Here is a 49,023-nt window from a genome sequence, read left to right on the forward strand (position 1 = left end):
GTCGCCACCCGCTACGACAAGACCGCGACCTCGTTCCAGGCCACCGTCACCATCGCCGCGCTACTCCAATGGCTGTGAACCTTTGAAGACACGGCCTAGACGCGCCGCTGCCGACCCGCTCGATGTTTCGGCAACCCTCACGACGCAGGAGGGAGCAGCATGAAGACCCGGACCATCGAACCGCTGTGGACGGCTGAGGACGTCTGGACCTTCCTCGGCGTGCCGGTGAGCACCCTCTATCAGTGGCGGTACCGACGTCTTGGTCCGCGTGCCCGGAAGGTCGGCCGTCACCTACGGTACGACCCGGCCGATGTGCGGGCGTGGTTGGACGAGACGGCAGATCGATGAGCGTGGTCAAGCGCCCGAACGGGAAGTGGCGTGCCGGTACCGGGATGTTGCCGGCAAGGAGCACGCTCGGCACTTTGACCGCAAGGTCGACGCTGATCGGTGGCACGCCTCGATGAAGACGGCGCTTGCCCGTGGTGAGTGGGTCGATCCGGCTCTCGCGCGGGTCACCGTTGGCGACTGGGCTGCCCGGTGGTTCGCCAATCAGGTGCAGCTCAAGCCATCGACTCGCCAGCGGTACGGCAGTCTGCTGCGGAGGCAGGTGCTTCCGGTGTGGGAACGCGTCCCGCTTTCGGCAGTCACGCACGCCGACGTTGGCGAGTGGGTGCGCCGCATGACGCAGGCCGGTCTTGCGCCGTCCACCGTCCGGCAAGCCCACCGGGTGTTCTCGCTGCTGCTGGCTCTGGCGGTGCGGGATGGCCGGTTGACTCGCAACGTCGCGGCAGGTGTGCGGCTGCCTCGGGTCGGACGCTCTGAGAAGGTGTTCCTGACGCACAGCCAGGTGGCCGAGCTGGCGGAAGCCGCAGAGCCGCACGGGCTGATCATCCGGGTACTGGCGTACACCGGGCTGCGCTGGGGCGAACTAGCCGCGCTTCGGGTTCGTCGGGTGGACCTGGTGAAGCGCCGGCTGCTGGTCGCGGAGTCGGTGACCGAGGTCAACGGTCGGGCGGTGTTCGGTACGCCGAAGACGCACCAACGGCGGTCGGTGCCGCTCCCCCGGTTCCTGGTCGAGCCGATCGCCGCGCAGATCACCGGCCGTGCCGGTGACGAGCTGGTGTTCACGTCCCCGGCCGGCGAGGTGCTGCGTAACAACAACTTCCGTCGCCGGGTCTTCGATCGGGCTGCGGAGTCGATCGGCCTCGCCGGCTTGACGCCGCACGAGCTGCGGCACACTGCCGCCAGTCTCGCGGTGGCCGAGGGCGCCAACGTGAAGGCGGTGCAGCGGATGCTCGGGCACGCCTCGGCGGCCATGACGCTGGACGTATACGCGGACCTGTTCGAGGACGACCTGAACCAGGTGGCGGACCGCCTCGACCGGGCGGCGGGTCGTGCTGCTGCGGACTCAGTGCGGACTAAGGGCGTCGGTCCGGACCTCGACGCCGTTCGTTCGGGCTCCGGGCGACATGACTGACCAGGGTGTTTCCGTGGTGGGGCGGGCGGGACTCGAACCCGCGACCGAGGGATTATGAGAACTTCCCCTCTTAGCGCTATGGCGGCCTGCGTATTCGCACCTCGCCGGTAGTCGACTGAGGGCGAATCCTCCGGTCATGGCTACAGCGCTAATCGTCCGCGACGTACACGCCGCTCCCCGCCCGGCCAACCGTCAACCCCCGGTCGCGTGTCAGCTCCAGGGCGCGCTGGATCGTCGACACGCTCACCGAGTACAGCTCGGCCAGCTCCCGCAGCGTGGGCAGCCGAGACCCCGCCGGGTACTCCCTGGCGCGGATACGGTCGGACAGGTCGTCGGCGATCTGCCGCGACGACATGGGTATGGGCATGCTGATGTGACTCTCCCTGGCTGGCACGGGGAGTCGACCACACCGCCGCGCCAGGCTCAAGCGCTGCTTGCACATTGCGCACTGTGTGACCTAGCTTGAGCAGCGGGTGAACCGTCCCTGGCTGGCGCCGGGTCGTGACGCCCAGCCGGGCGGGGGGCTGGCACTGGTCCCCCCGGATCTCGTCGACTCCCCCGCCCGGTCCCCTTCCACCGCGAGGAAGGCCGGGGCGATGAGCGATCCCCACCAGCACACCTGGCCGGGCGGCCGATGCCCCGACGGTCAGACCGTGCACCGCCCGGACCCGCTGCCCGACCCGCTGCCGCCGCGCGACCTGAGGCGCGCCCGCCTCGCCGCCGCCCTGGTCGCCGTCGTGGTCCTGGCCGGCGTGGTGATCGGGGTGCTGCGGTGACCCCCGCCCCCGGCACGGTGGTTCTCGTTGGCGCGGCGTGCAGCGTCCAGTTCAGCGGCAACCGCGAACTGCGTGTGCGGGTCGCCAGCGTCGACGGGCGGACGAACTACCCGGGGTGGATCTGGCTGACTGGGTACGTGCTCGGGCCGAGGGGGCAGGCGGTCGACAAGCGGGAGCTGTACGTCCAGTCGGCCGGGCTGAAGGTGCTGCAACTTCCTGAAGTCACGGTGGCCGCGCCGGGCCGCCGGCCGAGGGTGCCGGCCCGGAAATGACCCAACGACGAAGCCCCCGACCGGATCGGTCGGGGGCTTCTCCGCGTCGGAGCTACTGCTCGCCAGCCTTCCGCTTCCGGATGAATTCAGCCACGGCCGCCGGCGTGACGTAGCGGTAGCCGCTCTCTGCCCGGTACCAGTCCTTGCCCTGCTCACCGAACTTCCCGGCGTCGATCCGGCGTCGGATGGTGTCGATGCTGTCCGGGTAGCCGGCGGCCTGGATCCGGTCCGTCGCCTGTTGCGCGCTAAGCCACTCGGAAGCCACGCCCACCCTCTCCGTCGGTCCTCGCAACTGTGGCGAGTCTCCCGATGATCGCAGACGCGGCGGCGCGAGCGCAGTACCGGTAGCTGGCGACATGCCCAGAGGGTAGCAACATTGGCAACTCTGGCAACTCTATGACATGCTCATCGGCATGACGATCGACAACGCCGCAGCGCTGCTCGACTTCGCTGAACGGCACCGCACCGCAGTGCTTATCGGCGGCGGTCTGGTCGTCGGCGTGCTCCTCGTGCTGGCCCGGGTCTGCCGCCACCAGAAAGGCCGCAGCGCCGCCCTGACGTTCGCCGCCGCCGCCGTGGCCCTGGGCTTCTCCGCCGAGGGCATGTGGGAGGTCGCCACCAAGGCGCTGCACCTGGGCCCCGAGATGGCGATCTTGCTGTTCGCGTTCGCCGAGATCCTGATGCTGTCCGAGGCCGGTCAGGCACGGAAGAAGATCTCCGAGGAGCGGAGCCCGACCCGGCACATCCGCGCGGTCTGGGTCATCGCCATCGTCGCCGGCCTCGCCGCCGCCAGCCACGCCGACAACCTGTCCGGCCAGGTCATCCGGGCGTTCATGCCGATGGCCGTCGCCTGGCAGTGGTCGTCGCGGATCCTGGACGACCTGCCCGAGACCGTCCGGGAAGAGTCCCGCTGGATCTGGACGCCGCGTCGGATCGGCATCCACCTCGGGCTGCTCAAGCCCGGCGCGGTCGACGACCTCGCCGAGGTGTTCCGGCAGCGGCGCATCACCGCGCTCGTCAACGCAGGGGTGAAGCTGTACGCCGAGCAGCAGGCCGCGAAGCTGCACGCCGGCACCAAGCCGGACGGCCGGTCGTGGTGGCCGCGCCGGGACCGGCTCGCCGTGGCGACCGCGAAGCTCCAGCGGCTGGCGAAGACCGCCGACAAGGCGGACATCGCCGCCGCGCGGGCGCAGCTCCGGCTGACGTTCAGCATCGAGCAGCAGTTGTTCCGCCGCGACGACCTGGACGAGCGTGGCCGGCAGACCCTCGACGACGTCCGGCTCATCATGCGCGACGCCACCGAGCGGGTCCGGGCAGTCCAACCGCCGGCCAGCTTGGTGGACCAGATCCGGTCCAACGACCTGGTCCAGATGCGGCCCGAGATCGCGGACCAAATCTGGACCAGGGCCGTGGACCAGCACTGGTCCAGCGGGCGGACCAACGGAGCGGACCAGTCGCGGACCAACCCGAGCGCGGTGGACCAGCCTCCGGCCAGTAAGTCCGTGCCGGCCACCCGAGCCACCGCAGAGCGACGGACTACCGCCCGGGTGGACCGCGACAAGCCCGTCAGCCCGGCCCCTGGCGCGGACGTTCCGCCGAAGGTGCGGGAGATGGCGAAGGCGCTGGCGAAGAAGTACCGGGGCGAGATCCCGGCCCGCGCGGAGGTCATGCGCGTCATGGGCTGGACATCGGCGGACTACGCCGGGAAGGCCATCAACTTGGTCCGTGCCGAGCGGGCCGCGAACACCACCAAGGAGAGCTGACCATGCCCAGCCGCCCCGGCCCGCGCCACCACTACTTCGTCGCGTTCCGCACCGGAAACAGCGTCGGCAACACCGAGGTCTTCCTGGCCCAGCCGATCCGGGGCCTGGTTGACATCACCGAGATCCAGAACGTGCTGCGCCGGTCCATGCCGGGCGCTGTCATCACCGGCTGGCAGCGGTTCGAGTCCGCCTGACCCACCCAAGCCGCGGGGCCCGGCCAAACCTCCAAGCCGGACCGGGCCCCGCACTCACTCCCGAAGGAGAGCACCCATCATGCCAACCCACCTCGTGCGCGGTCACGTGCCGCCCGACTCCCCGCTTCGCCGGCTCGCCGGTCGCACGGTCACCACGCCCGTCGAGGGCCTGGCCCAGCTCGCCGGCCGGGTCGACGAGCTGCGCCGGCTCGGCGCGGAGCCGATCGTCATGGCCGCCCCCCGGAGCATCCCGTGGACGCCCATCGCGTTCACCCTGGCCGGTGGCGTCCTGGTCGCGGTGGCCGCCGCCATCGAGGCGATCCTCACCGGCCACACCGCCACCGCCTGGATCGCCGCGTGCGCCATGGTGCTGCTCGGCGTCGCCTTGTTCCCGGTCCTCACCCAGCAGGAGATGGACCAGGAGGTGAACCACTGATGGGCGCCGCGTTCGCGATCTGCGTCATCACCCTGGTCGCACTCCTGGCCTGGGTCGCACACCTCAAGAACAAGCGGATGACGGCGGTACTGCTGGTCGTCCTGGCCGGCGCGCTCATCGGGAACGCCCCGGGCAACGTGGGCGACGTCGGGCAGACACTCTCCGACTTCGTCTACGACATCCCCACGAACGTGTCCGAGATCGTGGACGGCTCATGAGGCCGATCGAGAGCGTGCTGTTGGTCGGGGCTGCCGGGGTGATCGCGCTGCGGTCCCCGGCGGCCCGGACCTACGCCGGCACCGCGCTGTCGAAGGCCGGTCGGGTCGCGAAGCCGGCCGCCGTCCGCGCCCGCCACCTGGCCGGGGCCGGGTACGGCACGGCGAAGACGCGGCTGAAGCACGCGCGAACGGGCGGGGCGGCGGTCGGCTGTCCGAAGCCGGGGTGCGACTGGACGCAGGCGAGGCCGTCGGCCGCCGAGATGCTGGAGCACCTGCGCGGCGAGCACGGCCCCAGCCCCGGGCCGACCACGACGCCGACGGAGCCGGGACCCGCACCGGCCCGCAGGTTGCGGCCGGTGGACAACCGGCCCGCCGAGGAGATCACCGAACTGGTGCCGGGCGTGCTGATCGGTCGCCAGATCGAACAGGTAATCGACAAGATTGGATTGCACATGGATGAGTTCCGGGCCGTGACCAGGGCACTCAATGCCGCTGGCGAGGTCGAACCGAAGAGCCTGCTCGCGCTGCTCGACGCGTGCAGCGGGGTCCTCACCACACTGGCCGGCGCAGCCAACATGATCACCGACATTGCGGAGCACGCCGACATCAACATGCACGTCGACCTGCGCGGCGTCGCCGGACTGTACGAGGCGGCGAGCGGGGTGATGGCCGAGAGCGAGACCGTGCGCCGCGCGATGAAGCGCATCCAGGACCTGTACGCCGAGGAGATCGAGGTCGAGCGCAAGCGCGACGACGGCAAGGTCCGGCCGCTCAACCCGAAGGTCGTCAACGCGGCCTGAACCGCACCCGGGGTCGGGGCGGCACTTCCCCGCCGCCCGGACCCTCACCTGATCGGAAGGAGAACGTGGTGGTCCGCCGCATGAACCCGCGATACATCAGCCACGACCAGCCGGCGGCCACCGTCGCGCCGCCTCAACCGCGCGGACAGGAGCCGCCCTCGCCGTCGCGGATGCGCCGTTGGCTGCGCCGGCACCGCTGGCAGTTGGTTCCCGTGCACGTGGCCACCAGCACGTACGCCATCGCCGCGGTCGCCGACCAGGCACCGACAGTCGGGTACGGCACGCTGGCCGTGGCCGGGCTTGGCGCTCTCGCCTGGGCGCAGCGCCTGACCGACGATGAGCGCACCTACGGCCGGCTGGTCGTGGCCGGTGCCGCCGGGTGGACGCTGCTCGCCGACGCGGTCGGCCCGTGGTCGATCGGCTCGGCCGTCCTCTGGGCCGCCGGCCTGTGGGTCGGCGGCAAGCCGTGGTGGTCGAGCCACCGGGTCCGGGGCCGCATCCGCGTCGACGGCCTGGTCGAGGCGTGGCCGGACTGGTCAACCCGGGCCAACCTCGGCGGGGTTCGGGTGGCGTCGGCCACGGCCGGGCGGGTCCACGACCGGCTGCGCCTGGAGCTGCGGCGCGGCCAGCAGCGCGCCCGCCTCCTGGTCGAGCACCTGGAAGACCTGGCCAGCGTGCGGGGCATCGCCCCGTGGCGGCTGCGGATCGACCCGCAGATCACCGCGAAGGACCCCGGCCTGGTCGACCTGCTGATCACGCACACCGACCCGTGGCGCGACGAACACGGCCGCCCGGTCGACCTGCCGCACCCGGCCACGGTCGACCTCGACGCGTGGTGCCAGCCGGCGCGGATGGCCGACCCGATCCCCTACGGGGTGGAAGCCGGGGCCGACCTCGCCAGCGTGGCGCTACGCAACGAGCAGGGCGGCCGGTTCATCGCCATCGCCAGCAAGAAGGGCGGCGGGAAGACCGTCCTCCTACACGACCTGATGGCCGGTCTGTGCAAGATGGAAGACGTCGACATCGCGATGGTCGACTGCAAGGAGCAGGGCAAGGCGTCGCGGCCGTGGGCGCCGCGTCTGATCCGCCGGGCCACCACCCCCGCCGAGGCGCTGGCGCTGCTGGCGTGGGCGGCGGCGGAGAACGACCGGCGCGGGTCGGAGAGCCCCGACCCGGTACTGAAGCCGACCCGCACGCGTCGGGCCCTGGTCGTCATCGTGGATGAGTACGGTGCGCTGGCCCTGGGCGACGACCGGGTGATGGAGCAGGTCGAAGTTCTCGCCCGGAAGATCCGGTCGGCGTCGGGTGGGCTAGTCCTGGCCGACCAGCGACCGGACTCGTCGACGTGGACGGGTGCGTTGCGCGGCCAACTCGACGAGGTGATCGTTGGGCGGTTGGAGAACCGGCGCGACGCAAAGGCGATCCTCCCCTCGCTGGACGGGCTGGACCCGACGGAGTTCGAGTTGCCGGGGCAGATGGTCCAGCAGGCGGGCAAGAAGGGCCGGCAGGTCGAGTCGCGGACGTGGCACCTGGAGCAGCCGTCGGACATCGAGGCGCTGGTCGAGGCGTGTCGGGATCGGTGGCCGGATAACCCCATCACCTCAAGATCAACTAAGGAGAGCACCGTGGAGCAGCCACTCCCCCAACGAGGGCAGGGCGCCCAGTCGGTCCGCGAGCAGATCCGCGCCGGGCTCGACGCCATCAGCAGCCAGGACTACTCCGGGGTGCCGGACCTCAGCGTCGACGAACTGCGCCAGCGCGCCCAGACCGTCGCCCCGCCGGAGCCGACCGCCGAGGAGCGGAGCCTGGACGAGCGGATCTACGCCGCGATCAAGGAAAAGCCCGAGGGCGTTGCCATGGGCGATCTTGTTGAGATGATCAAGGAACCACGCTCAACAGTGCAGGTCAGATGCTCTGCCCTGAGGCGACAGGGGAGGGTCCGAACCGACCCGCCCAGAGGACGCCACGCCCGCTGGTACATCACGGTGAGTGACCAGCCGGCAATGTCCAATGCCTAATGCCTAAGCCGCCCAGCCTGCCGAAAACGGGGAGGCGTGTGCGCGCGGGCGCGCGAGACATTGGGCATTAGGCATTACGCACAGCAACGCAGAAGCGCCCCCGCCCGGCCGGAGCCGAGCGGGGGCGCTCTGTCGTGGCGCTATGAATGCGACATCAGGACAGCGGTCAGCGGCGCAGCAGGCGCGACACGGTAGCCGGGGCGTACACCCGGCCTCGGGCCAGCGCCGCCACGACCAGCGGACCGGCCACGGCCACCACACCGAGGATCGCCGCCTGCTGGTCGTCGGAAACCGGCAGGCCGAACGCCACGAGCAGCGCCAGGACGGCGGTGACAGCGGCAGTGAGCGCGCCGACGGTGAACAGGGGCTCGGTCGCCGAGTCCTGCGGGGGGATCTGGGACATGCTGTTCCTCCTGGGTACGGTCGATGGGTGCAGCTGTACGAGCAGACGCCGGACGGCATCGCTGAGGTGCCCCGCCCCTGTCCGGTTGGGCACACGGAGACGGCCCCCGCGTGGGGGGCGTGCAAGGCGGATCAGTGTTGGAAGATGGGCCGTCAGTGGCGGTGCCAGCGGCCTGGGTGTGGGCTCGTGACGCAGCACGAGCACGAGTGCCGAGCTACAGGTGGCGGCCGTTGATCGTGCCGCCCGGATCGCGGACCATCGCCCGCAACTGCTCCACCTCGACACCAGGGCTGAGGATCGCCGAACGCCACGTCCGCAGCGTCGCCACCGCAGCGTCGATCTCCCCGGTCAACTCCCGCATCTGCTGACGGGCCTGAGCAGCCTCAGCGCGGGCAGCCACAGCCTCCCGCTCCGCCTCCGCCGTGCGCTCCTGCAACTCGTTAACCTGCTTCAACGCGCTGTCGGTGAGCAGGGACACCGCGTCCGCCCGGGTCTTCGGTCGGGCCAGGATCCCCGCGATGAGGGTGGTCACGACGCCCGCCAGCCCCCCGCCGCCTACGGCCGCCGCGAGCAGTGCCCACAAGTTCGTCACGCTTCACTCTCCGCTGCCTGTCGTACCGCCCGGATGCCCAACCACACCTGCCAGCCGCGCCACCCCGACGCGACGGACCAGCCGAGGAAGAACGCAACGGCGAACCCGGCCGCGGGGACCTGGGAGGACAGCAACGCCAGCCCGTACAGCAGCGGCGCCGCCGTTTGTCCGTGCATGGCGGCCAGCTCCAGCACCAACGCCCGGTACGTGTTGGGTAGGGCGATGCTGATCAGGCCGATGGCGCCGGAGCCGAGCAGCAGCAGGTACCACGTCCACAGCAGCCACGGTGGGAAGAGCTGCTCGACGGTGGTGGGTGGTTTCGCGCCGGCGACGAACGCGGCACCGCCACCGGCGGACAGAACCAGGAACATCACCTCGTGCGGACGGTGCCTTCCCGTGACGACGACGATGGTCGGCACCGGTTACTCGGCCAGGCGGGCGGTCAGCTCGTCGACGACCTGCTGCGCCATCGTGGGCGGGATCGCGGCGGCAATAGCCTCCGGGGTGAGCGACGCCAGCACGCCCGCCACGATGGCCGGCTCGTCGGTGAAGTCCCGGCCGGACAGGGCGGCCAGCGCGGCGAGGATTGCCTTCCGGTCGGCCTGGCCCTCCCGCACCCACTTCTGCAACTCGATGTTCTCGCCCCCGGACGCCTTCGCCTGGCCGTTCAAGGCGCGGTAGACGTAGTCCCTGAGCCAGGCGGCGTCCGTCTCGACCCGCTTCAGCCGGGCCAGCTCGTCGGTGGTCAGCGCCATGTCGTCCCCCTTCGTGGCCACGGCGGGCCAGCTCGCGGTGTTCTCGTCGTCGGCCGCCCACCCCGAGGCGTGGACGTGGTCGGTGTGCTGGTCGGAGCCGGTGTACCGGACCTTCTTCCACCCGTTGGACCGCGACCAGATGTAGCCGTTCCAGATCACGTAGAAGAGCCGGGCACGGGCTCGCGGGTCGGCCACCAGGCGGGCGACCAGGGCGTCGGCGTCGGCCTTGGTGAACGCCTTGCCGAGCATGATGTCGATGGCCCGGTGCTCCGGGCGGCCGTCCGGGTCGGACTGGGCTGCCTTGCTGCCCGAGGTGTCGTCCTCGTTGTGATCCGACGCCCGGGACTGGTGCGCCGTGTCGCCGACGCCGTAGACCACCACGCCCGGCCACTGGCGTTTGACGTCGGCGGTCAGTGCCTGCATGTTCGCTGCGCGGGTCACAGCAGACCCACCCAGAGCACATTCATCGACGACTGCTCCTCTGCTGAGACGACAGTGTTCAGGTTGGCGCCGGTGGTCTGCTGCGCCATCAGCTCCACGTAATCGCCGACGTCGAGCGGGACCAGCTCGGTGCGCGCCGGCATGCGCGTGGTGTTGCCGTTGACGGGATTCAGGAGTACGTCCGTCCCGGCGACGTTGCTGCCGTTGATCGCCCACCGGAGCAACCGAATGCCCGTCGACACGTTGCCGAAGGACACACCTCCGCTCGCCTGGTACCAGCCCGGGTAGCGGGCCGTATACCTGCTCGTGTTGGTCGAGGTCGAATGCCCGCCGATCCCATCGACGTCCGTGTCCACGGTCTCGGCGGTGAACGTGATCGGCGTCAGGACGCTGGTCGTCAGCGTCTGGATAGCGATCTGGCGCAGCTTCGCCCGAGGCGGGTTCATGAGGAACTTGATCGGGTCGCGCACGTACGCGTTGAGGTTGGTCGAGTTCAGCGCGTCGACGCCGTTGGTCCAGGCCGTCTTGGTCTCAGGTATGGCAGGCAAGGGCCCTCCCTCAGTAGGCGATGATCGCGGCGTTGGAGACCAGGTCCCCGACGACCGGGCAGGCCGGCGGCGAGCCCGGGAGCGGCCCGAGCAGCGGGGACGTGTTCAGCTCCAGGATTCGCCACCGGTGCGGGCCGATGACGTGCCGGAACCCCTGGACGATCAGGTGCGGCACATCCTCCGGGCTGCCCGCCGGCAGGTCGGTGAGCTGGATCCGGTCACCCACGCGCAGCTTGAGCAGCGCCTTCCGGTCGGCGATGGTCCGCTTGAGCAGGTTGATCCGCAGCAGGGGACAGCGGGTCCGCGGTTCACCGAACGCGGCGAGGGTCCACGACGTCCAGTTGGCCGGGTCCGCGTCGACGGCGGTGTCGAGAGTGACCGTTCGGGCCAGCACCCCGTACCGGGCGCGCAACGGTTCGCTGATGCGACGGGCAGTGCCGCCGTCGACCCGGGACGCGACCGCGTCCGTGGCCGGCTTGTCCGGCCGGTACCGGATCCCACCGCGCATGATCCACCCGAAGGGGATGCTCATGGTGGCAGGCTGGTTGTAGCGGCGGCCCCGCGGCACCAGCGTGATCCGCCCCTGCGGGGTGGTCATCAGGATGTCCTGGCCGGTCGTTGCCGCGTCCTGCATGGCCTGCGACGGGGTGACGCCGGCCAGTTTCGCCATCTGCATCGGTGTAGACGCCTCGGCGGGCAGTTCCAGCTCGGGCGCGGCACCCCGGCGAACGCGGCGAGGGTCGCGATCCGTTCGGCGACGGTCTGCCGGTGCAACCCCCGGTAGCCGTGGGCGTACTGGGCCAGGTGCTGGGCTCGGGTCAGCGTTGCCGATCCTGTCCCTACGCGCACCTGGATGTGGCCGATCCCGCCCTCCCACAGCGACGCCATCGAGAGCCGGGTCAGCGTCGTCGCGGTCGGTGCGGCTAGCAAGATGCCGGTGAGGGCGGGCGACGAACCGCACCACAACTCAATCGCCCAGGTCGCTAGGTTTACCCGCGCCGTCACCAGCCGCCAGGTCTCCCGCTCAAGCTGGCGTCCCGCGCTGATGACGGTGTCGGTAACGTCGCTCCAGCGAATCGCCAGGCCAGTAGTGGAATGGTTCTCGATCGACACCCCGATGCCGAGGGCGTCGCGCAGGTCCAGGACGTTGGAGCGAAACGTGGTGCTGTCCTCGGCGTGATCGGGGTACAGCCACACGGACACGGTGATGGTGTCGGCGGTGGTCACGGGGACGCTGACCGGTGTTTCCAGGCGCGCCCGAGCCAGGTAGAGGCCAGCGTCGGAGATTGGCACCCACCGCGCGTAGGACTGGTCATCGCCGGGCGGGCCGGGTAGGGAGTTGGCCTGAATCAGGTCGGCGGGTTCGGCGGCCACGGAAGTGTCGAAGCCGACGACCACGCGTCGCAGTGTGTTCACCGTGTCGCTGGACATGTGCGGGTAGGTGTCGTCCAGGGGGAAGTGCAGCACCATCGGGCCGCCGTACGCCCTGACGTGCTCGGCGAGGGTGCCCGCGAACGGCGGCGCGCCGTCGAGGCGTCCCAGCCGGTCCACCGCGCTGATCGAGCACGGCTGGTCGAGGTTCGGCGAGTTGACCTGCACGTCAGGGATCTCCAGGAAGCCGGTGGCGAGGTCGATCTCCTCGCCACCGACGGTTTCCGTCACGCGGACCCGGCGACCCTGCTCCCAGGTGCCGTAGTACGGGGAGGACGGGTTGCGCGGGTTGAGCCACCCGTCGCCGTTCTTCAGCGTCCCGGCGATTCGGGTGGGCTCGACGTCCTGGACCTCGGTCTGGCGGCCGACGTCGATCGTGAGGGGCCCGCCGCCGTCCCCGTAGAGGATGCGGTCGGTGATGTCCGTCCACACGCCGGGGGTGACGAGCCCTTCGACCTTCAGCGCGATTTGCGGCTCCGGCAACGCGGCCTCCTTAGCTGGCGGGAAGCAGTGCGGCGGGCGCGATGCCGATGCGGCTGGCGAAGTCGATCAGCTCTTCCCGGATGACTCGGCCGTCCGGGGTCTGGTGGATAAGCCGCAGGATCAGCTCCCGCCGGCCGGCACCGCCGGTTTCACCCGGCCCGAGCGGTTTCACGCTCGCTCCCTGCGGCAGGTAGACGGCCTCCTTGCCCCGTTCGGCGATGTACGCCATGCCGGCTTGGCGGGCGGTGCCGCCGCCGGCCAGGTACGGCAGGTTGGGGGTGGAGAGGGTCGCGCCGCCCCACACCTGGCCGAGGCCGGGCACGCTGACGCCGGGGATGCGGAAGCTGAGGTTGTTCCACCGGCCGACGATCCAGTTGATGGCGGAGCGGAAGGCCTCGCGGATGCCGTTGAACATGCCCCGCGCGGCCCCGGCGATCTTGCCGTTCATGCCGCGGATCCAGCCGATGAACGCGGTCGCTTTGGCGATGATCCAGTTGAAGGCGGCGACCGCGCCGTTACCGATCGCCGTATAGACGCCCTTGAATATCGTCCACCAGAGGCGCGCGCCGGCCACGACCAACCCGATCATGTTCGTCCAGTACGAGACGATCGCCTCGACCGCCCAGGTCACACCGGCCACGATCCCGTCCCACACCATGATCCAAAAGTCGCGGAAGGCGGCCGACTTCATCCAGAGCAGGGTGATGCCGGCGACGATCGCGATGATGGCCAGGACGAGCAGGCCGAGGGGGTTCATCGCCATCACCACGTTCAGCGCGGTCTGGACGGCCGTCCACACCTTCGTCGCCGCGACGATCAGCATGATCACCCCGGCGAGCGTGCCCAGGGTGATAGCCAGCGGTTCGACGATGGCCCGGTTCTCACCCAGCCACTTCGCCATGTCCTCCAGGTACGGGATGGCCTTGGCGAGTTGCTCGACCAGGGCGGCCTGAGCGCTGCGCTTGAAGCTCTCCAGCTTCTGGCTGGCGGACTGCTCCAGGGCGTCGCCCATCCGGTCGGCGGCGCCGGTGACTTTGCCCAGCCGGTCGGCCGCCGTGTCGACATCCATACCGAGGAGGGCGGCCTGAAGGTCTTCGCTCTTCGTGCCGAACAACGCGACGGCAGCGGCGTCCCGTGCAACCGGGTCCTCCATGGCCCGCAGCCTGTCGAGGACGACGTCTAGACCCTTCTGGGCGCTAGCGCCGCCCTGGCCGATCTGGGCAGTCATGGCCTTCGCGTTCAGTCCGAGCGCTTTGAAGCCCTCAGCACTGGTCTTGCTGCCATCGGTGGCGCGGATGGCGAATTCCTTGATGCCATCCGCGACCGTATCGACGTCCCGGGCACCCGCCTTCAGTCCCTGGATAAGTAGGCCCGTGGCTACCTTCCCATCAAGGCCCAACTTGCGGAACTGGGTGGAGTACTCCGAGTAGGTGTCGAGGAGGTCCCCGGCCTGGTCGCCGGTCTGCTGGAACGCCCTCGTCAGGATGTCGAGGGCCTCACCGCCGTCCTTCGCGAGCCCGTTGCGGATCATCTGCCCAGCCGCGCGGGCGGCGGCGGTGACGTCCTGGTCGAACGTGGTGGCCAGGGCCTGGACCTTGACGGTCAGGGCCTCGATCAGCTCGTCGGAGTCGTCCTCGCTGACCAGCCCGGAGTTGAGGACGGCGCGGAGGGTGTCACCGATCTCCTGCGCGCTCTCACCGAAGCCGCGGGCGTACACCCGGCCGGCGATCGCACCCATCTCGGCGGCGTACTCACTGTTCCCGAGCTGCGCCTCCAGCTTGGTTTGCGCGGCGTCCAACTCCATCGCCCCAGCCAGCCCGGCCGCCAGGGCCAGAGCAGCGGCGGCGCCGATACCCGCCGCGAGCGGCTCCAGCTTCGACCCGAAGCGCTTGAATTTGCCCTCGGCCTTGTCGAGGCCCTGCTCCATCGGCCGGTCGTCGAGCTTGATGACCGTCGACAGTTCACCGAGCTTGAGCGCCATCCGGTCACCTCCTGGGTTCGTCGGGGGCGAGCGCCCGGCCGATGCGGGTGTCGGCGCGGAGCAGGCCGACGATGCGGACGCGCAGCCACCGCCACGACCGGGCGCCCATGAGCGCCCGGTCGCCGACGTCGACACCCCGGTCCTGAAGGTCGGCCTCGATGAGGTCCCAGCGGGTCAGGAGGTCGTCCCACCCGATCGAGAGCCCCTGCCCCGGTTGCCTCTCCGGCGGGAGCTCGTACCACTCGTAGAGGCCGGTGACCGGGTCTTGTTCGCCGCGCCCGTACTGCTCGATGCCCCGCCCCGGCGACGCTGCTCCCGGTTCGGGGCCGGTGCTTCCGGGCGGCCGGCCGACGCCCAGTACATTTCGGCGACCTCGTCACCGGCGGCGAGCCAGGCGATGGTGGTCATGCCGGCGTGCTGGATCCACCGCCCGGACACCCCGTCGTCGAGCATCCGCTGGTAGGTGTCGCCGAGGACGGCCACGTGCAGCGGGGTGCCCTCGTCCACCCCAGGGGGTAGAGGGATGCGGTTGATGCCGTCCACGGCCCGCTGGGCGGCTGCGGTGTCGCCGTCCTCACCGACCCGGACCGCCTGGGCGACGGCGACACCGGACGCCCACACGCGCTGGCAGTAGAGGCCGAGGAGGGCGGGCACGTCCTCGACCCGGTACTCCTTGCCCCCGATCGGGAGCACGAGCGCCGGGTCGAAGACCTGGTCGATCTGGCCGAGCTGAAGAGCCATCAGACGTAGGTGTACTTGGAAGCGGCCGAGGCCGCGCTCGTGCCGTTGGGGGTGGTCACGACGACGTCGTACTGACCGGCGGCCTTCGCCGGGGTCACCACGCTGATCACCGACGGGCTGATGACCCGGAAGGTGGTGGCCGCCGTACCACCGAACGTCACCGCGGTGGCACCGGTGAAGTTGATGCCACTGATCGTGGCCAGCGTGTTGCCGGCGGCCGGGCCGGTGTTCGGCGCCAGGGCGGTGACGGCGGGGTCGGCCAGCGGGTCAGCGATCAGCGGGTTCGCAATCGATGTGCGCGCGCCCCGGCCGGTGAGGGTGACCTTCGCCGCGTCGAGGTCGGTGTTCCCGGAGTTGGCCCGTTCCCAGGTGACCAGCGCGGTGCCCTGGTACGCCTCGGCCCGGCCGTCCTTGTCGAACCACCGCACCTCCACCCGGGAGGTGTCGCCGAACTGGTCGGACGCGAGGCGCATCTTTTCGACGCCGCTGTTGAAGGTGCCCGACCCGTCGTCCTTGAGCAGCACGGTGGCTTCGATCTGCCAGCCCTGCGCCGTCTTCTCGCTGGAGTTCCAGCCGTCGGTCTCGTAGTCGGAGTCGTCCTGCATGGTCGGGTTGATGGTCGGCTTGAAGTCGGTCAGGCCGGTGACGGTGGTCCAGACGGGTGAGCCGGTGGTGCCGGTGTTGACCTGGAGCCGGTAGCGGCGGGCGAGTGCGGTTGTTGCCACGGTGCTCTCCTTGCGATCAGTACGGGCGGTGCACCGTGGGGCGCTCCGCATCCAGGTAGTAGTTCTCCGAGCGTTCCCACCGGCTGTTGCTGTCCTGGCCGAGGGATGAGTAGGACTGGCGGTACGCCTGGCTGACCCCGACGCCGCCGAAGGTCAGCGGGCCGGCTGAGTCGAGCAGGTCGAAGATGGCGTCGGCCAGGTCGTCGACGTCACGGGGGTCCTTCCCGGCGCGCAGCCGGATCTGGACGCCCTGGGTGGTGGAGGCGTTGCCGTGGCCGCCGCCGACGACGTACGCGGCGAGAGTGATCAGCCGGTCGGGGCTGGGCGGCACCGCCCGGATCACGATCGCCGTCTCGCCGGCCTGGTAGATGCCGCTCGCCCGCCAGGTACCGATGCCGGCGGCGGCGAGGTGCTCGGCCAGGCCGGTGAACAGGCGGGAGGTGAACCCGTCCCCGGTGGCCACCTCAGCCGTCCAGTTCGTCGCGGAGCGGCCGGGCAGCGAGGGCGAGCATGCTGTCGCGCTCGGTGTGCATCGGCTCCTCCAGGTACTTGGCCTGCCGTCCGTCGTCGTGCCGCCAGGTCATTTCCTCGTGCTGGCGGACGGCGTACGGGCGGTCGTAGCTGACGGCGACCGCGCCGGCGTTGGCGTCCTTGGACACCTCGCCGGACCGCTCCAGGTCGCCTTCCTCGTGAGGGGCGAGCCCTGACGACACCTGGAGCAGGTGCTCGGCGGCCAGCTCGATGCCGTCCATGCCGGCGGCGCGGAGGCGGGCCAGGATCTGCGGGCCGTTCCAGTCCAGGTCCACGGCTCACTCCAGGTTCAGCTCAAGGTGCTCGGGCAGGTCCAGACCGTGGTCATCGAGCACGACGTGGCCAGCACCTTCGCTGTGCGGCCGGACCAGGGCAGGGTGACCAGCGACCCGGGCGGGGCGACCGTGCCCGGCGGGACCAACACCGTGGTGGAGCTGACCGCCTCGGACCCTTCGGCGTCCTGGGTTTGCACGGCAACCCGGCGGGACGTGTCGTCGACGACGCACGGGCCCACGTCGACGGGGTCCGCGTGCACGTCGCCGTACGCGCCCGCGCCCTCCCACGCGGCCACCTGCACGGTCTTCGGCTCCGGCACGTACAGCGCGATGAACTCGGCCCAGGTCACCGGTCACCTGCTCTGCGGGCCGTGGCCGGTCAACCCGGCCGCCTGGAGAACCATCCACGCCTGCTCCCACAGGGTGCCAATCCGCACCGGGGCCCCCTCGGGGGGTGTGACCGGCGCAGACTCGACCGTGATCCGACCGAGGGAGAACCCGCCCCGACGGACCGCCCCGAAACCCGTGCTGTTGCCCGCGTCGAGGTTCGCCGCGACCTGCTCCAGGGTGGCCATCCGCAGGGCTTCGAGAACGACCTCGTCCTCAGCGTCGTACACGGTGCACAGGAGCGCTCGGTCCACGTCCCGAGACGCCCGCACCAGGAGCTTTTCCGCGTTGGCCGGGGTGCTGCCGAGGTGGTCGGTCAGGTCCAGCAGGGTGGCGTAGGAGCCGACGATCGTGGGGTCGCCCCCACCCGGAGATGGCATCGCAGCTCCTCAGCGAGAAGTGATCATCATCAGGAAGCCCGGCGAGCCGTCGCCGCCCTTGCCGGACGCGAATCCGTTGCGGCTCGCCCCGCCGCCTGAACCGGCGGCCCCGGACCGGCCACCGTTGCCGCCGTCGCCCGCGGCAGAGTCCAGGCTGGCCGCCCCGCCGCCGGCCGCACCGCCCATGAGCCCGGAGCCGAGCGGGGCGTTGCCGCCGTTCCCGCCGTTCTTCGTGCCGGCGACGGTGCCGGCTGCCCCGTTGGTGATTCCGGCGGTCGTCGGGTTGAACCCGAACCCGCCGCCGTTGCTGGCCACGTTGGCGGCGGAGATCCCGCCGCCGCCGGCTCCGGCGAAGCCCGCGTTGATCGGGTTGCCAACCGATCCACCAGGTGACGATCCGTTGCCGCCGGTCGCGCCTGGCGATGACGAACCGGTCAGCGACGCCCCGCCGATCCCCCCGCCGACCGCGCCGCCGGCACCGCCGAGGCCACCGAAGATGGTCATGATGCCGGCGATGATCGTTCCGAAGCCGTTGCCGCCCGGGTTGCCGTTGGTGTCGTCCGTCAGCACCGCCGCTCCACCGAGGCCGGCCGCGCCCACGGTGATGGCGTGGGTGGCGCTGAAGATGCTCGCGGGGAGGACGACGTCCACGAAGCCTGCCCCGGCGCCGCCGCCACCCCCGCCGCACGCCGTACCGGGTGCACCGCGCCGGCCTGACCCACCGCCGGGCCCCCCGCCCCAGCCGATGACGCGGACCGTCTTAGCCCCAGCGGGAAGGGTGAACGTGCCGTTGGCGGTGAACACCTGCACGTCGGTGGACATCGCGGCGATGGCCGCGAGGGTCGGGTCAGAGGGCGGCAGGTTGCTCACGTCCACCGTGACGTCCGGTTCGGCCCGCCACACGCCGTAGCCAGCGGTGGCGTACGGGATGCCGTCCGCGCCCACCCGATCCGGGGTAGCCAGGGTGACCGGGCCGGCCGGGACGAGCTTCCGGTTGATCAGGTCGGGGGCCAACATCCTCGTGTAGCCGGTCGACCCGACCCGCTCGATGATCGCGAAATCGTGGGTGCCGTCCGACACGACGATCTCCGTTGGACCCTGCGGCGGAGGCAGGTACCGCCGGTACGCCGTGGCCGCGATCTCGTCACCGTCGTTGACCAGGTGCGCCCACACGACCTGGGGGTAGTTCTTTTTGAACGAGCCCGACATGAACCACGGCGTGTAGGTGGTTCGGCCGGCGCGGACGCTCGGGTGGGCGTCGCCGATCGGCAGGTACCCGATCGCGATGCCCCAGACCCGGGTGCCGCTGGCGTCCTCCGCCCACTGCGTTGCCGACTGCGCTGGGTACGCCGGGTCGAGCGCGACGGCCGAGGTGAAAGCCGTGTTGCCGCCGGGCAGGGTATTGATGTTGGCGAAGGTCGTCCAGTCCAGGGTTCCCGCCGTGCCCACGTTCGGCATGGCCTGCCGCCTGGCCCCGCCCGCCGGGGCGGTCAGCGGGAACATCTGGGTGGCGCCCATCGACAAGCGGAACGACGACAGGGCCGCGACCCGCTGGGACACCATCAGCGTGCCGTTGGCCGACCACCGGTAGGTGTTGGTGATTCGGCACAGCTTCGGCATCTGGGCCCAGAGGTTCTGGAACGGCACGCCGACGTTCGCGCGGGCGGTCGCGACCAGGCCGCCGTAGGTGGGGATCACGTACGTCTCGGTGATTGTCAGGGTGTTGCCGAGGGTCTTGCCCTCGGCCAACGCCTTGCCGTCGAGCTGGACGACCACGGACTCCGTCTGGATCGCCGGGGTGATCTGCCAGCCCGGGGTCAGCACCGAGGCCAGGTTGACCGTCGCGGTGTTCGTCGCCCCGCTGACGTGCGTCAGCGTGGTGCCGGCCGGCCCGGTGGCGACGGGTGCGCCGGTCACCGGGTCGTAGGGGTACGCCCACCACGCCTCTGTCGTGGAGACGATCCGGATCAGGGTGTAGATCCGGGTGCCGCTGCTGTCGGTCCACTGCGACCCGAGGTCCGCGGTCGTCTTGCCGTGGGCAGCGCCTCCGGCGATCCGGGCGGCGTAGTTGTAGCCGTGGTTCCCGCCGATGTAGCTGAAGCCGAGCGCGGCCGAGGGGGTGTCCGAGGCTGACCGGATGTTGATCGGGCAGTTGTCGTCGGACATGTCGTGGATCGGCGTGCCGACCCCGCCCTGGAGCACGGGGAAGACCGAGGCGTCCGACGCGGCGGTGGCGACGAGGTTGACCTGCGGCAGGCCCGCGTGCCAGAAGCCCACGCAGGCGTTGAGGCTATAGACCAGCACGATCGGCATCAGCACGTCGCGGGTCGCATCGAAGCGCGACCTGACGGTGATGTTGTTGCCGCTCTTGTAGACGGCGATGCCCCGGTCGGCCTCGATCGCCGTCAGCCGACCCACCTGCGAGGCGAACTGGCCCTCGGCGACAGTCAACCGACTGTCGTAGGTGCCCAGCGCCTGAACCCCGGCGGTGACCTGCGACAGCATGCTGGTGAAGCCGGACCGGAACACGTCGAGCTGCGAGTCGGCCGACGGGTGTAGGGCGATCACGGGACCGTTCAGGACCCGGGTGTAGACCTCGGGGTCGACCACGTCCGGGAAGAGGAACTCGGCGGCCTGGAGGGACGCGTTGATCACGACGTACGGGATTCCGCCGTCGGTCGGGAGCGTGCCGCCGTCGAGGGCGCGGACGTCGGCGGGCTGGGTGCACGCCAGGTCGGCGTACAGCGGCACCCGGATGCCGGCGGGCATCATCCGGCCGACGCGCGACCCGCTCGTGTAGTAGAAAACCCGCTCGTCAACGGCGGGACCGGGGAGACGGGCCACGTCAGCTCCTCGTGTGGTGGTGGGGCCCGACCGGTGTGGGTCGGCCGGGCCCCGGTCTCACTCGGCCTTCGGGCCGTACTCCGCGCGCAGGTCGTCGCGCTTCATCGCCCGCACCGCGTCCTTGTCGAGGTCGGGGTAGGTGGCGATGACCCAGTCCGCCCAGTCCGCCTGGGAGGCGTTCCCGGCGGGCGGCTCCGGCTGCTGCTCGGCCGGCTGCTCCGACGCCTCGGGCGCCGGCTGACCGACGGCCGCACCCAGCTCGGTCGTCACCTCCGGCACCGAACGGCGCTGAAGGAACACCTGCTCGGCGGCGGTAGTCTCCCGCCGCTGCTGCTCGGCGGTGTCCGTGATGACGACCTGGCCGCCGCCCTCGGTCTGCTCCAGGCGGCCGACCGGTCCGGGCACGATCGGCCCCGGACCGGCCACCGCGTGGATGCCCGGGGCGACGACCTCGGGGCCGTGCGGATTGGCCTGGCCGGCGTTCGTCGGCGGAAGGAAGTCGCCCTCCCGCGGGTCGACCGCCGCGTCCCGCAGGCGCGTACCCAGCGCACCGTCGTCCAGGTGCCGGGGGTCCGGCACCTCGGCCTCGTCGCGCAAGTTGAGGGTCTTCCCGGACACCTTGTACCCGGCGCCCTGGCAGTACTGGATGACCGCCCGGTTGTCGGTGGTCGCGACGCCGTCCTTGAATTCGACGTCACCGATGCGGCCGTTGTAGCTGGGATCTGGGGCCTCGATTCGGGCCATGGCCACTACTCCTCTGTTGCGTCCTGGTGCCTCCGCAGGAAGCGGATGGCCTTCTTGAGCAGCGCGAGGTCGTCATCCGCGACGCCAAGGAGGCGGTTGCACCTGTCACAGAGCAGTGCACGGACCTTGCCGCTGCGGTGGCAGTGGTCGACGACCAGCTTGGGTGACGCCTCGCCACAGCAGCCGCACCGGCCCTTGTGGGCGCGTTCCATCTCCTCGTACTGCTCAGGAGGCAAGCCGTAGAGCCTGAGGCGGCGACTGCCCTTGATCTTTGCGCCCATGCAGGCCTTGCACTGCGACATCTTCCCGGTCGCGTTGCGCCGGTCGTTGAAGAAGTCCCTGAGCGGCTTGACCACCTCGCAGGAAGTGCAGGCCTTCTCGGTGGCGTTCGGGTCGCCCGGCGTACGCAGCAGCTTCGCCGGGCCGACGTCCGAGCCGCGGTGCCAACGGGCGTAGTGCAGCTGGCACAGCCCACGGGCGAGGGTAGGTCGGGAGCACTCGTCGACCGAACAGTGACTCATGCCCCCGATTTTACGTTACCTAGGCGACCTTGACGTTCCTCAGAACGGCCACACCCTTGGTCTTCTTGGCGACGATCGCGACCGGTCCCATCTCGGCCTCGCCGGTCTTCACGGCGCCGGCGGTCGAGAAGTCCGGCATCCAGTTGCTCACGAGCGATCCGCCGGCCATCGCCACGCCATGCACGCTGTCGAGGCCGAAGCTCACCGCGTACAGGTCCGCGAGGTTAGCGATGTTGCCGCCGGCCCCGCCCGCGTCGGCGTCCCGAGTGTTGAGGGCGAGCACGTCCGTGTTGCTGCCGTCCTTGGTGCCCGGGTCGACGATCGGGATGCCGTCATACATCCCGAAGACAGCCCCGATGTCGTCCTTGTCGATGGAGTACTGACCGGCGAACGACGCGACGGTCTTGAACAGTGCCTTTGCCTTGCGGGGGGCGTAGATGACGTCGGGCCGACGCTCCAGCGTGCCCAGCCAGGCGTCGATGTGCGCGATCTGCGCGAACGCGAGCGCCTGGGTGTTGACGGCCGTCCAGTCGAGGTAGCCGACGGAGACGCCGTTGTTCAGCGGCAGGTACTCGGTCGTGCTGCCAGTCAGGATCTTCGACAGGCCGTCGAATCCGTTGGCGTCGACGGCGGTGTCGCCGTTGAAGAACGCGTCGTTGAACTTCGCCGAGGTGGCCTTGAGCAGCTCCCGCATCTGGAACGCGGTCTCGCGGGCTTGGGCGACCCGGTTGAGCACCCGGTCCACCTGGAAGCTGCCACCGAGGGGCTTCAGGTCGACGGTGTACCGCTGCTTGGTCGCCTCGGTGGGCGTGTACTCGCTGTTGATGGCACGGAACGCGGCGCCGCGCTGCGTGATCTGCCGCATGTACCCGTAGGTGAGGGTCGCGCCGCCGCCGGCGCCGGAGACCACGTCGTCGAAGGTGATCCGGTTGAGGACGTCCGACGACTTCTGGAACTCATCGATGATCTGAACGTCGACATCGTCCGTGGCGTTGAGCTTCGCCTGGGCGAGGGTTACGGGCATGGTCTACTCCGTGGTTAGCCGCCGAGCTTGGCGGCGATGGCTTCTTCGAGGGTCTTCGGCTTCGACTTCGTGCCGCCCGCCCCGTTGTGGTCCGCGCCCTGCTTGCCGGCCCCTTGGGCGGCGGTGGCGGACAGCTTCGGGTTGGCCTTGACCGCGGCCTTGATGGCGGCGGTGACGCGGTCGGTGAAGTCGGCGGCGTCGGGGTCCAGGTCGGCGACCGAGCTGAGGAATCCGCGGCTGTCGAGGACGGCGTCGGGGTCGGCGCGCTCTTCGCGGCGGACTTGTAGACGGCGAGTTCGACGGCGGTGTCTCGGGCTCGGGCGACGGCCTTGTCCTGCTCGGCGGCGGCTGCCTTGAGCTGCTCGGCGGGGTCGGTCTTGCCGTCCGGGGTGAGGCCGGCGGCGGCGAGGACAGCGGCGACACGCTCGTCGGCGGCCTTCTTCGCCTCCTTGGCCTTCTTCTCGCCCTCGCGCGCGGCCGCGATGGCGCGGGCCGCGCGGTCCGGGTCGAGGTCGCCCTTGATGTCGGGCTTCTTGCTGTCGGCGTCCTGGTCGGTGGTGCCGTCCTGGTCGCCGTCGGTGCCCCCGCCGGTGTCGCCCTCACCCGATCCGCCGGCGATGGCGTAGATCGGGCGGCCGTCGCGGCGGTGACCCAGGAGCGTGCCCGGGATGACGCGGCGACCGGTGAGCGGGTTGACGAAGCCGGGCAGGGTGGTGCGGTCCACGTGTGCCTCCTTGAGGCGGTCGTGTCGGGTTGGTGACCGTCGGCACTTGCCGGCGGCCGGTACCGTGCCCGCGTCACCTACAGGAGGTACGCATGAAGGCACGGACAGCTGGGTTTGTCGCGCTCGCCGTGGTGCCGCTGACGATCGTCGGCGCGGCCATCGGCTTCGCCAGCGCTGGCGGGGACCCGCAGCAGGCCAGTGAGCCGACAGGTGCTCAGCGGGTCGTCGACGCCATCTCGGAGAAGTGGCCGCTGCCCAACCCGACGGACACCACCTCGGGCTGCGCGGCCAAGGAGGGCGACTCGGCGAAGGGCTGCGCGTCTCGCATCACCACGGACGCCGTGACGGTCGTCGCGTTCGACGATGAGGCGACGGCGGCGAGGTGGACGAAGGAGCTGTCGAAGGCGGGCGACACGAGGCAGGCCGGCCGGGTGGTGCTGTCGTGGACGAGCCGGGATCAGCACCTCACTGGCCCAGAGACGCGCAAGGACATGGTCCTGATCGCTCAACAGGCGGGTTCCTAGCCCGGCAGGTTCCCGGCGCCGATCGTCTCGCGGTAGCGGAGCCGCTTCAGTTCGGGGTTGTCGGCCAGGTGCCGGCGCATCTCGGCCTGCCACTGCCGGACCTTGTCGACCGCGTACGCCTTGTCCACATCGTCGAGGGCCCCGATCTCGCGTTCTTTCCAGTGGCGGATCTGCCGCTCGATCTCCCGCTGCCGCTGCTTGGCCTCGTAGCCCTTGGCGTTGGCCAGGTCGCCCTTTGGGATCTTGGTCGCCCCGGGCAGGTAGACGCGGAGGGCGTGCGTGCAGTTGGGGTGCTGCAGCCCGTCCGCGCGGGCCTCGGACACCGTGCCGGCGATGTCCACCGTCACCGTGCCGGCACCGACCCGGTTGGGCATCTCCACCCGGCCCCGCCGGGTGCCGGAGATGGAGAGCACCTTGCCCTCCCACGGTCGGCAGCGTTCGCACTCGCGCGGGGAGTTGGACACGATGACCAGGTCCAGGCCGAGAGTCTGGAGGCGGTCGGTCTGCCCCTGGACGGCGGCGCGTTGGGTGACGGTCCGGACGGCCATCTCCACGTAGGAGGAGAGCCGCCACACCCGGCCCCGGCTGTCCGTGAAGCTGGACAGGCCCTGGTCGATGAACCGGCGGTACGCGAACTGTGACGCCTGCCGGCGGGTCTGCCCGCCGGCCACCGACACGGCGGTGGCCTGCTGGATGACCGTGCGGTACACGTCCAGGACGTGCCGCAGGACGTTGGAATGCCGCTCGCCGACGTCGGCGACCAACGCGGCGGCCAGGTTCTCCACCACCCCGGCGCGGGTGACGACCTCGGCGACCAGGCCGGCCGCCCGGACCGCGTCCGGGTCACGGGGCAGGAGCTGCGCCGGCACGCCGGTGGTTGCCGCGGCCTGCCCGGTCCGGTAGGCGCGGGCGAGCGTCTCGCGGATCTGCTCGGCCCCGTCCGCCTCCACCTGCTGGAGCACCTGCTCGACGGTGCGCCGAAGCGTGGCCAGCGCACCGAGACGCTCCACGGCCCACGTCGGGGCGTCGATGCCGGCGAGCAGGTGCCGGGTGACCTCCCGGAGGATGGCTTGCTCGGCGGCCCGGTACAGGTCGACGGTGCTGCGGGTGACGGCCTCGATCTGCTCGCCGGTGAGCGCCATGGGCTACTCCTGGTCCGGTGGCCCATCGTCGGCCGCTGGCGGCTCGTTGCCGGCGAGTGCGCCGAGCGCCCCGCCGACCTCGACGACGGGTGGTGCGTCGCCCTTGATCCGCTCTACCTCGGCCTTGACCTGGGGTTCGTCCCAGTCGGGGTGGACCATGCGGACCATCGTTTCGGTCGACACGGCCCCGGCGGCGGAGAGCAGTTGCAGGGTTCGGGCGGTCGTCTCCGGGGCTTCGGAGACGCTGTCGCCGAACTCGACGTTGACCTTTACGGGGTCGGGGCGGTCGCCCTTCAGGTCGGCGCGGCGGGCGAACTCCAGCTCGAGGAGCAGCTCGATGGCGTCAGCCAGGGCGGGCGCCCAGGTGCCGATCCGGTTGCCCCGGGTCGTGAAGGACTGCCGCTCGCGGGCTTGAACCTCGGTGGCGGTGACCGCGACGTCGCCCTCTTCGCCGAGGGTCTGCGAGGACAGGCCGGCGTGCCGCAGGGCGGTCTCCACGATCGCGTCGGCGGTGGCCTTGTGCTCGGCGTGCCGGATCGCGAACTGCGACGCGGTAATGCCGACGCCCTGCTGGGTCGGCAGTGCGTTGAGCGCGGTGAAGATCTCCTGGTCGGCGTCCCACGTCGCGCCCTTGCCGGGGCCCAAGGATTGGAGCATGTACTCCGGCACGATGATCCGGGACCGGGCCAGGCGCAGGTCCCGCATCCAGGACGTCCACACATCATCAAGGGCGTCGAACCACTGCTCGTTGCCGTCGAAGTCGGAGCGGCCGAGGTACTTCAGGCCGGGGGTGGCGCGCCAGAGGCGCTGCGGGCCGGCGTTCGGCACCCGCACCACGTCCAGGCGGGCCAGGCCGGTGGCCTGTGCGCTGTCGGCGTCGACCAGGTCCGCCAGGTACGCCGAGGCGGTGTGCTCGGTGAGCGGCACCGCCCGGCCGAGCTTGTCGCGGGTGCCCTCGTGCAGCCCGTAGACGATCCGACCGGCCTTGTTCACGACCTCGTGGTGCTCCAGGAGCCGTAGGTGCTGGTCGCCGTCCTCGTGCACGGTGGACCAGAACGTCACCTCGGTGAGCTTGCCCCAGCGGATGGTGGGGATTGCCCCGTCGGCGTGCACGGCGGCCAGGAACGCCCGGTCTGGGTGGACGTCGAGGTCGATGACCGGGCGGAGGTAGACGTCGCCGAGGGCGGATCCGGCTTCGGCGGCGTGGAGCAGCAGGGTGGCCAGGCCGTCCTCGACCAGCTGCTCCAGGCGCTCCATGACCGCGGGCGTCTCGTGGTCGAGCGTCGGGGGCTCGGAGAACAGCAGGTTCGCCGAGGTGGCGGCGAGGTCGGCGGGCAGGGGCACGTGGAGTCGGCCGTCGCGCTGCCCGGTTGGCGTCGGCGCGCCCCAGAGCCACCGGGAGACGAGCCCGTACAGGCCGCCCGCGCGCTGGCCCGGGCGGGTCTTCGGGCGGTCACCGACGCGGTTGGCGTAGACGTTGCGGAGCCGGTCGGCGTCGCCTGCGTACCAGGCGTCCCAGTCGCGGTACGAGTCGTAGGCGGGTTGGACGGCGGGCGGCGGCCAGGAGCCGTCGGTGGGGATCGGCACCTGACCTCCTCGGGCTACTCGCCGGGTGCTTTGACGTCGACGGTGAAGACGGGCAGCGGGCCGTACACGCCGAGCCAGATCGTCCCGCCAGCGGCGAGCTTCTCCAGGTCGCCGGGCTCCAGCTCGAAGCGGACGCACGCGCGGGCCTGTCCGGTCTCCTGACCTCGGTCGAAGATGACCTCGACGGGAGCGACAGTGGGGTCGGTCAGGTCTCCGGACGGGCCCGAGAGGACGGCTCGGAAGGATCCGGGCCATACCTCGTTGTCGGGAATCGGCGTGGGGCGCATCAGACGCGCGGCGGCCAGTAGCAGGAGCGCTTGGGGTCGTGGTCCATGGCCGCGCCCTCGTTCTCGAACAACGCGACCGAGGTCAGCCACTCGTCGACGTTGCCGTCCTTCAGGGTCTTGATGTTCACGGTCCAGCCGCCGTCCTTCCGCTCACCCCAGACTCGGGTGATCACGGCCGGGCATTCCTGGGCGCCGTTGTTGCCGATCGGGTCGACAAAGGCGATGACGACCCGGCCGATACTCGGCTTCTGCATGGTGGCTCCTTCTGTCTATGCGGCGCGGCGCAGCAGCGGTCGCCACAGCACCTCAGGGGTCTTGATCGCGTACCGGGCGGCGTCGATCGAGTGGTCATCGGCCTTGATCGGGGCGTCCTCGCCCCGCTCGGCGGCCTTGTCGTCCCACGAGTAGCCAGGGATTTCGTCGATCAGCCCCTGACACGAGGCGTGCACCCGCAGTTGGTCGTTGCCGAGCAGCGACGACACGAGGCGGATGCCGTCCAGGACGGCGTTGTCGGCCAGCGCCGGCGTGAGGCCGTCCTCGTGGAGCTGCAACCGCAGCGACGCGGCAGCGGGGTCGACGACGGTCCACTCCGGCCGCAGCCCAGTCAGGCCGGTCGCGCCGGGCACCTCCAGGCCGCCGAGCCAGGCGCGCAGCTCCCGGGACAGACCCGAGTCGGTGAGCTGCCGGCGGGCAACCGCGGGGTCGTGCCGCCACTCGTGGGTGAGGTACAGGCGGCCGTCGTCTCCGGCGCCGAGGATGAGCGCGGCGGTGGCGTTGCGGGTGCCGTAGTCGATGCCGAGGCTGATCCAGCGGTGGATCGCGGGGAGCACCTGAACGACGTGGCGGTCCTCGTCGAACATGTCGAAGACGGCGCCCTCGGCCTGGACCCACGCGCCGGTGATGAACCGCTTGTACCAGAGCCCGACGTACTCGCGTTTCAGGTCGGCGACGTACGCGGGGTCGAGGTGCGGGTTGTCGTCGAGGGTGGAGTGCCAGGTCCGAAGGTTCAGCTCACCGACCCGGAGGAGGTACTTCTTCCGCAGCCAGTGGTTCGGCGAGTCTGGGTTGGTGGTCCCGAACAGCTGCGCGCCTGGGACGGAGAGGCGGGCCAGGATCTGGGTGAAGAACGCCTCAGGGATGGTGGTCAGTTCGTCGCCGTACGCCAGGCACAGCGTCATGCCCCGGACCTTGGGTTCGGCCTTGGAGTCGTTCGCGCCGAGGACGTCGACCTCACGGCCGAGGATGCTGCCGGTCGGCGCGCCGGGGTTGTACTTGACCAGGCGGGCGAGGGGACCGAACAGGGCCGGGTCGGTGAGGACGGCGAACACGTTCCGGTGAACGGACTCGCGGGTCTTCCCGAAGAGCAGCACCCGCCCGGAGGTTGGTGCGTTGGCGATGGCGATCAGGAGCCGCAGCAGCGACGCGACGGTCTTCCCGGATCGGACGCTGCCCTGCCAGATGTTGAGGCGGGCGGTGGACTCGACCAGGGATCGCAGGTGCACGGGGGCGAGCGTCCGGCCGACGGTGGCCAGGTCAACTGCTGGCATCGGGCTCGGTGCGGTTGAGTTGGTCGTATGCGGCGCCGAGGCCGGCGGCGAGCGCGCCGAGCATGCTTTTCGCGGCGTCGATGCCGGGGTCGGCGTCGTATTCGTCGAGGCGGACGGCCTTGTCGACGGCGATGCCCGTCGCCTGCATGATCTTCAGTTTGTCGGCGAAGGTCGGCTCGTCGAGGGTCACCTCGTTGTAGGTGTTGTCCTTGCCGCCGAAGTTGAAGGCCTTGGCTTCCTTCCAGAGCTGCTGGCGGAGCCGCTCGGCGTCGTCGAGCAGGGCAACGGACAGGCGGGCGCGCTTCGCGCGGGCGTCGTCCTTGCGGGCCTCGGTGGCGGCCCGGGTGCCGGACCGGTCGAAGGTCAGGCCCAGCTCGGCGGCGATCTCGCTCACGGTCTTCCCGGATCGGCGGATCCGGCGGCCGATCTCGTTGCGGCTGAGGTCCTGGGCGTGCAGCTCGCGGACCTGGTCGTAGTCGTCCTGGGTGACGGGGCGGGGCGGGGTGCGTGTGGTCATGGTCTGCTCCGTCCCGGCACCTTGTCCGGTCAGGTGGGGTGGGCTGGGACGGTGTGGCGTGTGCGGGCAGGCCAGCGCCGCACCGGCCTGCCCGCGTTCCCGCCCGCGTCCCGTCCCCGGACGCACATCAGCCCGGCGGGACCTGATTGGTCGACCTGCCGGGCTGTGGGCACACCTCGCCTAAGAGGTGGATGAACAAATCATGGGGTCAGACGGTGGCAAGGTCAAGTCGGCGCGGCCGTCCGCGTGTCGAGCGTCGTTTGTCGACCTCGATGGCGGCGGCCTGGTCGAGGGGTGAGCGGCCCTCGATGGTGAGCAGCGCGTCGGTGGGGTTCTTCCAGCGGCGGGGGTCGCGCCAGCGGCGGATCATGGCGGGGGTGACGTCGGGGCCGAGGGCTGCGGCGATCTCGCGGTCGGTGCCCCAGTAGCGGCCGGCGGCGTAGATCATGCGGGCCGCTCCTCGCGCCACTGGTCGCCACACGCAGGGCAGAGCAGCACCCGATCGGAGTCGGCGGCGGTGGAGATGTCCACGCGGTCGGGATGGGCGCACGCGGCGCGGGCGAGTAGTTCGTCGGCGGTCTGACGTTCGGCCTCGGTCAGGTCGTCCACGATCCTCATCGTACCTTCCTAGGCTGATTCCCTGCCCTGCACACCATAATGGTAACTATGGGGTGCGTTTTCTGAGTGCTGACTGTGAATGGTTGACCTTGAGCGGCCCGTGACGCGAGGTGGACTCACGCCACGGGCCACGATCGCTCAGGGCTTCCGGGTGGGCTCGATGTCGCAGGGCCCGGAGTGGGCGTAGTGCAGCCGGCATTTCTGGCCCTGCGCTCCGGAGCACGGCCCCTTGAGGTCGAGCAGCTCGCGCTCGCGGTCGGCGAGGACGCTGCGCAGTGCGGCCAGGAGGTGGTGGCCGCCCTCCCGATCGGGAACACTGCCGGGTCCGTGGAGCATGCCGGCCTCCCACAGCGCACCCGCCCAGTGGTAGGGGGCGCTGTGCGGCTGCTCCATCGCGGCGACGATGATCCCGCTGGCGTGCTCGATCAGGTCGACGGCGGATCCGGGGGTCTGGGCCATGGTGCTCTCCTTCGGTCAGGTGGTCGGCTTGCTGGCGGCAAAGACGTGGCAGCACAGTTCGGGCGTCCGGAGCGGACCGAGGGCGTCTTCCCGGCCGAGGTACGCGCCGAGGGTCAGCCCGCTCCTCTCGGCTTCGGCCTGCGCCTGCTCGGTGACCCACTCGTCGTGGTCGGGGTGTTCGTGGGCGGCGACCAGGATGCGCCAGTCGTCCGGCTCCGGCACGGCGGCGGGGGCGGTCACGGCTGGGGGCGCATCGGGGCGACCGCCGGGCGCTCCAGGTAGCCGATCGGCTTCCCGGTCCGCTCGGCGTAGGCGATCTCGTTCCGGGTGCTGTCGCCGATGTAGCCGCCCGGGTTGACCACGATCACCTCGTCGGCCAGGTCGATCTTCCGGAGGTGAAGTGCGTCCAGTGCGGTCTTGCTGGCCTCTGACAGCTCGATGCCGTCGGCGTGACCGAAGACTCCGGGGGCGACCACGATGTGCCCGCCGAGGGTGAGCGTTCGATTGACCCGCTCGAAGTCGTCCTTGAATCGGGTGGAGCCGCAGAGCACGACGACTCGGGGGCGGGGCGGGGTGTCGAGCTGGTGGGTGTGCGGGTTGAGGTAGCTCATCTCAATCTCCTTGGTCATTCCGTGGTCTGTTGCTGGGACGGTGCGGCCCCCGCGACCGCGCCGATGACGTCAGGCCGGGGCATGGTGCTCACCGGAGCAGCCCTCGGCAGGATGGATGTCCCCGATCTCGACGCACCCCGCCACCGCGACAGGTGCGTGTTCGGCGCAGCTCTTCAGGCTGACCCAGCCCCACCCCTCAGCCCGGCCGATGACGTGCACGGTGACGGGCTGACCGCAGGCCGGCTGGTCGAGGTCGGCCGAGTAGGCGCAACCGGCGTCTACGGTCGGCGCTCCCACGAACGGCTTCACCGGGCACCTCCGACGGCGCCGATGACGTCCGCCCGCCACCAGATGTGGGCGACGCCCTCGACCGCCCCGGGCATCCCGCACGGGCAGCCCTGGCCGGTGCACGGTCGGCCGGTGGCGCAGACGACGGTCCAGGCGTCGACCGGCCCGGCGGTCTGGACGACGAGCTGCCGTTCGCCGCAGTGCGGGCAGTCGACGCCGTCGAGGTGGGCGCGGTCGGGGCGGACGCCGAGGGCCTGCCGGACCCAGGCGTCTTCGTCGGCCAGGTGCTGGGCGACGGTGCGGGCGGTGCCGGGCTGGAGCTGTGGGATGCGGCTGAGGATGACCGCGATGGGGTCGGCGGTGTCGATCGTCCCGGGGAGCTGCCCAACGAGCCAGCAGAGCTTGCCGGTGCACCGTTCGGCCATCTCGGCCCACCGGTTGCGCCGGTCGGGTCGGTCGGCGACGGCGAGCATGCCGACGGTGGGGTCGCTGTGGCCGCCGCTGGCGTGCCGTCCGCCGTAGACGGTGGAGCGGAGCACGGATGGAACTTCCAGCGCTTCTGCGGCGATGTGGGCGGCCTCGTCGGCGGCGTAGTCGGCGAGCCGTCCGCGTGCCGCCTGGAGGGACCAGGCGGCGGCGGTGGCGTGCAGGTGGTGCGGGTGCGTCACGGTGCTCCTCAGGCGGCGATGGCGTGGGCGGTGATCAGGCGGCCGATCTGCTCTCCGACGGCGGGGGCGACGGCGTTCCCGAGGCCCTTGACGCGGGCCGACTCCAGTTCGTCGGGAACCCCATCAACCACTCGACCGCTTCGCCGCTCGGCCTCCATGAGCCCGTCGACCGGATGAAGCCACGCACCCGCTCGTACGTCTCGCGGCGGTACCGCTGGCGGCCACTGCCAAGACCCCAGCCCCTGCGTCCCATCGAGGCCGTAGGGGTGGGCCACAAGGAACAGTCGTTCCCGCATGTGTGGTGCACCCACGGCGCACGCGGATAGCACCGTCCAGTCCGCATCGAACCCGTCCTCGGCCAGGTCACCGAGCATCCATCCGAAGGCGTCGGCGTCGTCAAGGAGAGCTGCGACGTTCTCCACGAGGACGTAGTCGGGTCGTACTGCGCGAACGACAGCGCGGAACCAGGGCCAGCCCCAGCGGGGATCACCGGTACCGCGGCGAAGACCGGCCGTGGAGAACGGCTGGCAGGGGAAGCCGCCGGCGACCAGTCGAACAGCGGGTCTTGGGCGAGCGGTCCACCAGTCGACGGCGGTGCGGACGTCGTCATGCTTCGGTACCTCCGGCCAGTGGCGGTCAAGGACGGTGCGGCAGTAGGGGTCGAGTTCGACCTGGCCGACGCAGGTCATGCCGGCGCGGTCGAGGCCCAGGTCGAGCCCACCGATGCCGGAGAACAGCGACAGGTAGTTCACGACCGCCTCCGGGCGAGTAGGGCGATGGCGAGGGCTTGGGGCATCCACACGGCCGCGATGGCGAGGGCAACCGCGCTGCCGGGGGTGTAGGTCCAGTCGGCGGCGGCGGCGAGGGCGAGGAGGAGGCTGATGGCGGCGATGTAGGCGGTGGCGGTGATGGCGGCTGCGATGGCGATGCGGCCCACCGGTCAGCCCTCGCTGTCGGTGAGGGCTTGGACGGCGGCGACCGCAGCGACAGCGGCCACCTGGTCGAGCCACACGTCGTCGATCGGGAGCGTGACCCAGGCGTCGGCGAGGCGGGCGCGGATGGCGTGCTCCACCCGATCCCGCAACGCCTGCTCGTCCAGGTCGCCGACCTCGTCCGCCACGGCGGCGAGGTCGGCCAGGGCTTCCCGGCGCGGCAGGACGGTGTCCCGGGCGTGGTAGACGGCGCTGGCGGCGCGGATGAGCTTGCCGAGCGGGTGGGTGGTGTCGTCCTGCGCGCGAGGCGACGGGGAACCGGGGGGCTCCTCCGCTTCGTCGTCGATGGCCGCGCGGCCGGAGTCGACGCGCGCCAATTCGCCCTGGAGTGCCTGGAGCAGGTCGCTGACCCTCCTGCCGGCCAGGGGTAGTGCGTTCGTGATGGCCTGGTCGAGCTGCCGGCGGGCCTCACCGGCGGTCGGCTCCAGCGGCTCGGGGTCCACCTCGGTAGGGCTCATTTCCGGCGCGGTGGCGTACCGCGCTCGTGCCCGGTCGATCCGCTCCGCGGCGTCGTCGACCACGGCGATCAGCTCCTGGGCGGCGGCGAGGTCGAAGCGCGCCTGCTTCAGTTGCGCGATGACCTTCCGCATGGCCCGGTCGTGGCTGGCGTCGTCGGCGGCCTGGCCGTCGGTGTGGCGGTGCTGCTCCGGGGTGTGGCCGCAGGTGCGGGCGTCGGTGAGGCGTTCGCGGGTGGTGGATACGGGGCGGGTGAGCGGGATTCGGTCGGACAGCGTTCCGACGCGGTGAAGCAGAGCGGCGCATCGGCCGTCCGGGTCTTCGGAGCAGGGCTGGCCGGGGTGGTAGGTGGCGGTGTGGGCGTCGATGGCTCGGGTGATGGCGCGGTCTGCGTCGTCGGTCATGGCGGGGCCTTCCGGTCAGGCGGGGACGTTGGCGGCGGGCAGGTGGACGGTGGTGATGGGCCGGTGGAGTGCGGGCTCGTCGCGGTGCGGCCGGGACGGCACGGTGGTCAGCGGGGCCGGGGTCGGCTCCGGGACGGAGAGCGGGCCACGGGTGGGCGCGGCGACCCACTCGGCGAACGGGCCGCACGCCTGAAACTCGCCGTCCGGTCCATAGACCGGCTCGCCCGCCCAGCCCACGACCGTTCTCCCGGTCGCGACGAACCGTTGGTGCTGCTTCGGCTTCCGCTTGGCGTGGGACCACTTCCCGCACTTCGTGCAGCGCCAGAGCTTCACGGCGCCGCGGGCGGTTCGGGCGATGGCTTCGAGGTCGCGGCCGTAGAGCGGCTGGCCGTCCTGGACGTCGTAGAGCCCGTCGCCGAAGGCGGAGATGTACTCGCGGACGCGTTCGGCGGCGCGGGCCGGGTGGGGTAGGTCGTAGCTGTCGTCCTCGATGCCGTCGGGCTGCTCGGGGATCGTCGTGGTGGCCATGGCGGCGCGCTCCTCAGGCGGTCGGGATGGTGGTGGTGGTGGCCGGGCACCCCGGGACGTGGAGGTAGGCCGTCTCGCCGCACCCGGGGCACACGTACGGCACGTCGCTCGGCCCGAGGGTCCGGGTCGCCGCCGTGAAGTCGGCAGGGTCGACGTCCGGGTCGATGAGGCCGGGGTTGATGCCACGCCGCACGAGGACGTCGGTCAGCCAGTCCTCCCACTCGCCGTTCAGCGCACCCGCCTCGGGGGTCAGGTCCCAGATCAGCTTCGGGGCGTAGTCGGTCTGGTCGGTCAGGGCCGCAACGACGGCGGTCGACGACACGGCGGCCAGGATCAGGTAGCCGAGGTCCGGGCGGGAGTCAGGCTCGGCGTTGCGCGGCAGGGTGCGGGTCTCGGCGCGGAACATGGCGTAGGCGGCGAGGGCCTGGGCGGCGTAGTGCTTCACCCATGTCTCGCGGTTCGCGCCCTCGCGTGTGGTCGGGGCGGGGGCGTGCTGCTCGGCGGTGTTGAACAGGTTCTCGGGCATGGCGTGCTCCTCAGGCGGTTCGGCGGGGCAGGTGGAAGACGGGGGCGATCACGACGCGTTCCGGATGTGCGTGAGGCAGGCGTCGCCGTTGACGGGGTCGGCGGCGAGGGTGACGTGACCGTCGGCGTGGCAGGCGAGGCAGAACCCGAATCCGCGGCTGGCGGGCTGGACGAGCCGGAGGTGCGGCGTTTCGCGCGCGCGGTCGTGAGTTGCGGTGTCGGGCTGAGGTGGTTGATCTCCGCCGTCAGAGGTTGCGCTTTCCGACTCGTTCCCAAGATCCCCGGTTTTGGGATCTTGGGGGCGCAGGGGGTCTGGGGGCAGCGTGCCCCCAGTGGTAACTACGGCCAGGTCGACCGGGAGGACCGTGCGCCTTTCTTCCTCCCGTGGTTCCTCTAGTGGTTCCTCTTGGTTCCTAGGGGGGACACCGGCGGTCCCCCTAACCGGACCGCCGGTGTCCCCCTGGATCTCCACGGTGCATGGACGGACACCGATGGAAGCGGGCGTGTTGAGGAGGGTCAGCCGGTACACCGCGTTGCTCCCCGCGCGGCCGGCGGAGACCCGCTCGACGGCCATGTCCTTGATCAGGTCACCGATGGCGCGCTTCAGGGTGCGGTCGAGGGTGTCCCGGTCTCCTCCGCGCTCGCTGCGCAGCACCGCGATCAGCGGATCCCGGCCGGCGAAGTAGATCGCCGCGGGCTTGCCCTCGCTGGGCTCGTCCAGGGCGGTGTGCGCCATCTTCACGACCACGCGGAAGGCGCGGTCGGGAAGATGTGTCCACCTGGCGAGGACCAGGGAGACCAGGCGTGCACCCACTGGGTCGGCTCCTGACTGTTGTGCGGTCTGTTGAGGTGGGCGGCCGGGCCCCGTGGTGAGGCCCGGCCGGTCCGGTCAGGCGGCGACAGCGGTCCGGGTCGGGTACTCGTCCCAGGTCCGCCCGTCCAGCTCGCGGCCGTTGGCCTTCGGAGTGCGTCCGCCCCACTGCTTGAAGAAGAAGGCGGTACCGGAGGCCTGGCAGCGGTCGCGGAGGTCCCGCACCCAGGCCGGGTCCATCGGTCGGGCGCCGGGGCCGGACTCACCTCCGGCGATGAGCCAGGCGATGCCGGTCAGGTCGAGCGACGGGAGCGGCCCGAGCAGCGGCTCGGCGGAGATGAACCGGACGGCGGCGTTCGTGCTGCGGAGAGCGCACGCCCGGCCGGTGCGGTCGTCCGACTCGATGGAGGTCCCGAGCCAGACGTTGGGGAGCGGCCACGGGGCCTCGTAGAGGGCGGTTGACACGCTCTCGAAGCCGGCAGCCTCCGCCGCCTCCATCAGGGCGACTCCGCCGTCGATTTCCTCGCCGACGAGCCGCAGCATCCGCTCGGGCCGCTTGGTGAGCACCTGGTAGGTGTGCTGCGGGGTGGCCGCCATGACCGCGAAGACACGAGCGACGAAAGTGGCCGGCACCCGGGCGTGGAACAGGTCGGACATCGAGTTGACGAACACGGTCCGGGGCTTGCGCCAGCTCAGCGGGATCGTCAGCGCGTCGGCGTGGGTCGCGATGCCGAAGCCGGGGCCGCTGGTACGGGGGTCGCCGTCGGTCTGGTACTTCGCCGACCCCATGCCCTTTAGCCGCTTGGCCAGGGTCAGTGCATAGCAGTTGTCGCAGCCGTCGGAGATTCGGTCGCACCCGGTGGTCGGGTTCCAGGTCTCCTCGGTCCACTCGATCGCGGTGCTCATGCGGCTTTCTCCTCGGTGGCGGCGGAACGGGAAGTGGTGCAGGTGGCGGTGCGGGCGCGGGCCCGCTGTGCGCGCTTGCGGAGCTTGTCCCGGACGCGCTCGGCGTCCCGGCACTCCTCGCACAGGTCCTCCCGCCGGTAGCGGTGCCGGGCGGCGGCGGCCTGCGTGCCGTGCGGCTTCAGCCGCCGCTCGACCGCCCAGGCGGTCAGGTCCGTCCACGGCCGGTCGTCCGGGACGGCGGCGGCCAGGACGTACAGCAGGTGCTCACGGGCGGCCGGGTCAGGCAGGGCGGCGGCCAGCCAGGCGGCGTTGTCGTCGGGCCCTTCGTCGCGGACCCTCACGACCAGCTCGGCAGCGACGGCGGCGAGACGGTCGGCGTAGCCGTCGAGGCTCACTGGTCGTCTCCGATCCGGCGCAGGTGTTCGGCTTGGGCGGCGTCGACCTTGGCGACGGCGCTCGCGTCGTGCGCGACGTTCTTCTCGGCGCGACCGCAGATGCACGGCTTTGCGCCGAGCTGGTCCGCGGGGATGACGGTGGACGGGGTGTACGGGTGGGGACGCACGGTCCGGACCCCGCCTCGGCGGCGGCGCGTCACGCCCGTCTCCGGTACACCTGGCGGGCCGTCTTACGGCCCTCGACCACCGCCAGGGGCAGGTGCCCGAGGTGCCAGTGGCCCTCGACGAGGTCGCAGGGGTACTCGCGCATCCCCTTGTCGCTGCGGTGCTCCCGCAGCTTCTTCCGGGCCTGCTTGCGGCTGGGGTAGAGCCGTTTGCCGTGCTCGTCGCAGTAGCCGACGTAGTCCGGTCGCTGGTCGGCCATCACGCACCGCCCCGCAACCGGTCGTTCTCCTCCAGGAGCCGGTCCACCTCGGCGCCCAGCTCGATGCGGAGCGCCTCGATGCGGTCGACCTCATCGCGCCACTGCGCAACGTCGTCAGCGACCGCGCGGGCCAGCTTCGTGGCCTCGGCCTCACGCCCGGGGGTGTCGCGGGCCTCGCAGTACGCGACGTACCGCTCCCCCATGGCGTCCCGGTCGGGCATCGGCAGCGCCGGCCGCGCCGGGGCCGGCCGGCGAACGCCGGCCCCGGGGAAGGTGATGACGTCAGCCACGGTTGGCTCCGGCGGTGACCGGGGCCGGCCAGGTCTCGAGAACGCTCGGGTCGCACAGGAAGCACGGCCGCTGACCCGAGCAGCCAGCTGGCGGCACCTCCTCGGCGAGCGGATCCGGCGCTTCCGAGAGGGTCGCCTCCGGCGGGTGCACCTTCGCCACCACCGGCGCCGGGGTACCGACCGCGTACCGGTCGATCCACGCCAGCCCCGACCGGTCCAACACCCGCTGCGCCCGGGTCACCGCGACGTACGCCAGCATCGCCTCATCGCGGGCGACCCGGACCTCCTCGCCCTCCTCCGCCCGCGGCTCCGGGAAGTCGTCCGCAATCAGCACCGAGCCCCACTCGCGGCCCTTCGCCTTGTGCGCGGTCGACACGATCACGTCCGCGTGCCGCTCCTCGACCAGGGCGTCACACACCCGCATCACCTCGTGCGACCCGTGCCGGTCGATCAGCCGCACGAACACCCGCAGATCGGAGCCAGTCGAGTCCATCTCGACGTACTCCTGAACCTCCCGCCAGGTGCGGAACGCAAACAGCTCCGGATGGTCGGTGGGCAGGCCGGCCTGCAACCGCTGGGCAGCCTCGGCCATCCGCCGAATGTCGGACCCGCCGCCGACCAGCGCGGCCCGCCGGCCCTGACTGAGGGCGTCGATAACGCGGACGATCGCGCCCCCGTTGGAGCGGCACAGCACGGCGTCCGGGTCGGGCGCGTACTCAACCCGCGACGGGATCTGCTCGTACCCCGTCAGCCGCAGCGGAGCGTCGAGGACGTCGAGCCACTTGTTGGCCTCGGCGGCGACCGCGGGTCCGAAGCGGAACGACTGCGACAGGTGGAAGCGGCGCCCGGCGAACGAGGCCATCGCGTCCGTTGCCCCCCGCCACCCGTAGATGGCCTGGGAGCTGTCGCCGACGAGGATCCGCTGCGCCGGCTGCCGGGAGACGAGGCCGGCGACGGCCGGGTTGGAGTCCTGCGCCTCGTCCAGCAGGACGTAGTCGGCGTGGATCTGCGGGTCGGTGAGGATCCACATCTTCAGGTAGCAGTCGTGCGTGAAGCGGAGCTGCCCGTCGCGCTGGGTTAGGTCGGTGTCCCAGGCTTCCTGGGCGATCGGGACGAGGTACTTCGCGAGCTCGGCCTGTCCGGCGCGGTCGAGGCCGTTGACCAGCGGGACGTTCATCCGCTGGATCTGCCGGTCGTCGGAGTAGCAGAACCGCTGGATGGTTTCGGAGACCAGCCGGGCGAGCTGCTGTGGGGCGAGCATCGTCTCGCCGACCTTCACCGGCTCGTTCAGGCCGAGGATGATCGCGGCCTGCCGGGCGGGCACTCGGGGCCCGTTGAGGCGGTGGGCGAAGTTGCGGCCGACCGCGCCGTAGGCGAAGGAGTGCGCGGTTTTGCACGTGACGGACGACGGGAACTCCTTCGCCGCGTCGGTCGCGATGCTTTTGTTGTAGGCGAGGTACGCGCCGCGGCGGCGGCCGGCGTCGCGGGCGAGCATCTTCAGGGTGCTCGTCTTGCCGGTGCCGGCGCCGGCCATGATGGTGAGGTCGTCGCCGGTGCGGGCCGCGTCGATGATGGCCTGCTGTTCGGGAGTCGGGTCGTAGCTCATGCGGCTGCCTGGCCTTCCTGGTCGGCGGGCGGGTTGTTCTGCGCGGCGGCCGACTCCAGGCGGTCGATGACCTGCTTGGCCTCGTCGAGGCTCAGCCGCCGCTGTGTGTCGATCTCGCGGCGGGTGACGTCCGACAGGAACAGCAGTCGGGTGTCCCGGTCGTCGAGGCCGGCCTCCTTGCACAGGGCGTGGATCTTCTTGTGCTGCGGCTCGGTGGCCGGGTTGGACGGGATCAGGTGCTCCTTGCGCACCCGCCACTGACCACGCAAGTGCTCCAGTTCGGCCTGGTTGATCCGGCCCTCCTTGGCGGCCTCTCCGGCGGCGTTCCACACCCGGCGCAGTCCGGTCTCGTCCTTGGCCTGCTCCAAGTCGGTGAGGAGTCCGGTCGCGGCTGCGGACAGCGCGGCCGGCGGACCCGAGACCGGGCGTGCGGCGGGCGGCCCGGAAACCGGACGCTCGTCGACGCCCTGGCCGGCCGAGTCGTCCTCGGTCGACAGCGACACCAGGTCCCGCACGTGCGCGGTCTCCGGGTCGCACTTCAGGATGTCGAAGACGACCTTCTCCAGCGTCAGCCCCGGGACCGGCCGAGGCCGGTCGACACCGGGCCGGACACCCGCGTGGACCGACCGGGCTCCGACGACCATCGGCGGGTGATCCCGGGATACCCGGATCCAGACCGTGGCATCGAAGGCGAGGTTCTTCTGACCCTCGACCTTGTACTCCTTGCTGCCCTCGACGGGCCGACCGCTGGTGTCGAGAGCCGCCACCTCCTTGCCCCGGGCAGTGATCACGACGATCCCGGGGAAGGTCATCAGGTGCGTCATGAGCCGACGGTGCTTGGCGTTGATCTCGTTCCAGAGGTCCATCGAGATCTGCGGCTCGGCGTCCGGGGCTACCTGCTTGCCCCGCTTCGCAAGCCGGGCTCGCGCCTTGGCGTCGGCGATGCCCTTAAGCAGGTCCCACTCCAACGTGCCGGAGTCGATTCCCAGCACGACGGGGGGCTGCTTGGCGGCGGCGACGCGGGCGGCCTCGGCCTTGGCGGCTTCGACCTGGCCGAGGATGTCGGCGAACGTTCCATCGTGGTCAACGACCTCGTACCGGGCTCCGGGGATCGCGCCGTACTCGTCGGCGGCGCCCTCGCCGAGGTCGATCCAGTAGGTCTGGCCGACCTTCGGCGATGCGGACAGCTCGGCGATCATCCAGGACTTGCCGGCTTTCTCGCCGCCCTCGATGAGGATGAGGGGCCACGGCACGCGGCCGGTCGGCGGGCGGGTCTTCAGGGCGGTCACGCTGCTGCCTTCTTTCGTCTCATGGCGCGGCGCTCGCGCTCGGACAGGCCGCCCCACACGCCGAACGGCTCGTTGCGGCGCATCGCGGCCTCCAGGCACTCGGTCTGGACTTCGCAGCGGGCACAGATGCTCTTGGCGGGGCGGGTCGACTCGCCCTTGTCCGGGAAGAAGATCTCGCTGTCGACCTGGCGGCAGAGGCCGCGGTCTTCCCACCGGCCACCGGTGTCGACCGGGGCAACCTGGAGGGCTTCGTCGCTGCGGATGACCCGCAGGTGCTTGTTGCTCATGCCGACACCTCCCGGTGGGCGCGCTGGCCCAGCTCCCGCAGCCACTGCTCGGCGGTGTGGCGGGCGGACAGTTCGGCGTAGATGGGCGCACCGGCGTCGGGGAGGCTGCGGCGGATGACCTGGGTGGGTCCGTCGATGTCCTGACGCAACCGGCGCAGGCCTGCGTCGGCGGTGGCCGGCTTCGGTGCGGTGGTGCGGACCTCGGGGTCGGGGAGGCTGCGGTACCAGGCGCTGACTCCGGCGGTGATGAGCAGCGGCGGGTAGACGACGGCGGCGAGGACGGGCATGGCGGTGTGGAGCGCGGCCGCGATGGCGTCGAGGTTCATCGCTGGTCCTCCGGGTACGTGATGGGCTCCTCGGCCAGCCAGGCGAGGAACTCCTCGGTCAAGGTCGGTTCCCGACCGCCGTCGACCTGGTCGCGCAGCTCCGCGACCCGGGCGGACAGGCGGGTCACCTCGGCCCGGTAGCCCTGGGCCTGGTGGAGCATGTGGCGGGCCTTGACCGTCTGCCGGTCGCACGCCTGCTGGGTCAGAGTCAGCTCGGCGCGAAGGGACGCGATCTGCGCGTCACGGCCGACGATCAGCGCGTCGCGTTCGGCGATGGCCGTGTCGCGGCGGTCGATCTTGCGGCAGGCCACCCAGTACGCGCGGGCCAGCAGCACGCAGACGAGCAGCAGGATCACGACGGCGGCCTTCACGCCGCACCCCGCAGGGCCGGATCGGTCACCGGCAGCAGGCCGGGGGCGTGCGACGGGATCGTGAACACCCCGTCGACCAGGTACGCGTCCGGCGAGTGGTACTCACCCCAGGCGACACCGGTCCAGTAGTCGCAGGCGACGGTGCAGCCATCGCCGGGCAGGTGCCCGCACGGGAGGTCCGGGACGGTGATCGCGGTCGCGGGCCACGCCTGCGGGTCGTTGCCGCCGGTGTTCGGGCCGGACGGCGGGATGTTCGTGGTCGGCAGCGTCATCACGCACCGGCCTCGGTGCGGTCCGCGTCCGGGTTGATCTGCGCCTGGACGCTCAGCCACGGCCCCCACTCCGTGTCGTCGAACAGGGTCTTGTGCTCGATGTGCGGGATGTTGTCGTCGGTCCCGCCGTCCTCGGCGATCTCGGTACCGAGGTAATCGGCCCACCGCTGGAGGTCGGCGCGACTGTCGAGCACCCCGAGGCTCAGGCGTGCGGACAGCAGCTCATAGAGCGGGAGCTGCTGAGAGACGATGTCGTCGGCGATGCGGTGCAGGTGGGCGGCGAGCTGCTGCCGCACGTCCGGCTTGGTCGGCGCGAGCTTGTTCTGCTCGGCGGCCAACGCCCCCGACTTGGCGGCGGCGTTGGCGATCCAGCCGCGCGGGTCGTCGTGGCAGCGGGAGATCAGCTCACCCATGGCCGCCTGGAGGTCGTCGACGGCCTTGAAATACGACGGGCCGGGCGTCGGGGTCGGGTTGGGGCTCTGCGGTTCGGTACTCTGCGGGTGCATCTGGACTCCTTGCTTGGGTTGGTCCGGATCGGTGCCCTCGGCCGTGGCTGCGGCCGGGGGCTGCTTACGTCAGGGGTGCTGGGCGACCTCGTTGAGCACGTCGGCCAGGTGCTGCCGCTCGTACTCCCGCTCCTCCTGCTCCGTTGCCGTCCGCCACCGCAGCTCCAGCGGCTTCGCCGGGGGCTTCGCGGTCGCGGCCCCGAGCAGGACCACCGCCAAGGCGCTGTAGATGGCGGCCCGGACGGTGTGCTCCAGGCCGGCGAGGAACAGGCGGCGGTTCATGCGGCGGGCCGAGCCTTCCGGCGCGGCCGGGGCAGCCGGGCGATGCGGGTCATGTGCGCCCGCCGCCGGCTGTCCGCCAGCTGCTGCTGGGTGGCCGCGTCGAGGTCGGGGAACTCGGCCCGGACCTCGGCCAGCCATTTCGAGGCGGCGGCCTTGCGGGCGGGTTCGGTGGCGGCCTTGCGGTCGGGGGTCCTCCCCCACTTCGTGTGGGCACCGATCTTGCCGGCGGCGGAGGGAGTCATGTCGTCGGCCTTTCCGTGAACAGGCGCTCGTACGGCACGGCGGGTAGCGCTGTGCGTACGGCGGCGATGAAGTCCGCGCTCGGCGTGTTGACCCCGTTCCGGATCTTGCTGAGTGCGGCGGGGCTGACGCCCAGAAACGCGGCCCGTCCGGCGTCGGTGAGCAGGCCGAGCGCGGTGGTGATGCGGTCGAACTCGTCGACGAGGAGGACGACGCGGGGTCGTCCTGCCTGCTGCGTTCCTTGTGTTTCGAGCACGAAACTGACGCTAGCGCTGTGGCTTCGCGAACGCAACACGACCGGCCTCATCCATTCGGATGACTTTCGGGCGCGAAACTGTTAGATAGGGTTGCGTGCATGCTCGAAACACCATGCGGACGGGTAAACCCACGTCCCCCGTTAGGTAGGGCCGTTTCTCGCTTTCGCGTACGAAATGGCCTAGGGTTCGTGCACGTGAGCACCACGTGGGGACCCGCCGCAGGAGCAGCCCTCCGCGCTTACGTCTTGCAGCACGCGGCCAACGCCGACGCCGGTCTCCAGCGCGTGGCTGACATCTCCCGCGCCACGGGCACCAAGCCTTCGGTCTACTCCAAGTGGTTCGCCGGCACCGAACAGCCCTCGGTGAGCAGCCTCGAGAAACTCGCGCCGGTGATCAAAGCTCCGCTCCCCGAGTTGCTCGTGCTCGCCTGCCGAGTCCGCGCTGAGGACCTGGGCATGGAGTCCGCGCCCGAGGCCCCGGAAGTGCTCGGCCACCCGCTCGCCCGAGAGCTGGACGCGATGCTCGCCGAAGACTCGCCCCTGACGGCGGCCGAACGCTCGGAGATCGAAGGGTTCTTCGACCGCTACCTGGAGCCGTACCGGCGGGCGATGAAGACGAAGAGCCGCCGCCGCGCGTCTTGACCGCCTGAACGGCCGTCAACCATTCGACCAGCCGTGACCCTCGGTGACTCATCCGTTCGGCTGAGTTGATTGACGTGGGGATCTTTCATCCTCATCGGTCTTTCGCGTGAGAAACATCATCGTTAAGGTCCCGTTAAGGCGGTGGCCCCACCAGGCCACTCTCTCCCCATCACCTCTCGGAGGCACGCACCGATGACAAGCACAACGGGGCAGTCCCAGCGGCGGGACCCCGAAGACCACACACGAGCCATCGACGCCGACACCGGAGAAATCCGCCTCTCGCCCGGCTCGGCCCCAGGCGTCTACGCGACCCCCGAGCCCGCCACATGGACGATGTCCGGCCTCCTGGCGAGCGCGCTCTTCATAGCGGTGCCGCTCCTGCTGGCCGTCATCGTGCTAACGGTCATCGAGGAGGTTCGGAATTCCGACGTCGTCAGCGAAAACGCGATGGGCTCGCTCCGCGCTGGCTGCCTTGGCGCCTGGATCGGCGCGGTCCTGATCGCCTGCCGCGACAGGCTCGTCCGCTGCATCCGCTCCCTGCGGGTGAGCAACGAGACGATGCAGAACCGCCAACTAGAGCTGTACCGCCGCCAAGACCACCTGGCGCGCCGGTTCAACGACTACGCCAACCGGCAGCTCGAACAGGTGCAGCTCCTCCGCTCGATCGCCGAGGATATGGCCGCGGTCCGCCGAGACATGATCGACGTCATCGGTGTGGCCGACGCGGACGCCGAACTGAACGTGCGCCAGGCCGTCAACGGCAACCGGTCCGCGTCCGGCCTGTACGTCGTACCTCCGGAGAGGTAGAGGCTAGGTCACTGTCTGCCCTAGAAGCGGTCCGCCTGGGATACCCGGCGGGCCGCTCTTTGCGCCCGCTCCACCTGCGCCGACCGGCCGTACCGGCGGGGCATCTCCGACGACGACCACCCGAACAGGGCCATCGCGTCGCCCTCGCTGCCGCCGGCGTCTGCCCAGAGGTGTGCGGCTAGGTGCCGCAGCTTGTGAGGGTTGATCTTCGGGATCTGCGCGTCTTCGCAGCGGCGCTCAAGCATCTGGTAGGCGCCCGACGAGGTGAGAGCGCCGCCGCGCTCGGCGAGCCACAGCGCGTCGAGGCGGCCGGCGTCGCGGTGTCGTGACCGCACCCGGAGGTACCGGTCGATGGCCTGGCCGGTCTTCGCTCCGAACGGGATGGTGCGGATCTTGTCGCCCTTGCCGTGCACGGTCACCTGGTCGTGGCGCATGTCGAGGCGCTCCAGGGTGACGCCGACCATCTCGGACACCCGCGGTGAGCCGGCCTCGCACCAGAGCCGGATCATGGCGGTGTCGCGCCGGGCGGTGAAGTCCTTCCCCGAGCACGCCTTGAGCAGTGCGGCGATCTGGTCGTCCGGGACGACCGGCACCGGCTTGCTCGTCACCATCGGCTCGGCGATGCGGGCCATCGGGTTCTTGTCGACGATCTCCTCGACCTCGCACCACCGGTAGAAGGCGCGCAGGTTGCGGAACTTCTTGTGGACGGTGGCGCTGGAGTTGCCGGATTCCTGGGCGGCGATGAGGAACTCCTCCAAGTCCTCTCGGGACACGTCGCCAGGTCGAGGCCGGGCCGGAAGTCGCCGAGCTGCCGCAGAGTGGTGGAGTAGCTCTTGATGGTCTCTGGGGAGGTGCGCCGGGCTCGGTGGTACCGCTCGTAGGATGCGATGTGCAGCTTGTTGGCGTCCACGTGAGGGGCCTCCCGGGGTGGCTACAGCGCTAACGCGATTCCGGGAGAATACTCCGGTGCACTACCGCTGTGGCAACCCTCAGAGGTCGATCCGATCTCTGTTTACGCTGGTAGTGGGGCGACTGGGACTTGAACCCAGGACCGGAGGATTATGAGTCCCCTGCTCTAACCGGCTGAGCTACCGCCCCGAACACCGCGCCGGATCTTATCCCGCTCGGCGATCACCAGCCAGCACCGAGCCGGCCGGCGCCCACGCCTGCGCCAGCACGATGGGCTACAGGAATATAACAGCGTGCTCGGTTCCGACGGTCAGCCGCCGCGCAGCTCCGCCAGCACCGCGCCGGCGGCGCGCCAGCCGCTGCTGAGCGCGCCCTGGATAGATGGGCTGTCCCGGTGGTCACCGGCCACGAACAGGCCGTTGCCCATCGCCACCGGCTTGCGCAGCCGTCCCTGTGGTGGCGGCGCGGCGGGCAGCGCCTGTGGCACGGCAACAGTGGTGAGGTGGGCCCAGTCGGCGGTGGACCGGCCGTACAGCCGGGTCAACTCGGCCCGGATGGTCGGCTCGGGTGGGGCGGTCGGGCCGACCACCGAGGTGGCCACGAGGTGGCGTCCGGTCGGCGCGTAGGTCGGCACGGCGTTGCTGAGCACCACAGTGTTCGCCACGATCTCCCGCCGATCCCCGTCGACCAGCAGGATCGGCTCGCTCAGCGGCGGCTCGGGCGTGCTGTGGTAGGTGGTGTAGCTGTGCATCCGTACCGTCGTCAGGGCCGGTAGCAGCGCGGACGCGGCGGGTGGGTCGACGGCGACCACGACGGCCCGGCAGCGGATCTCGCCGGCCTGGGTGCGGACCCGGCCCGGGTTGACCTCGGCGACCGGGGTGTCCAGGTCGAGCAGGTCGACGGGGAGCGGGTCGGCGATGGTCCGGGGCAGTGCGGCCATGCCCTCGGCGGGCAGGCCGATCCGGCCGCGGGCGAAGGACCGCAGCACCATCGCCAGCACGTGGCTGGAGGTGGACAGCTCCCGGTCGATGAACACGCCGGAGAGGAACGGCCGCAGCAGCTCCTCGATGATGGCGTCGGAGAGGCCGGCGCGGCGCAGTGCCGTCTCGGCGGTGGTCTCCGGCGCGGCGAGCAGCCGGGACGGGGGCACTGTGGCGCAGCCGGTGGCGAGCGCCGCGAAGCGCAGCCGGTCGAGCAGGGTACCGATTCCGGCGAGCGCGGTGCGTGGCCCGCCGGTCGGCTCGCGCAGCGGGTTGACCAGCCGCAGCAGGTCGTCGCCCTTGCGCACCAGCACCCCGGAGGTGAAGTACCCGAGGTGCAGCCGGTCGGTGTCGAGCAGCGTGCCGAGCCGGGGGTAGGCGGTGTTGAGCACCTGGAAGCCCCGGTCGATCAGGTAGCCGTCGACCACGTCGGTGGCCACCCGACCGCCGAGGCGGTCGCCGGCCTCCAGCAGCCGCCAGGGCACGCCGGCGCGGTGCAGCCGGCGGGCGGCGGCGAGGCCGGCCAGGCCACCGCCGACGATGACCACATCGGTTTCAGCCAGCACCGCGCGCCTCCCGCTCACCGTTCGTCCGGGACAACCGGCCCGGCCACCAGATCCTCGGCCCGATGTCGTACGCGAGCGCGGGCACCAGCAACGACCGGACGATGATGGTGTCGATCAGTACCCCGATCGCGACAGCGGTACCCAGCTCGACGAGCACCACCAGGGGCAGGACGGCGAGGGCGGAGAAGGTCGCGGCGAGCACGATGCCGGCGGAGGTGATCACCCCGCCGGTGACGGCGAGGCCGGCGAGCACCCCGGCCCGGGTGCCCCGCTTGACGGACTCCTCCCGGACCCGGCTCATCAGGAAGATGTTGTAGTCGATGCCGAGCGCGACCAGGAAGACGAACGCGAACAGCGGGAACGACGAGTCGACGCCGGGGAAGTCGAGGACGTGCCGGAACAGCAGCGCGCAGAGGCCGAGGGTCGCGGCGAAGCTGAGCAGCACGGTGGCGATCAGCAGCACCGGCGCGAGCAGTGCCCGCAGCAGCAGGGCCAGGATCACCGCGATGACCACCAGCACCACCGGGATGATGACGTTCTGGTCGCGCTTGGCGGCGTCCGAGGTGTCCACGTTGATCGCGGTGAAGCCGCCGACCACCGCGTCCGCGTCGGGTACCCGGTGGACGGCGACCCGCAGCTCACGGATGGTCCGCTCGGCACCGTCGCTGTCCGGCGGGTCGGCCAGGGTCGCCTCCAGCTGCACCCGCCCGTCGACGACCTTCGGTGCGGCCCCCGGATCGGGTGGTCCGGTCTGCGGACCGGCGGGAAGCGGGCGGACCTCGGCGACGCCGGGCACGCCCCGCGCCACCTGGGCGACCTGCTGGGCGGTCTGCTCGGTGCTGAAGATGGTGGCTGGGCTGCCGGTGCCGGCCGGGTAGTGCCGGGAGATCACCTCCTGACCGTCCACCGAGTCGGTGCGCTGGGTGAACAGGTCGGACTGGCCGAGGGTGGTGGTGCCGAGCTGGGTGAGGCCGAGGGTGAGCACTGCCAGCACGACGGCGGTGCTCAGCCAGATCGGCCGGGCGTGCCGGGCCACGAAGCCGGCGACCCGGCTCCAGATGCCGTGCTCGGCCCGGGGGTCGGCCTGGTCCTCCCGGGGCCGGCGCGGCCAGAACGCCCACCGGCCGCCGAGCACCAGCAGCGCGGGCAGGAAGGTGAGCATGACCAGCAGGGTGGCGGCGATGCCGGTGGCGGCGACCGGGCCGAGCGCCCGGTTGGAGTTGAGGCTGGACAGCAGCAGGCAGAGCAGGCTGACGATGACAGTGCCACCGGAGGCGATGATGGCCGGTGCGGCGCCTCTCCAGGCGGCGCGCATGGCGTCCCAGGGGCGGACGTGGCGGTGCAGCTCCTCCCGGTAGCGGGCGATGAGCAGCAGCGCGTAGTCGGTGCCGGCGCCGAAGACCAGCACGGTGAGGATGCCCTGGGCCTGCCCGTTGAGCTTGACCACGTCCGCGTCGGCGAGCAGGTAGACGAAGACCGAGGCGAGGGCGTACGACATCCCGGCGGCGAGCAGCGGGAAGATCCAGAGCACCGGGCTGCGGTAGACGACCAGCAGGATGATCAGCACCACGACCAGGGTGACCAGCAGCAGTGGCCCGTCGATGGCGGAGAACACCTCGATCAGGTCGGCCAGCAGGCCGGCCGGGCCGGCGACGTCCACGGTGAGCCCGTCCCGGTCGCCGCCGGTGCGCTCGCGGAGTTGTTCGACGACCGCGCCGATCTCCTCGCCCTCGGCGTCGTCCACCGGTACGACGACCTGGAGTGCCTGGCCGTCCTGACTGGGGATCGGCGGGGGCAGCGGGGTGACCACGCCGGGGATCTGGGCGAACCGGGCGGCGTCGGCGGTCACCCGTTGCCGGTCGGCGTCGGTGATGCCGGACGCCGTTCGTAGACCACCAGAGCCGGGATGGTCTGCCTGTCGACGAACCGGCCGGCGAGGTCCTGGGCGCGGGTCGCCTCGGCGTCGGTGGGCAGGAAGGCGGCGTTGTCGTTGGTGGCGACCTCGCTGAGACGCCCCGAGTAGGGGCCGGCCACGGCGCCGATCACCAGCCAGGCCAGCACCACCGCCACCGCGATCAGCGTGACCCGGCCGCCTCGTCCGGACATCCGCACTCACCCCATGGATCGACGCGTGAATCGACTCAGCGCAAGCCTCGGTCGACAGCGACCATCCTGCCGGGCCACCAGCCCCCAAGCACCCCGAACCCACCCACTCCACCCG

At 71.0% G+C, this 49,023-nt stretch carries 70 protein-coding genes, 1 tRNA gene and 1 pseudogene; 13 read left to right on the forward strand and 59 right to left on the reverse strand.

Features of this window, described 5'->3' with window-relative positions:
- The first annotated feature begins 159 nt into the window (after positions 1 to 159).
- Complete coding sequence (locus JM949_RS07465; RefSeq protein ID WP_203147701.1) at positions 160 to 348, forward strand: helix-turn-helix transcriptional regulator; 189 nt, start codon at positions 160 to 162, stop codon at positions 346 to 348.
- 112 nt (positions 349 to 460) lie between these two features.
- The gene (locus JM949_RS07470) at positions 461 to 1,477 is read left to right on the forward strand and encodes a tyrosine-type recombinase/integrase (RefSeq protein ID WP_203147702.1); all 1,017 of its coding nucleotides are present in this window, start codon (positions 461 to 463) and stop codon (positions 1,475 to 1,477) included.
- Positions 1,478 to 1,625: 148 nt separating this feature from the next.
- On the opposite strand, the gene JM949_RS07475 is transcribed toward JM949_RS07470, so the two are convergent.
- Positions 1,626 to 1,844, reverse strand: a complete 219-nt coding sequence (locus JM949_RS07475) for a GntR family transcriptional regulator (RefSeq protein ID WP_203147703.1) — start codon at positions 1,842 to 1,844, stop codon at positions 1,626 to 1,628.
- Positions 1,845 to 2,073: 229 nt separating this feature from the next.
- On the opposite strand from JM949_RS07475, the gene JM949_RS07480 reads away from it, so the two are divergent.
- Both JM949_RS07480 and JM949_RS07485 read left to right on the forward strand, forming a co-directional pair.
- Positions 2,074 to 2,253, forward strand: a complete 180-nt coding sequence (locus tag JM949_RS07480; protein ID WP_203147704.1) for a hypothetical protein — start codon at positions 2,074 to 2,076, stop codon at positions 2,251 to 2,253.
- A complete protein-coding gene (locus tag JM949_RS07485; protein ID WP_203147705.1) occupies positions 2,250 to 2,525 on the forward strand; it encodes a hypothetical protein in 276 nt (91 codons plus the stop codon). The genes JM949_RS07480 and JM949_RS07485 overlap by 4 nt, the downstream gene beginning before the upstream one ends.
- 52 nt (positions 2,526 to 2,577) lie before the next feature.
- On the opposite strand, the gene JM949_RS07490 is transcribed toward JM949_RS07485, so the two are convergent.
- Positions 2,578 to 2,790 (reverse strand): hypothetical protein, encoded by a 213-nt coding sequence (locus tag JM949_RS07490; protein ID WP_203147706.1) that lies wholly within the window; start codon positions 2,788 to 2,790, stop codon positions 2,578 to 2,580.
- Between the two features lie 148 nt (positions 2,791 to 2,938).
- On the opposite strand from JM949_RS07490, the gene JM949_RS07495 reads away from it, so the two are divergent.
- From JM949_RS07495 to JM949_RS07520, 6 genes are all read left to right on the forward strand, one after another.
- On the forward strand, positions 2,939 to 4,288 hold the full coding sequence (locus JM949_RS07495; RefSeq protein ID WP_203147707.1) for a hypothetical protein: 1,350 nt from the start codon (positions 2,939 to 2,941) through the stop codon (positions 4,286 to 4,288).
- Positions 4,289 to 4,290: 2 nt separating this feature from the next.
- Positions 4,291 to 4,482 (forward strand): hypothetical protein, encoded by a 192-nt coding sequence (locus tag JM949_RS07500; protein ID WP_203147708.1) that lies wholly within the window; start codon positions 4,291 to 4,293, stop codon positions 4,480 to 4,482.
- Positions 4,483 to 4,561: 79 nt separating this feature from the next.
- Positions 4,562 to 4,918, forward strand: a complete 357-nt coding sequence (locus JM949_RS07505; RefSeq protein ID WP_203147709.1) for a hypothetical protein — start codon at positions 4,562 to 4,564, stop codon at positions 4,916 to 4,918.
- Entirely contained in the window at positions 4,918 to 5,136 is a 219-nt protein-coding gene (locus JM949_RS07510; RefSeq protein WP_203147710.1) for a hypothetical protein, read from the forward strand. The genes JM949_RS07505 and JM949_RS07510 overlap by 1 nt, the downstream gene beginning before the upstream one ends.
- The gene (locus JM949_RS07515) at positions 5,133 to 5,936 is read left to right on the forward strand and encodes a hypothetical protein (protein ID WP_203147711.1); all 804 of its coding nucleotides are present in this window, start codon (positions 5,133 to 5,135) and stop codon (positions 5,934 to 5,936) included. Before JM949_RS07510 ends, JM949_RS07515 begins: the two co-directional genes overlap by 4 nt.
- 68 nt (positions 5,937 to 6,004) lie before the next feature.
- A complete protein-coding gene (locus tag JM949_RS07520; RefSeq protein ID WP_203147712.1) occupies positions 6,005 to 7,954 on the forward strand; it encodes a hypothetical protein in 1,950 nt (649 codons plus the stop codon).
- Positions 7,955 to 8,120: 166 nt separating this feature from the next.
- Here the strand turns inward: JM949_RS07520 and JM949_RS07525 are convergent, their stop codons facing one another.
- From JM949_RS07525 to JM949_RS07615, 19 genes are all read right to left on the reverse strand, one after another.
- Complete coding sequence (locus JM949_RS07525) at positions 8,121 to 8,357, reverse strand: hypothetical protein (protein WP_203147713.1); 237 nt, start codon at positions 8,355 to 8,357, stop codon at positions 8,121 to 8,123.
- 214 nt (positions 8,358 to 8,571) lie between these two features.
- Positions 8,572 to 8,949, reverse strand: coding sequence for a hypothetical protein (locus JM949_RS07530; RefSeq protein WP_203147714.1), 378 nt, complete (start codon positions 8,947 to 8,949; stop codon positions 8,572 to 8,574).
- Positions 8,946 to 9,320 (reverse strand): hypothetical protein, encoded by a 375-nt coding sequence (locus JM949_RS07535; RefSeq protein WP_238432749.1) that lies wholly within the window; start codon positions 9,318 to 9,320, stop codon positions 8,946 to 8,948. The genes JM949_RS07530 and JM949_RS07535 overlap by 4 nt, the downstream gene beginning before the upstream one ends.
- 51 nt (positions 9,321 to 9,371) lie before the next feature.
- Positions 9,372 to 10,145 carry a hypothetical protein gene (locus JM949_RS07540; RefSeq protein ID WP_203147716.1) on the reverse strand — a complete coding sequence of 258 codons (774 nt, stop codon included), beginning with the start codon at positions 10,143 to 10,145 and terminating at the stop codon, positions 9,372 to 9,374.
- On the reverse strand, positions 10,142 to 10,693 hold the full coding sequence (locus tag JM949_RS07545) for a hypothetical protein (RefSeq protein ID WP_203147717.1): 552 nt from the start codon (positions 10,691 to 10,693) through the stop codon (positions 10,142 to 10,144). Before JM949_RS07545 ends, JM949_RS07540 begins: the two co-directional genes overlap by 4 nt.
- A 10-nt stretch (positions 10,694 to 10,703) precedes the next feature.
- Positions 10,704 to 11,363 (reverse strand): hypothetical protein, encoded by a 660-nt coding sequence (locus JM949_RS07550; RefSeq protein WP_203147718.1) that lies wholly within the window; start codon positions 11,361 to 11,363, stop codon positions 10,704 to 10,706.
- The gene (locus JM949_RS07555; protein ID WP_203147719.1) at positions 11,291 to 12,607 is read right to left on the reverse strand and encodes a hypothetical protein; all 1,317 of its coding nucleotides are present in this window, start codon (positions 12,605 to 12,607) and stop codon (positions 11,291 to 11,293) included. Before JM949_RS07555 ends, JM949_RS07550 begins: the two co-directional genes overlap by 73 nt.
- Positions 12,608 to 12,617: 10 nt before the next feature.
- On the reverse strand, positions 12,618 to 14,588 hold the full coding sequence (locus JM949_RS07560; protein WP_203147720.1) for a phage tail tape measure protein: 1,971 nt from the start codon (positions 14,586 to 14,588) through the stop codon (positions 12,618 to 12,620).
- 174 nt (positions 14,589 to 14,762) lie between these two features.
- Positions 14,763 to 15,329 (reverse strand): DUF7426 family protein, encoded by a 567-nt coding sequence (locus JM949_RS07565; protein WP_203147721.1) that lies wholly within the window; start codon positions 15,327 to 15,329, stop codon positions 14,763 to 14,765.
- Complete coding sequence (locus JM949_RS07570) at positions 15,329 to 16,054, reverse strand: phage tail tube protein (RefSeq protein WP_203147722.1); 726 nt, start codon at positions 16,052 to 16,054, stop codon at positions 15,329 to 15,331. The genes JM949_RS07565 and JM949_RS07570 overlap by 1 nt, the downstream gene beginning before the upstream one ends.
- 16 nt (positions 16,055 to 16,070) lie before the next feature.
- The gene (locus JM949_RS07575; protein WP_203147723.1) at positions 16,071 to 16,517 is read right to left on the reverse strand and encodes a minor capsid protein; all 447 of its coding nucleotides are present in this window, start codon (positions 16,515 to 16,517) and stop codon (positions 16,071 to 16,073) included.
- A gap of 1 nt (position 16,518) precedes the next feature.
- Positions 16,519 to 16,806 carry a hypothetical protein gene (locus JM949_RS07580; protein WP_238432755.1) on the reverse strand — a complete coding sequence of 96 codons (288 nt, stop codon included), beginning with the start codon at positions 16,804 to 16,806 and terminating at the stop codon, positions 16,519 to 16,521.
- Between the two features lie 68 nt (positions 16,807 to 16,874).
- Positions 16,875 to 17,210: a hypothetical protein gene (locus JM949_RS07585; RefSeq protein WP_238432750.1), complete on the reverse strand. Its 336-nt coding sequence runs from the start codon at positions 17,208 to 17,210 to the stop codon at positions 16,875 to 16,877.
- A gap of 3 nt (positions 17,211 to 17,213) precedes the next feature.
- A complete protein-coding gene (locus tag JM949_RS07590; RefSeq protein WP_203147725.1) occupies positions 17,214 to 17,627 on the reverse strand; it encodes a hypothetical protein in 414 nt (137 codons plus the stop codon).
- Positions 17,628 to 17,636: 9 nt separating this feature from the next.
- Complete coding sequence (locus JM949_RS07595; RefSeq protein WP_203147726.1) at positions 17,637 to 20,471, reverse strand: hypothetical protein; 2,835 nt, start codon at positions 20,469 to 20,471, stop codon at positions 17,637 to 17,639.
- 57 nt (positions 20,472 to 20,528) lie between these two features.
- The gene (locus tag JM949_RS07600; protein ID WP_203147727.1) at positions 20,529 to 21,215 is read right to left on the reverse strand and encodes a hypothetical protein; all 687 of its coding nucleotides are present in this window, start codon (positions 21,213 to 21,215) and stop codon (positions 20,529 to 20,531) included.
- Positions 21,216 to 21,220: 5 nt separating this feature from the next.
- A complete protein-coding gene (locus JM949_RS07605) occupies positions 21,221 to 21,736 on the reverse strand; it encodes an endonuclease VII domain-containing protein (RefSeq protein WP_203147728.1) in 516 nt (171 codons plus the stop codon).
- 19 nt (positions 21,737 to 21,755) lie between these two features.
- Complete coding sequence (locus tag JM949_RS07610; RefSeq protein WP_203147729.1) at positions 21,756 to 22,760, reverse strand: major capsid protein; 1,005 nt, start codon at positions 22,758 to 22,760, stop codon at positions 21,756 to 21,758.
- Positions 22,693 to 23,484: a hypothetical protein gene (locus JM949_RS07615; protein ID WP_203147730.1), complete on the reverse strand. Its 792-nt coding sequence runs from the start codon at positions 23,482 to 23,484 to the stop codon at positions 22,693 to 22,695. Before JM949_RS07615 ends, JM949_RS07610 begins: the two co-directional genes overlap by 68 nt.
- A 92-nt stretch (positions 23,485 to 23,576) precedes the next feature.
- Between JM949_RS07615 and JM949_RS07620 the strand changes: the two genes are divergently transcribed.
- Positions 23,577 to 24,008: a hypothetical protein gene (locus JM949_RS07620; RefSeq protein ID WP_203147731.1), complete on the forward strand. Its 432-nt coding sequence runs from the start codon at positions 23,577 to 23,579 to the stop codon at positions 24,006 to 24,008.
- On the opposite strand, the gene JM949_RS07625 is transcribed toward JM949_RS07620, so the two are convergent.
- From JM949_RS07625 to JM949_RS07790, 34 genes are all read right to left on the reverse strand, one after another.
- Positions 24,005 to 25,150: a phage minor capsid protein gene (locus JM949_RS07625; RefSeq protein WP_203147732.1), complete on the reverse strand. Its 1,146-nt coding sequence runs from the start codon at positions 25,148 to 25,150 to the stop codon at positions 24,005 to 24,007. The genes JM949_RS07620 and JM949_RS07625 overlap by 4 nt on opposite strands.
- Positions 25,151 to 25,153: 3 nt before the next feature.
- On the reverse strand, positions 25,154 to 26,737 hold the full coding sequence (locus JM949_RS07630; RefSeq protein ID WP_203147733.1) for a phage portal protein: 1,584 nt from the start codon (positions 26,735 to 26,737) through the stop codon (positions 25,154 to 25,156).
- 14 nt (positions 26,738 to 26,751) lie between these two features.
- Positions 26,752 to 27,024, reverse strand: a complete 273-nt coding sequence (locus JM949_RS07635; RefSeq protein ID WP_203147734.1) for a hypothetical protein — start codon at positions 27,022 to 27,024, stop codon at positions 26,752 to 26,754.
- Positions 27,024 to 27,278 carry a hypothetical protein gene (locus tag JM949_RS07640; protein WP_203147735.1) on the reverse strand — a complete coding sequence of 85 codons (255 nt, stop codon included), beginning with the start codon at positions 27,276 to 27,278 and terminating at the stop codon, positions 27,024 to 27,026. The genes JM949_RS07635 and JM949_RS07640 overlap by 1 nt, the downstream gene beginning before the upstream one ends.
- 15 nt (positions 27,279 to 27,293) lie before the next feature.
- Positions 27,294 to 28,571, reverse strand: a complete 1,278-nt coding sequence (locus JM949_RS07645) for a PBSX family phage terminase large subunit (RefSeq protein ID WP_203147736.1) — start codon at positions 28,569 to 28,571, stop codon at positions 27,294 to 27,296.
- Positions 28,558 to 29,088, reverse strand: a complete 531-nt coding sequence (locus JM949_RS07650) for a helix-turn-helix domain-containing protein (RefSeq protein ID WP_203147737.1) — start codon at positions 29,086 to 29,088, stop codon at positions 28,558 to 28,560. Before JM949_RS07650 ends, JM949_RS07645 begins: the two co-directional genes overlap by 14 nt.
- 208 nt (positions 29,089 to 29,296) lie before the next feature.
- Positions 29,297 to 29,536: a hypothetical protein gene (locus JM949_RS07655; protein WP_203147738.1), complete on the reverse strand. Its 240-nt coding sequence runs from the start codon at positions 29,534 to 29,536 to the stop codon at positions 29,297 to 29,299.
- A complete protein-coding gene (locus JM949_RS07660; protein ID WP_203147739.1) occupies positions 29,533 to 29,697 on the reverse strand; it encodes a hypothetical protein in 165 nt (54 codons plus the stop codon). The genes JM949_RS07655 and JM949_RS07660 overlap by 4 nt, the downstream gene beginning before the upstream one ends.
- Positions 29,698 to 29,844: 147 nt before the next feature.
- On the reverse strand, positions 29,845 to 30,165 hold the full coding sequence (locus JM949_RS07665) for a hypothetical protein (protein WP_203147740.1): 321 nt from the start codon (positions 30,163 to 30,165) through the stop codon (positions 29,845 to 29,847).
- Between the two features lie 15 nt (positions 30,166 to 30,180).
- A complete protein-coding gene (locus JM949_RS07670) occupies positions 30,181 to 30,405 on the reverse strand; it encodes a hypothetical protein (protein WP_203147741.1) in 225 nt (74 codons plus the stop codon).
- Positions 30,402 to 30,776 carry a hypothetical protein gene (locus tag JM949_RS07675; protein WP_203147742.1) on the reverse strand — a complete coding sequence of 125 codons (375 nt, stop codon included), beginning with the start codon at positions 30,774 to 30,776 and terminating at the stop codon, positions 30,402 to 30,404. Before JM949_RS07675 ends, JM949_RS07670 begins: the two co-directional genes overlap by 4 nt.
- Before the next feature lie 69 nt (positions 30,777 to 30,845).
- On the reverse strand, positions 30,846 to 31,085 hold the full coding sequence (locus tag JM949_RS07680; protein WP_203147743.1) for a hypothetical protein: 240 nt from the start codon (positions 31,083 to 31,085) through the stop codon (positions 30,846 to 30,848).
- Positions 31,082 to 31,732, reverse strand: coding sequence for a hypothetical protein (locus tag JM949_RS07685; protein ID WP_203147744.1), 651 nt, complete (start codon positions 31,730 to 31,732; stop codon positions 31,082 to 31,084). Before JM949_RS07685 ends, JM949_RS07680 begins: the two co-directional genes overlap by 4 nt.
- An 8-nt stretch (positions 31,733 to 31,740) precedes the next feature.
- A complete protein-coding gene (locus tag JM949_RS07690; RefSeq protein ID WP_203147745.1) occupies positions 31,741 to 32,484 on the reverse strand; it encodes a DNA cytosine methyltransferase in 744 nt (247 codons plus the stop codon).
- Positions 32,481 to 32,669, reverse strand: a complete 189-nt coding sequence (locus tag JM949_RS07695) for a hypothetical protein (protein ID WP_203147746.1) — start codon at positions 32,667 to 32,669, stop codon at positions 32,481 to 32,483. The genes JM949_RS07690 and JM949_RS07695 overlap by 4 nt, the downstream gene beginning before the upstream one ends.
- A gap of 3 nt (positions 32,670 to 32,672) precedes the next feature.
- A complete protein-coding gene (locus JM949_RS07700) occupies positions 32,673 to 33,584 on the reverse strand; it encodes a hypothetical protein (protein WP_203147768.1) in 912 nt (303 codons plus the stop codon).
- Positions 33,585 to 33,599: 15 nt separating this feature from the next.
- Complete coding sequence (locus tag JM949_RS07705; protein ID WP_203147747.1) at positions 33,600 to 34,112, reverse strand: hypothetical protein; 513 nt, start codon at positions 34,110 to 34,112, stop codon at positions 33,600 to 33,602.
- A gap of 13 nt (positions 34,113 to 34,125) precedes the next feature.
- Complete coding sequence (locus tag JM949_RS07710) at positions 34,126 to 34,638, reverse strand: hypothetical protein (RefSeq protein ID WP_203147748.1); 513 nt, start codon at positions 34,636 to 34,638, stop codon at positions 34,126 to 34,128.
- A 48-nt stretch (positions 34,639 to 34,686) separates the two neighbouring features.
- A complete protein-coding gene (locus JM949_RS07715; protein ID WP_203147749.1) occupies positions 34,687 to 35,451 on the reverse strand; it encodes a hypothetical protein in 765 nt (254 codons plus the stop codon).
- A gap of 75 nt (positions 35,452 to 35,526) precedes the next feature.
- Positions 35,527 to 36,354 (reverse strand): DUF5131 family protein, encoded by an 828-nt coding sequence (locus JM949_RS07720; RefSeq protein ID WP_203147750.1) that lies wholly within the window; start codon positions 36,352 to 36,354, stop codon positions 35,527 to 35,529.
- Positions 36,351 to 36,749, reverse strand: a complete 399-nt coding sequence (locus JM949_RS07725; protein ID WP_203147751.1) for a hypothetical protein — start codon at positions 36,747 to 36,749, stop codon at positions 36,351 to 36,353. The genes JM949_RS07720 and JM949_RS07725 overlap by 4 nt, the downstream gene beginning before the upstream one ends.
- On the reverse strand, positions 36,746 to 36,916 hold the full coding sequence (locus JM949_RS07730) for a hypothetical protein (RefSeq protein ID WP_203147752.1): 171 nt from the start codon (positions 36,914 to 36,916) through the stop codon (positions 36,746 to 36,748). The genes JM949_RS07725 and JM949_RS07730 overlap by 4 nt, the downstream gene beginning before the upstream one ends.
- A gap of 29 nt (positions 36,917 to 36,945) precedes the next feature.
- Positions 36,946 to 37,173, reverse strand: coding sequence for a hypothetical protein (locus JM949_RS07735; protein ID WP_203147753.1), 228 nt, complete (start codon positions 37,171 to 37,173; stop codon positions 36,946 to 36,948).
- Complete coding sequence (locus JM949_RS07740) at positions 37,173 to 37,463, reverse strand: hypothetical protein (RefSeq protein WP_309232050.1); 291 nt, start codon at positions 37,461 to 37,463, stop codon at positions 37,173 to 37,175. The genes JM949_RS07735 and JM949_RS07740 overlap by 1 nt, the downstream gene beginning before the upstream one ends.
- Entirely contained in the window at positions 37,456 to 39,069 is a 1,614-nt protein-coding gene (locus JM949_RS07745) for a UvrD-helicase domain-containing protein (protein WP_203147754.1), read from the reverse strand. Before JM949_RS07745 ends, JM949_RS07740 begins: the two co-directional genes overlap by 8 nt.
- Positions 39,066 to 40,358, reverse strand: a complete 1,293-nt coding sequence (locus tag JM949_RS07750; protein ID WP_203147755.1) for a hypothetical protein — start codon at positions 40,356 to 40,358, stop codon at positions 39,066 to 39,068. The genes JM949_RS07745 and JM949_RS07750 overlap by 4 nt, the downstream gene beginning before the upstream one ends.
- Positions 40,355 to 40,645 carry a WhiB family transcriptional regulator gene (locus tag JM949_RS07755; protein ID WP_203147756.1) on the reverse strand — a complete coding sequence of 97 codons (291 nt, stop codon included), beginning with the start codon at positions 40,643 to 40,645 and terminating at the stop codon, positions 40,355 to 40,357. The genes JM949_RS07750 and JM949_RS07755 overlap by 4 nt, the downstream gene beginning before the upstream one ends.
- Positions 40,642 to 40,971 (reverse strand): hypothetical protein, encoded by a 330-nt coding sequence (locus JM949_RS07760; RefSeq protein WP_203147757.1) that lies wholly within the window; start codon positions 40,969 to 40,971, stop codon positions 40,642 to 40,644. Before JM949_RS07760 ends, JM949_RS07755 begins: the two co-directional genes overlap by 4 nt.
- On the reverse strand, positions 40,968 to 41,342 hold the full coding sequence (locus JM949_RS07765) for a hypothetical protein (RefSeq protein WP_203147758.1): 375 nt from the start codon (positions 41,340 to 41,342) through the stop codon (positions 40,968 to 40,970). The genes JM949_RS07760 and JM949_RS07765 overlap by 4 nt, the downstream gene beginning before the upstream one ends.
- Positions 41,339 to 41,614: a hypothetical protein gene (locus tag JM949_RS07770; RefSeq protein ID WP_238432751.1), complete on the reverse strand. Its 276-nt coding sequence runs from the start codon at positions 41,612 to 41,614 to the stop codon at positions 41,339 to 41,341. Before JM949_RS07770 ends, JM949_RS07765 begins: the two co-directional genes overlap by 4 nt.
- Positions 41,614 to 42,120, reverse strand: a complete 507-nt coding sequence (locus JM949_RS07775) for a hypothetical protein (protein ID WP_203147759.1) — start codon at positions 42,118 to 42,120, stop codon at positions 41,614 to 41,616. The genes JM949_RS07770 and JM949_RS07775 overlap by 1 nt, the downstream gene beginning before the upstream one ends.
- Positions 42,121 to 42,189: 69 nt before the next feature.
- The gene (locus JM949_RS07780; RefSeq protein ID WP_203147760.1) at positions 42,190 to 42,402 is read right to left on the reverse strand and encodes a hypothetical protein; all 213 of its coding nucleotides are present in this window, start codon (positions 42,400 to 42,402) and stop codon (positions 42,190 to 42,192) included.
- Entirely contained in the window at positions 42,399 to 42,644 is a 246-nt protein-coding gene (locus JM949_RS07785; protein ID WP_203147761.1) for a hypothetical protein, read from the reverse strand. The genes JM949_RS07780 and JM949_RS07785 overlap by 4 nt, the downstream gene beginning before the upstream one ends.
- Positions 42,641 to 42,898, reverse strand: coding sequence for a helix-turn-helix transcriptional regulator (locus JM949_RS07790; protein WP_203147762.1), 258 nt, complete (start codon positions 42,896 to 42,898; stop codon positions 42,641 to 42,643). The genes JM949_RS07785 and JM949_RS07790 overlap by 4 nt, the downstream gene beginning before the upstream one ends.
- Positions 42,899 to 43,093: 195 nt before the next feature.
- On the opposite strand from JM949_RS07790, the gene JM949_RS07795 reads away from it, so the two are divergent.
- Both JM949_RS07795 and JM949_RS07800 read left to right on the forward strand, forming a co-directional pair.
- On the forward strand, positions 43,094 to 43,540 hold the full coding sequence (locus JM949_RS07795) for a helix-turn-helix domain-containing protein (protein ID WP_203147763.1): 447 nt from the start codon (positions 43,094 to 43,096) through the stop codon (positions 43,538 to 43,540).
- A 192-nt stretch (positions 43,541 to 43,732) separates the two neighbouring features.
- Complete coding sequence (locus JM949_RS07800; protein WP_203147764.1) at positions 43,733 to 44,347, forward strand: hypothetical protein; 615 nt, start codon at positions 43,733 to 43,735, stop codon at positions 44,345 to 44,347.
- Between the two features lie 20 nt (positions 44,348 to 44,367).
- Here the strand turns inward: JM949_RS07800 and JM949_RS07805 are convergent, their stop codons facing one another.
- From JM949_RS07805 to JM949_RS07820, 4 genes and pseudogenes are all read right to left on the reverse strand, one after another.
- Entirely contained in the window at positions 44,368 to 45,120 is a 753-nt protein-coding gene (locus tag JM949_RS07805) for a tyrosine-type recombinase/integrase (RefSeq protein ID WP_309232051.1), read from the reverse strand.
- A gap of 251 nt (positions 45,121 to 45,371) precedes the next feature.
- Positions 45,372 to 45,445 (reverse strand) — tRNA-Ile (locus JM949_RS07810).
- Positions 45,446 to 45,566: 121 nt separating this feature from the next.
- A complete protein-coding gene (locus tag JM949_RS07815) occupies positions 45,567 to 46,802 on the reverse strand; it encodes an NAD(P)/FAD-dependent oxidoreductase (protein ID WP_203147765.1) in 1,236 nt (411 codons plus the stop codon).
- Positions 46,792 to 48,908, reverse strand: a pseudogene (locus tag JM949_RS07820) (MMPL family transporter). The gene JM949_RS07815 and the pseudogene JM949_RS07820 overlap by 11 nt, the downstream one beginning before the upstream one ends.
- Positions 48,909 to 49,023: the final 115 nt, after the last annotated feature.

Origin of the sequence: Micromonospora tarensis, from assembly GCF_016803395.1 — a bacterium.
In the GTDB taxonomy this organism is placed as follows: Bacteria; Actinomycetota; Actinomycetes; order Mycobacteriales; family Micromonosporaceae; genus Micromonospora; species Micromonospora tarensis.

Excerpts from the sequence above, each read along its gene's own strand:
- JM949_RS07465 (WP_203147701.1), top strand. The coding sequence starts at position 160 with ATGAAGACCCGGACCATCGAACCGCTGTGGACGGCTGAGGACGTCTGG.
- JM949_RS07470 (WP_203147702.1), top strand. The coding sequence starts at position 461 with ATGAAGACGGCGCTTGCCCGTGGTGAGTGGGTCGATCCGGCTCTCGCG.
- JM949_RS07475 (WP_203147703.1), bottom strand. The coding sequence starts at position 1,844 with ATGCCCATACCCATGTCGTCGCGGCAGATCGCCGACGACCTGTCCGAC.
- JM949_RS07480 (WP_203147704.1), top strand. The coding sequence starts at position 2,074 with ATGAGCGATCCCCACCAGCACACCTGGCCGGGCGGCCGATGCCCCGAC.
- JM949_RS07495 (WP_203147707.1), top strand. The coding sequence starts at position 2,939 with ATGACGATCGACAACGCCGCAGCGCTGCTCGACTTCGCTGAACGGCAC.
- JM949_RS07500 (WP_203147708.1), top strand. The coding sequence starts at position 4,291 with ATGCCCAGCCGCCCCGGCCCGCGCCACCACTACTTCGTCGCGTTCCGC.
- JM949_RS07505 (WP_203147709.1), top strand. The coding sequence starts at position 4,562 with ATGCCAACCCACCTCGTGCGCGGTCACGTGCCGCCCGACTCCCCGCTT.
- JM949_RS07510 (WP_203147710.1), top strand. The coding sequence starts at position 4,918 with ATGGGCGCCGCGTTCGCGATCTGCGTCATCACCCTGGTCGCACTCCTG.
- JM949_RS07515 (WP_203147711.1), top strand. The coding sequence starts at position 5,133 with ATGAGGCCGATCGAGAGCGTGCTGTTGGTCGGGGCTGCCGGGGTGATC.
- JM949_RS07525 (WP_203147713.1), bottom strand. The coding sequence starts at position 8,357 with ATGTCCCAGATCCCCCCGCAGGACTCGGCGACCGAGCCCCTGTTCACC.
- JM949_RS07535 (WP_238432749.1), bottom strand. The coding sequence starts at position 9,320 with ATGTTCCTGGTTCTGTCCGCCGGTGGCGGTGCCGCGTTCGTCGCCGGC.
- JM949_RS07550 (WP_203147718.1), bottom strand. The coding sequence starts at position 11,363 with ATGGCGAAACTGGCCGGCGTCACCCCGTCGCAGGCCATGCAGGACGCG.
- JM949_RS07560 (WP_203147720.1), bottom strand. The coding sequence starts at position 14,588 with ATGGCGCTCAAGCTCGGTGAACTGTCGACGGTCATCAAGCTCGACGAC.
- JM949_RS07565 (WP_203147721.1), bottom strand. The coding sequence starts at position 15,329 with ATGGCTCTTCAGCTCGGCCAGATCGACCAGGTCTTCGACCCGGCGCTC.
- JM949_RS07580 (WP_238432755.1), bottom strand. The coding sequence starts at position 16,806 with ATGGACGGCATCGAGCTGGCCGCCGAGCACCTGCTCCAGGTGTCGTCA.
- JM949_RS07590 (WP_203147725.1), bottom strand. The coding sequence starts at position 17,627 with ATGCCATCTCCGGGTGGGGGCGACCCCACGATCGTCGGCTCCTACGCC.
- JM949_RS07600 (WP_203147727.1), bottom strand. The coding sequence starts at position 21,215 with ATGGCCCGAATCGAGGCCCCAGATCCCAGCTACAACGGCCGCATCGGT.
- JM949_RS07605 (WP_203147728.1), bottom strand. The coding sequence starts at position 21,736 with ATGAGTCACTGTTCGGTCGACGAGTGCTCCCGACCTACCCTCGCCCGT.
- JM949_RS07610 (WP_203147729.1), bottom strand. The coding sequence starts at position 22,760 with ATGCCCGTAACCCTCGCCCAGGCGAAGCTCAACGCCACGGACGATGTC.
- JM949_RS07620 (WP_203147731.1), top strand. The coding sequence starts at position 23,577 with ATGAAGGCACGGACAGCTGGGTTTGTCGCGCTCGCCGTGGTGCCGCTG.
- JM949_RS07625 (WP_203147732.1), bottom strand. The coding sequence starts at position 25,150 with ATGGCGCTCACCGGCGAGCAGATCGAGGCCGTCACCCGCAGCACCGTC.
- JM949_RS07635 (WP_203147734.1), bottom strand. The coding sequence starts at position 27,024 with ATGCGCCCCACGCCGATTCCCGACAACGAGGTATGGCCCGGATCCTTC.
- JM949_RS07640 (WP_203147735.1), bottom strand. The coding sequence starts at position 27,278 with ATGCAGAAGCCGAGTATCGGCCGGGTCGTCATCGCCTTTGTCGACCCG.
- JM949_RS07645 (WP_203147736.1), bottom strand. The coding sequence starts at position 28,571 with ATGCCAGCAGTTGACCTGGCCACCGTCGGCCGGACGCTCGCCCCCGTG.
- JM949_RS07650 (WP_203147737.1), bottom strand. The coding sequence starts at position 29,088 with ATGACCACACGCACCCCGCCCCGCCCCGTCACCCAGGACGACTACGAC.
- JM949_RS07655 (WP_203147738.1), bottom strand. The coding sequence starts at position 29,536 with ATGATCTACGCCGCCGGCCGCTACTGGGGCACCGACCGCGAGATCGCC.
- JM949_RS07665 (WP_203147740.1), bottom strand. The coding sequence starts at position 30,165 with ATGGCCCAGACCCCCGGATCCGCCGTCGACCTGATCGAGCACGCCAGC.
- JM949_RS07675 (WP_203147742.1), bottom strand. The coding sequence starts at position 30,776 with ATGAGCTACCTCAACCCGCACACCCACCAGCTCGACACCCCGCCCCGC.
- JM949_RS07700 (WP_203147768.1), bottom strand. The coding sequence starts at position 33,584 with ATGACCGACGACGCAGACCGCGCCATCACCCGAGCCATCGACGCCCAC.
- JM949_RS07705 (WP_203147747.1), bottom strand. The coding sequence starts at position 34,112 with ATGGCCACCACGACGATCCCCGAGCAGCCCGACGGCATCGAGGACGAC.
- JM949_RS07710 (WP_203147748.1), bottom strand. The coding sequence starts at position 34,638 with ATGCCCGAGAACCTGTTCAACACCGCCGAGCAGCACGCCCCCGCCCCG.
- JM949_RS07720 (WP_203147750.1), bottom strand. The coding sequence starts at position 36,354 with ATGAGCACCGCGATCGAGTGGACCGAGGAGACCTGGAACCCGACCACC.
- JM949_RS07735 (WP_203147753.1), bottom strand. The coding sequence starts at position 37,173 with ATGGCCGACCAGCGACCGGACTACGTCGGCTACTGCGACGAGCACGGC.
- JM949_RS07745 (WP_203147754.1), bottom strand. The coding sequence starts at position 39,069 with ATGAGCTACGACCCGACTCCCGAACAGCAGGCCATCATCGACGCGGCC.
- JM949_RS07755 (WP_203147756.1), bottom strand. The coding sequence starts at position 40,645 with ATGAGCAACAAGCACCTGCGGGTCATCCGCAGCGACGAAGCCCTCCAG.
- JM949_RS07760 (WP_203147757.1), bottom strand. The coding sequence starts at position 40,971 with ATGAACCTCGACGCCATCGCGGCCGCGCTCCACACCGCCATGCCCGTC.
- JM949_RS07770 (WP_238432751.1), bottom strand. The coding sequence starts at position 41,614 with ATGACGCTGCCGACCACGAACATCCCGCCGTCCGGCCCGAACACCGGC.
- JM949_RS07775 (WP_203147759.1), bottom strand. The coding sequence starts at position 42,120 with ATGCACCCGCAGAGTACCGAACCGCAGAGCCCCAACCCGACCCCGACG.
- JM949_RS07780 (WP_203147760.1), bottom strand. The coding sequence starts at position 42,402 with ATGAACCGCCGCCTGTTCCTCGCCGGCCTGGAGCACACCGTCCGGGCC.
- JM949_RS07785 (WP_203147761.1), bottom strand. The coding sequence starts at position 42,644 with ATGACTCCCTCCGCCGCCGGCAAGATCGGTGCCCACACGAAGTGGGGG.
- JM949_RS07800 (WP_203147764.1), top strand. The coding sequence starts at position 43,733 with ATGACAAGCACAACGGGGCAGTCCCAGCGGCGGGACCCCGAAGACCAC.